General features: G+C 63.6%; 59 protein-coding genes (2 of these 59 only partly in view). 39 read left to right on the forward strand and 20 right to left on the reverse strand.

Annotated features, from left to right (window positions below; genetic code table 11):
- Positions 1-401: the start of a DMT family transporter gene (locus YU3_RS0103215; protein WP_027164889.1), read on the reverse strand. Its footprint begins 529 nt before the window's first position; only the first 401 of its 930 coding nucleotides appear in the window; the start codon lies at positions 399-401; its stop codon lies off the left edge, out of view.
- Between the two features lie 143 nt (positions 402-544).
- Here YU3_RS0103215 and YU3_RS0103220 point away from each other — a divergent pair, with 143 nt between their 5' ends.
- On the forward strand, positions 545-1,018 hold the full coding sequence (locus YU3_RS0103220; protein WP_027164890.1) for an Lrp/AsnC ligand binding domain-containing protein: 474 nt from the start codon (positions 545-547) through the stop codon (positions 1,016-1,018).
- A 14-nt stretch (positions 1,019-1,032) separates the two neighbouring features.
- Here YU3_RS0103220 and YU3_RS0103225 read toward each other — a convergent pair whose 3' ends face one another.
- Together YU3_RS0103225 and YU3_RS0103230 are read right to left on the reverse strand one after the other, a co-directional pair.
- Positions 1,033-1,704: a uracil-DNA glycosylase gene (locus YU3_RS0103225; protein ID WP_027164891.1), complete on the reverse strand. Its 672-nt coding sequence runs from the start codon at positions 1,702-1,704 to the stop codon at positions 1,033-1,035.
- 12 nt (positions 1,705-1,716) lie between these two features.
- Positions 1,717-2,298 (reverse strand): NYN domain-containing protein, encoded by a 582-nt coding sequence (locus YU3_RS0103230; protein ID WP_027164892.1) that lies wholly within the window; start codon positions 2,296-2,298, stop codon positions 1,717-1,719.
- 303 nt (positions 2,299-2,601) lie between these two features.
- Here YU3_RS0103230 and rpoZ point away from each other — a divergent pair, with 303 nt between their 5' ends.
- From rpoZ to YU3_RS0103250, 4 genes are all read left to right on the forward strand, one after another.
- A complete protein-coding gene (gene rpoZ / locus YU3_RS0103235; protein WP_027164893.1) occupies positions 2,602-3,003 on the forward strand; it encodes a DNA-directed RNA polymerase subunit omega in 402 nt (133 codons plus the stop codon).
- Between the two features lie 129 nt (positions 3,004-3,132).
- Positions 3,133-5,364: a bifunctional (p)ppGpp synthetase/guanosine-3',5'-bis(diphosphate) 3'-pyrophosphohydrolase gene (locus YU3_RS0103240; RefSeq protein WP_027164894.1), complete on the forward strand. Its 2,232-nt coding sequence runs from the start codon at positions 3,133-3,135 to the stop codon at positions 5,362-5,364.
- A gap of 51 nt (positions 5,365-5,415) precedes the next feature.
- Positions 5,416-5,994 (forward strand): orotate phosphoribosyltransferase, encoded by a 579-nt coding sequence (pyrE, locus tag YU3_RS0103245; protein ID WP_027164895.1) that lies wholly within the window; start codon positions 5,416-5,418, stop codon positions 5,992-5,994.
- Between the two features lie 75 nt (positions 5,995-6,069).
- Positions 6,070-6,453 (forward strand): VOC family protein, encoded by a 384-nt coding sequence (locus YU3_RS0103250; protein WP_027164896.1) that lies wholly within the window; start codon positions 6,070-6,072, stop codon positions 6,451-6,453.
- Here the strand turns inward: YU3_RS0103250 and YU3_RS0103255 are convergent.
- Positions 6,431-6,961 (reverse strand): GNAT family N-acetyltransferase, encoded by a 531-nt coding sequence (locus tag YU3_RS0103255; RefSeq protein ID WP_027164897.1) that lies wholly within the window; start codon positions 6,959-6,961, stop codon positions 6,431-6,433. The two genes, YU3_RS0103250 and YU3_RS0103255, sit on opposite strands and share 23 nt — an antisense overlap.
- A gap of 213 nt (positions 6,962-7,174) precedes the next feature.
- On the opposite strand from YU3_RS0103255, the gene YU3_RS0103260 reads away from it, so the two are divergent.
- The 5 genes from YU3_RS0103260 (at position 7,175) to era (ending at position 10,639) form a co-directional block, all read left to right on the forward strand.
- Positions 7,175-7,762 carry a DUF2062 domain-containing protein gene (locus tag YU3_RS0103260; RefSeq protein WP_027164898.1) on the forward strand — a complete coding sequence of 196 codons (588 nt, stop codon included), beginning with the start codon at positions 7,175-7,177 and terminating at the stop codon, positions 7,760-7,762.
- Positions 7,759-8,172 carry a holo-ACP synthase gene (acpS, locus tag YU3_RS0103265; protein ID WP_027164899.1) on the forward strand — a complete coding sequence of 138 codons (414 nt, stop codon included), beginning with the start codon at positions 7,759-7,761 and terminating at the stop codon, positions 8,170-8,172. Before YU3_RS0103260 ends, acpS begins: the two co-directional genes overlap by 4 nt.
- Positions 8,173-8,251: 79 nt before the next feature.
- A complete protein-coding gene (gene lepB / locus YU3_RS0103270; protein ID WP_027164900.1) occupies positions 8,252-9,001 on the forward strand; it encodes a signal peptidase I in 750 nt (249 codons plus the stop codon).
- Positions 9,002-9,005: 4 nt separating this feature from the next.
- Positions 9,006-9,722: a ribonuclease III gene (rnc, locus tag YU3_RS0103275; protein WP_027164901.1), complete on the forward strand. Its 717-nt coding sequence runs from the start codon at positions 9,006-9,008 to the stop codon at positions 9,720-9,722.
- Complete coding sequence (gene era, locus YU3_RS0103280) at positions 9,707-10,639, forward strand: GTPase Era (protein WP_051333829.1); 933 nt, start codon at positions 9,707-9,709, stop codon at positions 10,637-10,639. The genes rnc and era overlap by 16 nt, the downstream gene beginning before the upstream one ends.
- Positions 10,640-10,863: 224 nt before the next feature.
- On the opposite strand, the gene YU3_RS40355 is transcribed toward era, so the two are convergent.
- Positions 10,864-11,172, reverse strand: coding sequence for a hypothetical protein (locus YU3_RS40355; RefSeq protein WP_156913298.1), 309 nt, complete (start codon positions 11,170-11,172; stop codon positions 10,864-10,866).
- A gap of 88 nt (positions 11,173-11,260) precedes the next feature.
- Here YU3_RS40355 and YU3_RS0103285 point away from each other — a divergent pair, with 88 nt between their 5' ends.
- Complete coding sequence (locus tag YU3_RS0103285) at positions 11,261-12,937, forward strand: winged helix-turn-helix domain-containing protein (RefSeq protein WP_027164903.1); 1,677 nt, start codon at positions 11,261-11,263, stop codon at positions 12,935-12,937.
- 166 nt (positions 12,938-13,103) lie between these two features.
- On the opposite strand, the gene YU3_RS0103290 is transcribed toward YU3_RS0103285, so the two are convergent.
- The gene (locus tag YU3_RS0103290) at positions 13,104-14,615 is read right to left on the reverse strand and encodes a winged helix-turn-helix domain-containing protein (protein WP_027164904.1); all 1,512 of its coding nucleotides are present in this window, start codon (positions 14,613-14,615) and stop codon (positions 13,104-13,106) included.
- Between the two features lie 121 nt (positions 14,616-14,736).
- Positions 14,737-15,540, reverse strand: coding sequence for a type II CAAX endopeptidase family protein (locus tag YU3_RS0103295; RefSeq protein WP_027164905.1), 804 nt, complete (start codon positions 15,538-15,540; stop codon positions 14,737-14,739).
- A 264-nt stretch (positions 15,541-15,804) separates the two neighbouring features.
- On the opposite strand from YU3_RS0103295, the gene recO reads away from it, so the two are divergent.
- Complete coding sequence (recO, locus tag YU3_RS0103305; RefSeq protein WP_027164907.1) at positions 15,805-16,563, forward strand: DNA repair protein RecO; 759 nt, start codon at positions 15,805-15,807, stop codon at positions 16,561-16,563.
- 4 nt (positions 16,564-16,567) lie between these two features.
- Here recO and YU3_RS0103310 read toward each other — a convergent pair whose 3' ends face one another.
- Positions 16,568-17,032 (reverse strand): NUDIX domain-containing protein, encoded by a 465-nt coding sequence (locus YU3_RS0103310; RefSeq protein ID WP_027164908.1) that lies wholly within the window; start codon positions 17,030-17,032, stop codon positions 16,568-16,570.
- 405 nt (positions 17,033-17,437) lie between these two features.
- Here YU3_RS0103310 and YU3_RS0103315 point away from each other — a divergent pair, with 405 nt between their 5' ends.
- From YU3_RS0103315 to YU3_RS0103350, 8 genes are all read left to right on the forward strand, one after another.
- Positions 17,438-20,206, forward strand: a complete 2,769-nt coding sequence (locus YU3_RS0103315; protein WP_027164909.1) for a DUF2339 domain-containing protein — start codon at positions 17,438-17,440, stop codon at positions 20,204-20,206.
- 59 nt (positions 20,207-20,265) lie between these two features.
- Positions 20,266-20,508, forward strand: coding sequence for a type II toxin-antitoxin system VapB family antitoxin (locus tag YU3_RS0103320; RefSeq protein WP_027164910.1), 243 nt, complete (start codon positions 20,266-20,268; stop codon positions 20,506-20,508).
- Positions 20,508-20,921 (forward strand): type II toxin-antitoxin system VapC family toxin, encoded by a 414-nt coding sequence (locus YU3_RS0103325; RefSeq protein ID WP_036257725.1) that lies wholly within the window; start codon positions 20,508-20,510, stop codon positions 20,919-20,921. The genes YU3_RS0103320 and YU3_RS0103325 overlap by 1 nt, the downstream gene beginning before the upstream one ends.
- 159 nt (positions 20,922-21,080) lie before the next feature.
- Complete coding sequence (locus YU3_RS0103330; protein ID WP_027164912.1) at positions 21,081-21,599, forward strand: RNA polymerase sigma factor; 519 nt, start codon at positions 21,081-21,083, stop codon at positions 21,597-21,599.
- Positions 21,596-22,390, forward strand: a complete 795-nt coding sequence (locus YU3_RS0103335) for an anti-sigma factor (protein WP_027164913.1) — start codon at positions 21,596-21,598, stop codon at positions 22,388-22,390. The genes YU3_RS0103330 and YU3_RS0103335 overlap by 4 nt, the downstream gene beginning before the upstream one ends.
- Before the next feature lie 205 nt (positions 22,391-22,595).
- Positions 22,596-23,693 carry a peptidase C39 family protein gene (locus YU3_RS0103340; RefSeq protein ID WP_027164914.1) on the forward strand — a complete coding sequence of 366 codons (1,098 nt, stop codon included), beginning with the start codon at positions 22,596-22,598 and terminating at the stop codon, positions 23,691-23,693.
- Between the two features lie 4 nt (positions 23,694-23,697).
- Positions 23,698-25,161, forward strand: coding sequence for a RimK family protein (locus YU3_RS0103345; RefSeq protein ID WP_027164915.1), 1,464 nt, complete (start codon positions 23,698-23,700; stop codon positions 25,159-25,161).
- A gap of 37 nt (positions 25,162-25,198) precedes the next feature.
- Entirely contained in the window at positions 25,199-25,471 is a 273-nt protein-coding gene (locus YU3_RS0103350) for a DUF3303 family protein (RefSeq protein ID WP_027164916.1), read from the forward strand.
- Between the two features lie 15 nt (positions 25,472-25,486).
- On the opposite strand, the gene YU3_RS0103355 is transcribed toward YU3_RS0103350, so the two are convergent.
- A complete protein-coding gene (locus tag YU3_RS0103355; protein WP_027164917.1) occupies positions 25,487-25,897 on the reverse strand; it encodes a RidA family protein in 411 nt (136 codons plus the stop codon).
- Between the two features lie 82 nt (positions 25,898-25,979).
- Positions 25,980-26,909, reverse strand: coding sequence for a LysR substrate-binding domain-containing protein (locus tag YU3_RS0103360; protein ID WP_027164918.1), 930 nt, complete (start codon positions 26,907-26,909; stop codon positions 25,980-25,982).
- An 84-nt stretch (positions 26,910-26,993) separates the two neighbouring features.
- On the opposite strand from YU3_RS0103360, the gene YU3_RS0103365 reads away from it, so the two are divergent.
- On the forward strand, positions 26,994-27,911 hold the full coding sequence (locus YU3_RS0103365; protein WP_036257729.1) for a fatty acid desaturase family protein: 918 nt from the start codon (positions 26,994-26,996) through the stop codon (positions 27,909-27,911).
- Between the two features lie 22 nt (positions 27,912-27,933).
- Here YU3_RS0103365 and YU3_RS0103370 read toward each other — a convergent pair whose 3' ends face one another.
- From YU3_RS0103370 to YU3_RS0103380, 3 genes are all read right to left on the reverse strand, one after another.
- Positions 27,934-30,075 carry an EAL domain-containing protein gene (locus tag YU3_RS0103370; protein ID WP_027164920.1) on the reverse strand — a complete coding sequence of 714 codons (2,142 nt, stop codon included), beginning with the start codon at positions 30,073-30,075 and terminating at the stop codon, positions 27,934-27,936.
- Positions 30,076-30,243: 168 nt separating this feature from the next.
- Positions 30,244-30,882: an HD family hydrolase gene (locus YU3_RS0103375; RefSeq protein WP_027164921.1), complete on the reverse strand. Its 639-nt coding sequence runs from the start codon at positions 30,880-30,882 to the stop codon at positions 30,244-30,246.
- On the reverse strand, positions 30,882-31,745 hold the full coding sequence (locus YU3_RS0103380) for a folate-binding protein YgfZ (protein ID WP_027164922.1): 864 nt from the start codon (positions 31,743-31,745) through the stop codon (positions 30,882-30,884). The genes YU3_RS0103375 and YU3_RS0103380 overlap by 1 nt, the downstream gene beginning before the upstream one ends.
- 85 nt (positions 31,746-31,830) lie before the next feature.
- Here YU3_RS0103380 and YU3_RS0103385 point away from each other — a divergent pair, with 85 nt between their 5' ends.
- A complete protein-coding gene (locus tag YU3_RS0103385; protein ID WP_027164923.1) occupies positions 31,831-33,162 on the forward strand; it encodes a dihydroorotase in 1,332 nt (443 codons plus the stop codon).
- 79 nt (positions 33,163-33,241) lie between these two features.
- Here YU3_RS0103385 and YU3_RS0103390 read toward each other — a convergent pair whose 3' ends face one another.
- From YU3_RS0103390 to YU3_RS0103405, 4 genes are all read right to left on the reverse strand, one after another.
- Positions 33,242-34,033: a hypothetical protein gene (locus YU3_RS0103390; RefSeq protein WP_027164924.1), complete on the reverse strand. Its 792-nt coding sequence runs from the start codon at positions 34,031-34,033 to the stop codon at positions 33,242-33,244.
- A 128-nt stretch (positions 34,034-34,161) separates the two neighbouring features.
- Positions 34,162-34,419, reverse strand: coding sequence for a hypothetical protein (locus YU3_RS0103395; RefSeq protein WP_027164925.1), 258 nt, complete (start codon positions 34,417-34,419; stop codon positions 34,162-34,164).
- A gap of 356 nt (positions 34,420-34,775) precedes the next feature.
- Positions 34,776-35,153: a TIGR02301 family protein gene (locus tag YU3_RS0103400; RefSeq protein ID WP_027164926.1), complete on the reverse strand. Its 378-nt coding sequence runs from the start codon at positions 35,151-35,153 to the stop codon at positions 34,776-34,778.
- Positions 35,154-35,224: 71 nt separating this feature from the next.
- Complete coding sequence (locus YU3_RS0103405) at positions 35,225-35,650, reverse strand: NUDIX hydrolase (RefSeq protein ID WP_027164927.1); 426 nt, start codon at positions 35,648-35,650, stop codon at positions 35,225-35,227.
- Positions 35,651-35,769: 119 nt separating this feature from the next.
- Here YU3_RS0103405 and YU3_RS0103410 point away from each other — a divergent pair, with 119 nt between their 5' ends.
- Positions 35,770-36,531 carry an SOS response-associated peptidase gene (locus YU3_RS0103410; RefSeq protein ID WP_027164928.1) on the forward strand — a complete coding sequence of 254 codons (762 nt, stop codon included), beginning with the start codon at positions 35,770-35,772 and terminating at the stop codon, positions 36,529-36,531.
- 128 nt (positions 36,532-36,659) lie between these two features.
- On the opposite strand, the gene YU3_RS40360 is transcribed toward YU3_RS0103410, so the two are convergent.
- Positions 36,660-36,815, reverse strand: coding sequence for a hypothetical protein (locus YU3_RS40360; RefSeq protein ID WP_156913300.1), 156 nt, complete (start codon positions 36,813-36,815; stop codon positions 36,660-36,662).
- A 441-nt stretch (positions 36,816-37,256) separates the two neighbouring features.
- On the opposite strand from YU3_RS40360, the gene cysS reads away from it, so the two are divergent.
- The 10 genes from cysS to YU3_RS0103470 all read left to right on the forward strand — a co-directional run bounded on the left by cysS (position 37,257) and on the right by YU3_RS0103470 (position 45,625).
- Positions 37,257-38,708, forward strand: coding sequence for a cysteine--tRNA ligase (gene cysS, locus YU3_RS0103425; protein WP_027164929.1), 1,452 nt, complete (start codon positions 37,257-37,259; stop codon positions 38,706-38,708).
- A 208-nt stretch (positions 38,709-38,916) separates the two neighbouring features.
- Positions 38,917-39,315: an endonuclease domain-containing protein gene (locus YU3_RS35930; protein ID WP_036257732.1), complete on the forward strand. Its 399-nt coding sequence runs from the start codon at positions 38,917-38,919 to the stop codon at positions 39,313-39,315.
- Entirely contained in the window at positions 39,312-39,698 is a 387-nt protein-coding gene (locus tag YU3_RS0103435; RefSeq protein ID WP_027164930.1) for a VOC family protein, read from the forward strand. Before YU3_RS35930 ends, YU3_RS0103435 begins: the two co-directional genes overlap by 4 nt.
- Positions 39,699-39,731: 33 nt before the next feature.
- Positions 39,732-40,223, forward strand: a complete 492-nt coding sequence (locus YU3_RS0103440) for a GFA family protein (RefSeq protein WP_027164931.1) — start codon at positions 39,732-39,734, stop codon at positions 40,221-40,223.
- Complete coding sequence (locus YU3_RS0103445; RefSeq protein ID WP_027164932.1) at positions 40,220-40,696, forward strand: GFA family protein; 477 nt, start codon at positions 40,220-40,222, stop codon at positions 40,694-40,696. The genes YU3_RS0103440 and YU3_RS0103445 overlap by 4 nt, the downstream gene beginning before the upstream one ends.
- Positions 40,693-41,661, forward strand: a complete 969-nt coding sequence (pip, locus tag YU3_RS0103450) for a prolyl aminopeptidase (protein WP_027164933.1) — start codon at positions 40,693-40,695, stop codon at positions 41,659-41,661. The genes YU3_RS0103445 and pip overlap by 4 nt, the downstream gene beginning before the upstream one ends.
- 52 nt (positions 41,662-41,713) lie before the next feature.
- Positions 41,714-43,330 (forward strand): citramalate synthase, encoded by a 1,617-nt coding sequence (gene cimA / locus YU3_RS0103455; protein WP_027164934.1) that lies wholly within the window; start codon positions 41,714-41,716, stop codon positions 43,328-43,330.
- A 4-nt stretch (positions 43,331-43,334) separates the two neighbouring features.
- Positions 43,335-43,862, forward strand: a complete 528-nt coding sequence (locus YU3_RS0103460; protein WP_027164935.1) for a hypothetical protein — start codon at positions 43,335-43,337, stop codon at positions 43,860-43,862.
- A 123-nt stretch (positions 43,863-43,985) separates the two neighbouring features.
- Positions 43,986-44,906: an EamA family transporter RarD gene (rarD, locus tag YU3_RS0103465; protein ID WP_027164936.1), complete on the forward strand. Its 921-nt coding sequence runs from the start codon at positions 43,986-43,988 to the stop codon at positions 44,904-44,906.
- Positions 44,907-44,938: 32 nt separating this feature from the next.
- Complete coding sequence (locus tag YU3_RS0103470; protein WP_027164937.1) at positions 44,939-45,625, forward strand: glutathione S-transferase; 687 nt, start codon at positions 44,939-44,941, stop codon at positions 45,623-45,625.
- A gap of 2 nt (positions 45,626-45,627) precedes the next feature.
- On the opposite strand, the gene YU3_RS0103475 is transcribed toward YU3_RS0103470, so the two are convergent.
- Positions 45,628-46,623 carry a transporter gene (locus YU3_RS0103475; RefSeq protein ID WP_027164938.1) on the reverse strand — a complete coding sequence of 332 codons (996 nt, stop codon included), beginning with the start codon at positions 46,621-46,623 and terminating at the stop codon, positions 45,628-45,630.
- 263 nt (positions 46,624-46,886) lie between these two features.
- Here YU3_RS0103475 and YU3_RS0103480 point away from each other — a divergent pair, with 263 nt between their 5' ends.
- The 3 genes from YU3_RS0103480 to YU3_RS35935 all read left to right on the forward strand — a co-directional run bounded on the left by YU3_RS0103480 (position 46,887) and on the right by YU3_RS35935 (position 49,085).
- On the forward strand, positions 46,887-47,858 hold the full coding sequence (locus YU3_RS0103480; RefSeq protein ID WP_027164939.1) for an MBL fold metallo-hydrolase: 972 nt from the start codon (positions 46,887-46,889) through the stop codon (positions 47,856-47,858).
- Positions 47,859-47,908: 50 nt separating this feature from the next.
- Positions 47,909-48,370 carry a tetratricopeptide repeat protein gene (locus YU3_RS0103485; RefSeq protein ID WP_027164940.1) on the forward strand — a complete coding sequence of 154 codons (462 nt, stop codon included), beginning with the start codon at positions 47,909-47,911 and terminating at the stop codon, positions 48,368-48,370.
- A 214-nt stretch (positions 48,371-48,584) separates the two neighbouring features.
- Positions 48,585-49,085, forward strand: a complete 501-nt coding sequence (locus YU3_RS35935) for a DoxX family protein (RefSeq protein WP_084507900.1) — start codon at positions 48,585-48,587, stop codon at positions 49,083-49,085.
- Between the two features lie 26 nt (positions 49,086-49,111).
- Here YU3_RS35935 and YU3_RS0103495 read toward each other — a convergent pair whose 3' ends face one another.
- Positions 49,112-50,362 carry an ROK family transcriptional regulator gene (locus YU3_RS0103495; protein WP_027164941.1) on the reverse strand — a complete coding sequence of 417 codons (1,251 nt, stop codon included), beginning with the start codon at positions 50,360-50,362 and terminating at the stop codon, positions 49,112-49,114.
- Between the two features lie 189 nt (positions 50,363-50,551).
- Between YU3_RS0103495 and YU3_RS35940 the strand changes: the two genes are divergently transcribed.
- The 3 genes in view from YU3_RS35940 to YU3_RS0103510 are tightly spaced (at most 48 nt apart) and all read left to right on the forward strand, a layout consistent with a single transcriptional unit that may run on beyond the window.
- Complete coding sequence (locus YU3_RS35940; RefSeq protein ID WP_156913302.1) at positions 50,552-53,113, forward strand: ATP-binding cassette domain-containing protein; 2,562 nt, start codon at positions 50,552-50,554, stop codon at positions 53,111-53,113.
- Positions 53,110-54,099: an ABC transporter permease gene (locus YU3_RS35945; RefSeq protein WP_036257736.1), complete on the forward strand. Its 990-nt coding sequence runs from the start codon at positions 53,110-53,112 to the stop codon at positions 54,097-54,099. The genes YU3_RS35940 and YU3_RS35945 overlap by 4 nt, the downstream gene beginning before the upstream one ends.
- A gap of 48 nt (positions 54,100-54,147) precedes the next feature.
- Positions 54,148-54,784: the 5' portion of a rhamnose ABC transporter substrate-binding protein gene (locus tag YU3_RS0103510; protein WP_084507901.1), read on the forward strand. It continues 425 nt past the right edge of the window; 637 of the gene's 1,062 nt are visible here — the first part of the coding sequence; the start codon lies at positions 54,148-54,150; the stop codon falls past the right edge of the window.

Consider the following 54,784-nt stretch of genomic DNA (forward strand, 5'->3'; position numbering starts at 1 on the left):
CCGATTGTGCGCCGTTGCGAAGCGCCGTCATCGAAGAAGACGCGCGACAGCAGGAACGAAAAGAAGACGATCGAAGCGGGGCAGAGCGCGGCCGCATGGGCGGCCGGTGCGTAGGTCAGGCCCCAATTGATGATCAACGGATAAGGCAATCCGGCCAGTGCCGCCAACGCCAGAGCCCTTCGCCAGCCCAGCGCCCTCATGGGCGCGAAGCCGCTGCGCCAGACGATCGGCAGAAAGACCGCCCCCGCGCCGCCAAAGCGCAAGGCGGCCAGATCTGTCGCCGTCAGATGCTCCCTGAGGCTGAAGCGGGCCGCTACAAACTGGATGGCGTAAATGCCGATCATGGTGAGGCCGGCGATAATCGCCAGTCTTGTATTTCCTGCGTCCCGTGTGTCTGCCACGACCTGCCACCCACACGCCGTCTAAGGTGAAGACCGTCTCCACCCCTGCGGCGAAAACGCAGCCTATTGCCCGGACATCTACGTTGAAATACGCTCTTTTTGGAAAATCGTAGCGGAATTCACATTGGAAAGGCTGTTCTGAAGTGAATCATGAAGCGAATGACCTCGACGGCGTCGACCGCAATCTTCTTCGGCTGCTGCAGGAGGATGGGCGTCGCACCACGCTTGATCTGGCGGCGCGTGTCGGCTTGTCGCCGACTGGCACGAGCCAGCGGGTCAAGCGGCTGTTCCGCGAAGGATACATCACCGCGGTCAGGGCCGTGCTCGATCCCGCCAAGATCGGACGCGGCACGCTCGTCTTCATCGAAGTACGCCTCGATCACACGGCGCCTCATATTTTCGAACGCTTCGCCGAAGCGGTGACCAAGGCGCCCGAGGTTCTCGAGTGCCACATGGTCGTCGGCGGTTTCGACTACCTGGTAAAGGCGCGCATCTCGGAAATGGCGGCCTATCAGGATTTTCTGACGCGGGTCATTCTTGCGCTGCCGGGAGTGAAGGAGACGCACACCTATGCCTCGATCGGCGACGTGAAGCCGCATGCGCTGCTGCCGGTATGAGGGGTGCCGGACCATCAAGGCGCCTGAGTCTGGTTCTTCAGGAACGCCGCAATCTCCTTGAACACGCTCACGAACATTTCTTGCGTCAGCACGCCCGTATTGGTGTTGTAGCGCGAGCAGTGATAGCTGGAAAACAGCGCAATGCCGCCGGCCTCCTGCCGTCCGCCATGGCGAAACGGCAAAGCTGCGACGCGCTCGCCCAGCGCCCGCACCGTCGACTGATGCGCGATCGAACCCAGCGTCAGGATGGCGCGCAGATTGGGGAAGCGCGCGATGGTCGGCCTGAGGAAAGTGCGGCAGGTGGCGATCTCGGCCCCGACCGGCTTGTTTTCCGGCGGCACGCAGCGCACCGCATTGGTGATCGCGGTACCGACAAGCTCAAGCCCGTCATCCGGCCTCGCCTTGAACTCGCCGCGCGCCAGGCCTTGCGCGATCAGCGTGCCGTAGAGCAGGTCGCCGGCGAAGTCGCCCGTGAAGGGACGTCCCGTGCGGTTTGCGCCGCGCAGGCCGGGCGCCAGTCCGACGATCAGCAGGCGGACTGAACCTTCGCCCTCTGGTGGCAGGAAGGTTGGCACCGGCGCATTGAACCAGCCAGGCTCGCGCTCGCGCCATGCGGCGATGAAATCATGCAGCCGCGGGCAAAGCGGGCAGTCATGGCCGGGTTCGGGAGAGGCCGCGTCGGTCAACGCCGCTGCCCGTCAATAATCGTCCTCTTCGACTTCGGCGGGTTCCGGCCGGCGCGCAGGCCGCTCGGACGGGTCGCGGCCGACTTCGCTCTTCAGCGTCATCAGGTCGATGAAATGATCGGCCTGGCGGCGCAGATCGTCGGAAATCATCGGCGGCTGCGAAGCCATGGTCGAGATGATCGACACCTTGCGGCCGCGTCGCTGCAGCGCCTCGACCAGCGTGCGGAAGTCGCCGTCGCCGGAGAAGATCACATAATGGTCGACGACATCGGCAAGCTCCAGCGCATCGACGGTCAACTCGATGTCCATGTTGCCCTTGATCTTGCGGCGGCCGGTCGAGTCGGTGAATTCCTTGGCCGGCTTGGTCACCACCTTGAAGCCGTTATAGTCGAGCCAGTCGATCAGCGGCCGGATCGAGGAGTATTCCTGATCCTCGACCAGCGCGGTGTAATAGTAAGCGCGCAGCAGATAGCCGCGCTTCTGGAAGCTCGACAGAAGCTTGCGGTAGTCGATGTCGAAGCCCAGCGCGCGCGACGTGGCGTAGAGATTGGCGCCGTCGATGAAAAGAGCGATCTTTTCACGAGGATCGAACATTGAAAAACATCCCTTTCGAAAATTTCTGTCGTCTAAAAGCGTTTGACGAATAGGTCCGGCAAATGGGCCTTGTCACCGTCATATCCGAGATAACGCGCAATTTATGGATATCCAAGGGCGGGCCCTGCATTGCAAGCAATTGTGATCGCGACTATGTGAGCAGCATCATGGCGCGGTCCGATGATGAGCCGGGCAAAGGCCCGTGAAGCTGACGCCACCGCCATAATGCTTGTATTTCGGCCGCGCTCGCGTTATGGAGCGCGCCAGCTTTCCATCAAATCCATCGCATGAAAGGGGCAGTCCATGGCCCGCGTAACCGTTGAAGATTGCATCGACAAGGTCGACAACCGTTTTGAACTCGTGCTGCTTGCCGGCCACCGCGCCCGCCAGATCAGCCAAGGCGCGCAGATCACCGTTCCGCGCGACAACGACAAGAACCCGGTCATCGCGCTGCGCGAGATCGCAGACGAGACGCTGTCGCCCGACGACCTCAAGGAAGACCTGATCCACTCGCTGCAGAAGCATGTCGAGGTCGACGAGCCAGAGGCCGAGGGCGAGGCGATCACCGACCAGACCGGCGCGACCGCTGTTGCAGCCGACGCCGACGATGCCGAGGAGAACGTCACTTTCGACCGCATGACCGAGGAAGATCTCCTCGCCGGCATCGAAGGTCTGGTGCCGCCGGAAAAGAGCGACGACTACTAAGCTTCATGGGAACAACTTGCCTGGATCAAGCATCCGGCACTTCCGTCTCGTAAGTTTGGTGGCTATCTATGGGATGCGTCGCATATTGGTGCGGCGCATCAATCATTTCAGCACCGCGAGATCCCGCCCATGATGCGTCAGTATGAGCTTGTCGAGCGCGTCCAGCGCTACAAGCCTGACGTCAACGAGGCGCTGCTCAACAAGGCTTATGTCTATGCCATGCAGAAGCATGGCCACCAGAAGCGCGCCTCGGGCGATCCTTATTTCTCGCATCCGCTCGAAGTCGCCGCCATCCTCACCGACATGCACATGGACGAGGCGACCATCGCCGTTGCCCTGCTGCATGACACGATCGAGGACACCACCGCGACCAGGGCCGAGATCGACGAATTGTTCGGTCCCGAGATGGGCAAGCTGGTCGAGGGCCTCACCAAGCTGAAGAAGCTCGACCTCGTCTCGAAGAAGGCCGAGCAGGCGGAGAACCTGCGCAAGCTACTGCTGGCGATCTCCGAGGATATTCGCGTTCTTCTGGTCAAGCTTGCCGACCGCCTGCACAACATGCGCACCCTCGACCATATGCCTGAGTCCAAGCGCCTTCGCATCGCCGAGGAGACGATGGACATCTATGCGCCTTTGGCCGGGCGCATGGGCATGCAAGGCATGCGCGAGGAACTGGAAGAAATCGCCTTCCGCTACATCAATCCGGAGGCCTATCGCGCCGTTACCGCCAGGCTGGCCGAGATTTTCGAGCGTAACAAGGGCGTCCTGCAGGAGATCGAGACGGCGCTGTCCGGCCTGTTCGAGAAACACGCCATCAACGCGGGCGTGAAGAGCCGGCAGAAGAAGCCATGGTCGGTGTTCCGCAAGATGGAGGCCAAGGCGCTCTCCTTCGAGCAGCTCTCCGACATTTTCGGCTTCCGCGTCGTCGTCGATTCGGTCGACGACTGCTACCGCGCGCTTGGCGCCATCCACACCACCTGGTCGATGGTGCCCGGCCGCTTCAAGGACTACATCTCGACGCCCAAGCAGAACGACTACCGATCGATCCACACCACCATCGTCGGCCCGTCGCGCCAGCGCGTCGAATTGCAGATCCGCACCAGGGAGATGAACAAGATCGCCGAATACGGCGTCGCCGCGCATTCGATCTACAAGGACAGCGGCGGCAAGACGAACGGCGCCGGCCATGCGATCTCCAAGGAAACCAACGCCTATGCCTGGCTGCGGCGCACCATCGAGCAACTGGCCGAAGGCGACAATCCGGAGGACTTCCTCGAGAACACCAAGCTCGAGCTGTTCCAGGACCAGGTGTTCTGCTTCACGCCCAAGGGCATGCTGATCGCGCTGCCGCGCGGCGCCACCCCGATCGACTTCGCCTATGCCGTCCACACCGATGTCGGCGACACCTGCGTCGGCGCCAAGGTCAATGGCCGCATTATGCCGTTGATGACGGAATTGAAGAACGGCGACGAGGTCGAGATCATCCGCTCCAAAGCGCAGGTGCCGCCCGCCGCCTGGGAATCGGTGGTCGTCACCGGCAAGGCGCGCGCCGCCATCCGCCGCGCCACCAAGAACGCGATCCGCAAGCAGTATTCAGGCCTCGGCGCCCGCATCCTGGAACGCGCCTTCGAGCGCGCCGGCAAGACATTCACCAAGGAAAGCCTGAAGCCGGTGCTGCACCGGCTGGCGCGCAAGGACATCGAGGATGTGCTGGCCTCGGTCGGTCGAGGCGAACTCGCCTCGACCGACGTCATGAAGGCGGTCTTCCCCGACTATAAGGACGAGCGCGTCACCGTAAGCGCCCCCAAGCAGCGCGAGGAGGGCTGGTCGAAGATCCGCAACGCTGCCGGCATGCTGTTCCAGATGCCCGGCAGCCGCGCCGCACGCAAGGACAAGGACCAGCCGCGCGACGGCGCGGTGCCGATCCGCGGCGTCCGCGGCGATCTGCCGGTGCGTTTCGCGCCGGAAGGCGCTGTGCCCGGAGACCGCATCGTCGGCATCATCCAGCCGGGAACCGGCATCACCATCTATCCGATCCAGTCGCCGGCGCTGCAGGCCTTCGACGACCAGCCCGAGCGCTGGATCGACGTGCGCTGGGATATCGACGAGCGCACCAAGGAACGTTTCCCGGCGCGCATCTCGGTCACCGCTATCAATGCGCCGGGTTCGTTGGCCGACATCGCCCAGGTCGTCGCATCCAACGACGCCAACATCCACACGCTGTCGATGATACGCACGGCGCCCGATTTCACCGAGATGCTGATCGACCTCGAGGTCTGGGACCTGAAGCATCTCAACCGGCTGCTGTCGCAGCTCAAGGACAATTCGAGCGTCAGCGACGCGCGGCGCGTGAATGGGTGAATACTCACTACTCACTACTCACTGCCATTCACCATGGACATGGAGCGAACAATGAACACCGACGAAGTGCTGGGCATTTTCCGCGAGGCCGGCGCCGTTCTCGAAGGTCATTTCATCCTGACGTCCGGCCTGCGCAGCCCGGTCTTCCTGCAGAAGGCGCGGGTCTTCATGCATGCCGACAAGACCGAGCGCCTGTGCAAGGCGCTGGCCGCGAAAATCCGGGAAAGCGTGCCCGGCAGGATCGACTATGTCGTCGGTCCGGCCATCGGCGGCCTGATCCCGGCCTACGAGACCTCGCGCCATCTTGGCGCGCCGGCGATCTGGGTCGAGCGGGAAGGGGGCGAATTCAGGCTGCGCCGCTTCGAGATTGCCGAGGGCTCGAGCGTCGTCATCGTCGAGGACATCGTCACCACGGGCCTATCGATCCGCGAAACCATCGACTGCCTGCGCGAGATCGGCGCGGATGTGGTGGCCGCCGCCTGCATCATCGACCGTTCGGCCGGCAAGACCGATGTCGGCGTGCCGCTGATCGCGCTTGCCGAATATGAAGTGCCGGCCTATCCCGCCGACCGCCTGCCGCCGGAACTCGCCGCCATTCCCGCCGTTAAGCCGGGAAGCCGCAACATCTGAGATCGCAATGCACGAAAACAAGCACTTGAGCGCATCGCTTGAGCCTCTTTCCCGGAGACACGAGGCGAGGTCGCGATGATCGCCGGCATCGACCACTTCGTGCTGACGGTCCGTTCGGTCGAAGCGACCTGCGACTTCTACCGGCGGGTGCTTGGCATGCGGCGCGTGGATGAGCCGAACCGGCCGACCGCGCTTTTGTTCGGCTCGCAGAAGATCAACCTGCATGAGGTCGGCCGTACTTTCGAGCCGAAGGCAAAGGCGCCGACGCCGGGGTCCGGCGATTTCTGCCTCGTTGCCGCCGTGCCGCTTGCCGAAGTCCAGGCCAGCCTCGAAGCCAATGGCGTGGCGATCGAAGTCGGACCGGTCGAACGCACCGGCGCGCGCGGCACCATGATGTCGGTCTATTTTCGCGATCCGGACGATAATCTGGTCGAGGTCAGCGAGTATCCGCTCGACTGAGATCGAGCCGCATCGCGCAGCGCTGGTCCAAAGGCATGCCGTGCTCGGCCTCGTCGCTGAGCAGGCTTGCGAGCCGTTCGTCGATCCCGGCGTCTTCGAGGACGCGAAATCCGAACTTGCGATAGAAGGGCGCGTTCCAGGCGACGGCGCGAAATGTCGTTAGCGTGATAGCGGCCAGGCCGCGCTGCCCGGCGTCTTCGATGGCTCGTTCGACCAGGGCGCGCCCAATGCCTTGGCCCTGCCGGTCGAGGCGCACGTCCAACTCCCAGATATGCAGCGCAACGCCCTCGATCCCGGCGCTCAGGAAGCCGACCGGCTGCTGCCGGCCATCGGCGGCAACCCAGCATGCGCCCCCGGCTATCAGCGCGCGGTGCCGTTCGGCGCTGACATTGTCTCCGTCGGCCAGCCATGCCAGTTCCGGGATGGCGCGGAACGCCCGTCCGGCGGACTGCTCGATCTGAGGCAATGCCCCCGCATCCTCGGTCCGCGCCGGTCGAATTGTGATCATCGGCCCCTTATCCTGGCTGTTTTCCTCAGTTTCGCCAGAATGAGGCTATTGTTACAGCCTGCGGCAGACCATCGCGGCGGCGTTTCGTTGTTGCGCGGCCTTGTCGTCGCTATATCAAAGTCTTGTTGCCTTTCTGCGCCCTCGAAGCGCAAGATAAGTTTGCGCGTCCCGGTGGGCAGGGGCAGCGCGTGTTGGACCGGGAACTGGAACAGAGTGCTTTTTCGACGCCGAGAGCCTGATGGCCTCCTGGAGCGGGTGCGTACTTATCTTTGGCCGCGCCGCTCGTTTTCGCGTTCTGTTCAGTATTTTTCCAAGCGCATCCTGCGGCTGAAGGCGACGCCGCATTCCGTCGCCGCTGGCGTTGCCGCTGGCGTTTTTGCCTCCTTTTTCCCGCTTGGCTTCCACTTCATCGTCGCCGCCGTGCTGTGCTGGATCATCGCTGGCAATCTGGTCGCGGCGGCGCTCGGTGCCGTGTTCTTCGGCAATCCGCTGACCTTCCCGCTGCTGTGGGGCGCGTCCTGGGAAACCGGCAAGCTGCTCCTGCATGAACGCCTGCCGAAGCACGGGCCGCCCGAGCATCTCGGCGAAATGATGCACAAGCTCTCCTTCGCGAAGCTCTGGCACCCCGTTCTGGAGCCGATGTTGATCGGTGCGGTGCCGCTCGGCCTGGCCTTCGGGCTCTTGTTCTATGGCATCACGCGCTGGGGCATGACCGTGTTTCGCGAGCAGCGCAAGAAGCGCATGGCCGAGCGTGCCGAGAAGAAATCGCGGCAGGGCGGACGGGAAGTGCCCGCGGAATGATCATCGGCATCGGCAGCGACCTGATCGACATCAGACGGATCGAAAAATCGCTGGAACGGCACGGCCAACGCTTCGTCCAGCGCATCTATACCGAGGTCGAACAGGCCAAGTCGGAAAGGCGTGCCGCCCGCGCGGCCTCCTATGCCAAGCGCTTCGCCGCCAAGGAGGCCTGCGCCAAGGCGCTGGGCACGGGCATGGCCGAGGGCGTATTCTGGCGCGACATGGGCGTGATCAACCTGCCGAGCGGTGCGCCGACCATGGCGCTGACCGGCGGCGCCGCGGCCAGGCTAGAGAAAATCCTGCCGACAGGCCACCGCGCGCTGATCCACCTCACCATCACCGATGATTTCCCGCTTGCTCAAGCCTTTGTGATCATCGAGGCAGTGCCCGCCGAACAAGCGCCACATTGATTCCATCTGACCACGAGCGGCACGACGTTGCCCAGCGCGCGCCGAGACTCTATACAAACATCGCACAATCGAGGACGACATGAGCGTGGCTGAAAAATCGCAGAAGAAATCCGGCGGACTTGGTGAAACCTTCTCCGTCATCATCCAGGCTCTGCTGCTCGCGCTCGTCATCCGCACACTACTCTTCCAGCCTTTCTCCATTCCGTCCGGCTCGATGCGGCCGACCCTGCTCGAAGGCGACTATCTGTTCGTCACCAAATGGGCCTATGGCTATTCGCGCTATTCGCTGCCATTCGGTCCCGACCTCTTCTCCGGCCGCATCTGGGGCTCGGAGCCCAAGCGCGGCGACGTGGCGGTGTTCAAGTTCCCGCCGGATCCGTCGGTCGACTACATCAAGCGCGTCATCGGCCTGCCCGGCGACAAGATCCAGATGAAGGATGGCCAGCTTTTCATCAATGACGTTGGCGTGCCGCGCGTAAAGACCGGCCAGATCGAAAACCCCGACATCACCGAAGTGCCGCAGCCGGTCGACGTCTATCGCGAGACGCTGCCGAACGGTGTCAGCTACGACACGCTCGACCTGACGCCGAATTCGATCGGCGACAACACGCGCGAATGGACCGTGCCGGCCGGCCACTACTTCATGATGGGCGACAATCGCGACAATTCTTCCGACAGTCGCTTCACAGTTGGCTTCGTTCCGGCCGAGAACCTGGTTGGCCGCGCCAATCTCATCTTCTTCTCGATCGCCGGCAAGGCGAGCCCGCTCGAGATCTGGAAGTGGCCGTCGCTCATGCGTGCCGGGCGCCTGTTCCATTTCGTCCACTAGAGTCATGGCGGCCGGCAAGCGTTTGACCGCCGATGCCCTAGCCGAAGCGCTTGTCGAGCGCACCGGCCACGTCTTTGCCGACCGCCAGCGCCTGCAGCGGGCGCTGACCCACGCCAGCGCGCGTTCGACCCATGCCGGCGTCGATTATGAGCGTTTTGAATTCCTGGGCGACCGTGTTCTTGGCCTTGTCGTTGCCGACATGCTGCTTGCTTCCTTCCCCGATGCCGCCGAGGGCGAGCTTTCGCTGCGTTACAACGCGCTGGTCAACGCCGAGGCGCTCTCCGAAATCTCCGAGGAGATCGGCCTGCCCGAACTGATCCGCGCCGGTTCCGATGTGCGCAATCTCGAAGGGCGCAAGCGCACCAATCTGCGCGCCGATGCGCTGGAATCGCTGATTGCCGTGCTTTACCTTGATGGTGGCCTTGAGGCTGCCCGCGCGTTCATCCATCGCTACTGGCAGCCGCGCTCGCAGGCGACCGGTGCTGCGCGCCGCGATGCCAAGACCGAATTGCAGGAATGGGCGCACCAGGCAGCGGCCGGCGCCGTGCCGGCCTACCGCATCGACAGCCGCGAAGGGCCAGACCACGATCCGCTGTTCACCGTCAGCGTCAAGGTCGGCTCTTTTGCTCCCGCGATCGGCAGCGGCCGCTCCAAGCGCGAGGCCGAGCAGGCCGCAGCGGCTACTCTTTTGCTGCGCGAGGGCGTATGGAGCGCGGCATGATCGCAAACCAATCTCCCGAGACCCCCAACACCCACTCCGGTTTCGTCGCGCTGATCGGCGCGCCCAATGCCGGCAAGTCGACGCTGGTCAACCAGTTGGTCGGCGCCAAGGTGTCGATCGTCACCCACAAGGTGCAGACCACCCGCGCCATCGTGCGCGGCATCGCCACGCATGACAACGCGCAGATCGTCTTCGTCGACACGCCCGGCATCTTCAAGCCGAAGCGGCGGCTGGACACCGCGATGGTGACGACCGCTTGGGGCGGCGCCAAGGATGCCGATGTCGTGGTGTTGCTGATCGACGCCGAGCGCGGCATCAGGGGCGATGCCGACGCCATCCTCGACCGGCTGAAGGATGTCCGGCAGCCGATGCTGCTCGTCCTCAACAAGGTCGACCGCGTCAAGCCGGAGACGCTTCTGGCCCTGTCCGCGGCAGCAAACGAAAGAGTGCCGTTCAAGCGCACCTTCATGGTCTCGGCGCTCACCGGCTCGGGCTGCAAGGACTTGCTCGACTATCTGGCAGAAGCGCTTCCCGCCGGCCCCTGGTACTATCCGGAGGACCAGATCTCCGACCTGCCGATGCGCCAGCTCGCGGCCGAGATCACGCGCGAGAAGCTTTATCTGAGGCTGCATCAGGAGCTTCCCTATTCCTCGCATATCGAAACCGAGAAATGGGAAGAGAAGAAGGACGGCTCGGTGCGCATCGAGCAGGTCATCTATGTCGAGCGCGACAGCCAGAAGAAGATCGTGCTCGGCCACAAGGGCGAGACGATCCGCGCCATCGGTCAGGCCGCGCGGATGGAGATTGCCGGCATCCTCGAACAGAAGGTGCACCTCTTCCTGTTCGTGAAGGTGCGCGAGAACTGGGGCGACGACCCCGAGCGCTACCGCGAGATGGGGCTGGAGTTTCCTCATTGATGCGAGCGAACCACGCTCATTCCCCATTGTGGCTAATTAAACGACGCGCGATGTTGCGGGCTCAAAAAGGCCGCTAAGGCCAGAGCGCATGCTAGGCGCCGATGGGCCCAACGTCTTGATTGGGCCGTAAGCGGACCGACAGGTTAAGACTGCGAATCCTCAATAGCGGACCGTGGTCGGTCGCATGCGAGATGAAGCTGTCGAGGGGCGATCGAGGATCGCCTTCACTGACCCTCGTGGGTAAGTTGGGAGATACTAGCCGTCCAAGTAGGATCGACGTTAGTGAGCTCACAATACGTGAAAGAAACAAAAGAACCCGGTTGCGGCGAAAGAAATTCTCCCTGGTGCTTCCATGCGAGGCAGATTTTCATCGTGTCGAAAGATTTTTGTTCTCGGCGTTCATGGATGCGGCCATCGACAAATATAAGCGAAATTATATGCGCGGTTGCATTTAGAGATTGAGGATCTGCTTTCGCGGCCGTTGGCACGGCCAAGAGAAGAGCCAGAGCGATGATGGGCTTGGTGCGATTCATGTCGTCCTCCGTTCCATCCGGTGCTGCTGGGATCGCTTGGAGGTGAAGGCCGAATGGGCTAAACTAGGAGGCGCGCCAGGAAGGTGAAATGTCCCGAACGGCCCCTGAAATTGACCCGAAATCTGCTGAAACAATCACGTTTCGCGGTTTTGTCTTCCTGACGAAAAGCAAAGAACTCCGAACCGTCGAAGGCAAAGCGGTCAGTCTTCGCAGCCAGTCTGCCGAGGTGCTCTGCGTGCTCGCGGCGCGACCGGGCGAAATCGTATCCAAGGATGCGCTGATGCAGGCGGTTTGGCCCGATACCTTCGTGACCGACGACAGCCTCACGCAATGCATTGCCGATATTCGCCGCGCGTTGGCGGACCACGCGCACGTGATCGTGGAAACCGTCCCAAGGAGAGGCTACCGGCTGAATGCCGATCTGTCGGACGCGGCGGACCCAAACGCCGCAGCCTGCACGAAACGTGCCAGGGCACGACTCTCGCAGCGCGGCTTCATTCTTGCTGCACTAGCTCTCGTCGCGGCAGCGATCGGCACATACTACGGCGCGGAAGCATGGCGAGCCGCTCCCGTTCGTTCGAGCGACATGCCCAGGATTGCGATCCTTCCCTTCGATGACATGAGTGCCGGTGCGGACAAGGAATATCTCAGCGATGCCGTTGCCGAGGGGATCATCACCGAGCTGGCGCGGAGCAAGACTTATGCCGTCATCGCCAGGAACTCCAGCTTCAAGTACCGCGGTAAGCCGATCGACGCCAGACAGATTGGAGATGAACTCGGCGTCGACTACCTGCTCGAAGGCAGCCAGCAGAAGATCGGGGACCGGCTGAAAGTGTCCGCCCAACTGCTGAATGCGCATGACGGGTCACATGTCTGGGCCAACTCCTACAACCGGGAGATTGGCGATCTTTTCGTGGTCCAGGAGGAAATCATCCGCACGCTTGCGGATCGGGTCGGATTAAGGATTGAGCGACCCTTGCCACGGAGCGATGCCGCGCAGGTCAGCGCGCTCCGCTATTACCTGATGGGGAGGGCCAAGATCGGAGAGGATATTTCAGCCGAGGGGAACGAGCTGTTAAGGCAGTTCAGCCTCAAGGCGATCGAAGCGGATCCGAACTCCCAGTTCGGCTATATCGGGCTGGCCTGGTACGATCGCAATGACGCGGTATTCGGGTGGCACGCGCAGGAACACAACCGGGACGAGGCGTTGAAACTCGCTGCCGAATACGCCGACAAGGCCATCCTGCTCGCTCCTGATGACGCTCAAGCGCATGAGGTCCGCGCCAGCATCGACACCGAAGCCGGAGAGGTCGAGCAGGCCCTTGCCCAGTACGATCAGGCGATCGCCTTGAACCCCAGCGACTCGCATATCCTCGTTATGAGTACGAACGTGTTGCTGTATGTTGGCCGCGCCGACGAAGCGATCGATCGGATCGAGCAGGCCAAGGGCATCGACCCCTTCCACCCTGACTGGTTCCACTGGCAGATGGGCTGGGCGCTCTGGGAAAAGAATGATTGTGGGGCGGCGCTGGCGGCGATGCGGAAAATGTCCAGAATCCCGAGCGGCGCACAGCGCATGCTTGCGGGGATCCACGCTTGTCTAGGAAATAAGCGTGAGGCAAAGGAAGCGCTTGCGGTTTTCCTTCGGAACACTCCTAGTGAATCCATCAGTAAAGAACGCAGGGAGTGGGACAAAATTTGGACCGCACCCGGAAGCCTTGACCGCTGGATCAAGCAGATGCGGTTCGCGGGGTTGCCGGAGTGACGGCCTACCGTATGCGGGCCCGGCAGAAGTCATGGGCTGCAAACTTGAAGTGGTCCACGGAAGCGCGGCCGTCTATTTCTCGATCGCGGTCGTCACCGTCCTAAGATTGGTTGAGACGTCAGCGTGATTTATGCAGGCGGTCCGCGCACGCCACCGCTAGCACAGCTCAGGATCCTTGACCCTCTCCAAGTGCCAGCGCCACGCCTTGTGCAAGGTGCTCCATGTCGGAGGGGTTCTCGAACGGCACGGCTGACATCGCATAATCGAGCGGAGAGAAATCGGCGTCATCGGCCTTGATCAATGCAACCTGTTGCCTCGCCGCTTCCATTTTGCCGAGTTGGGCACAACAGGCCGCGAGCCGAGTCCTGATCCACGGCATCGGTCGCGTGGCCAGTTCCAGCGTCTCGACAGCGGGCTGGTACTCGCCAATCATGTAGAGAGCCAACGCGCGATCATACTGGTACCAGTGCGGATTGAGCGGGTCGATGCGGATAGCGCGCGCCAACCAGGCAAGCGCATCAAGCGGCCGGCCGCGCATCACCATGAGATAGCCCATCTGCCCGATGCACTCGGCGTCGCTCGGATTGAGCTCGAGTGCGATCCGCAAATGATGTTCGGCGGCTTGGTGATCGCGCATGTTCAGCCGCACCAGGGACTGGATGCGGTGCGCGGTCGCCTGGTCTGGCGACAACGCGATACCTTTCTCGGCAAGCTCGCGGGCTTTCGCAAGCACGGCTGCACTGATGCTCCCAAACTCGCCATTCAGCACGTGCGACAGCGCCAGATAGGTGTAGGCAAGACCATAGGCCGGATCCCGCGCTATCGCTGCTTCGAAAAGCGCCGCGGCCGTCTTCAGGTCGCTCTGCGCCGGATCGCGCAGCAAGGTTACCCCGCGCAGCGCCAGTTCATAGGCAGCAAGGTTTGCCAGCGGCTTTCGTGCCGCGCGCTGCAGGCCGGCATTGTGCACCCGCACCACCAGCCGTCCGACGATTTCCTCGACAATATCCTGTTGGATGGCAAAGAGCCCTGCATCCTCGACGCCGTAGCGCTCGCCCCAAAGCTGGATTGCGTTGGCCGCGTCGACGAGATTGACCGCAACGACAAAGCCGCCTGGCTGCCGGCGAACATAGCCGTCGACGAGATAATCGGCGCCAATGCGCGAGCGAACGGTCGGCCATTCGGTGGGCATGTTGGAGGCGAAGGAAAAGCTTGAGTTGCGCGCCAGCACCGTCACGGTGCCGAAGCGGGCCAAGCCGTTGATGACGTCCTCGGCAAAGCCGTCGACAATCGCTTGGTCGGCCGGATCCGCGCCGTCATTGCGAAACCTGAGCACGGCCACGATTGGTTGCGTGCCGGGCTCCGGGACCACCTCCGTTTCGGCCGCCAGCATATAGCCGCGCTTTGACACCGTTCGCACCATTTCTTCGCCCAGCACCTTGCGGATTTCTCGGATCGACTGTGTCAGCGAATCCTCGGTGACGAAGACGCCCGGCCAGACCGTGTCCATCAGCTCCGATTTCGGCACGACGCGGCCGATGTTGCGAGCGAGGTGCGTCAGCAGCGCGTAGGCTTTCGGGCGCAGGTAAGCTGTCCGGTCCGCTTGGCCAAGTGTGCCCTTGCCCAAGTCGAGCGTGAAATCGCCGAAATGAAAAACCTGATCGGTGGTCGAAACCGCCATCAAGAGACCCGCTCCCTGGAGGCCGTGCGATATTGGCTACGCCTCGGGAGCGGGGTCAAGACCAGATGTTGGCACCACCCGCGAAAACGCGCTGCCCAGGAAGCGCGTCTATGTCTGCGGCTCAGGCGATTCCGGCAATGGCGACCCTGGCCTTTGACCTGTGGGCGAACCTCTCGGTGCCGTAGCAGGCCACGATCGCCAACGCGATGACCGCCCAGATCGCAACGCCGATCCATTGCTGCTGCACGTAGTCGCCGCCGGTGAACACCTTGCCGAGGAAGCGCACGCTGTTCTGGTGCGTGACATGCATTATGATCGCAAGCAGCACGCTGCCGGTGTTCTGGTAAAGCCAGGTGAAGACGATTGCCGCCAACACGACGTTGATCGTGCCGTAGAGGCTGAGATCGCCGACCAGGCCGAGCGGTAGGTGCCAGATTGCCCAGATCACGCCGAGGATCAGGCTACCGGCGAGCGCCGAATGGCTGGAAAGAAGGCGCGGCGTCGCAAAGCCGCGCCAGCCGGGTTCCTCGCCTAATGGGCCGCTGAAGACAGCATAGAGCGCGATGATCGGCAGCATCTCGGACAAGGCGGGGATGTTGCCCCAGGTCGGTACCGCCGCGCCGAGCAGCGGATTGATCAGGATCGAGGCAAGCTGCGCGCCGAATGGCAGGCCGAGCGCCACCAGATACCAAACCGGGCGGACACGCCATTTAACCATCGAGGCGAGCACGGGCTTGATCGCCCCCCAGCCTCCGGCAAGTCCCGAGACGATGAAGCCGGAGACCATCGGCCCGAAGGTGAACCAGGGAATGCTATCGCCATGCGACAAATAGAAGGGAACGAATGCCAGCCATGTCAGGCCGAGCGCCAGCAAAAAAAATGCAATAAGCTGATGCCTTCGCACCAGGCTCAGGAAGGAAGTCATCTCAAGTCCTCTCAACGGGCAGTGATCATGAGAGGTCGACGGCTGCCCGATCGGTCGACATGCATCTGAGCACGATCCGGCCGAACCGTTCCGGCGGGAGGTGCGTCGACCGCATCGGCCAACGCGTTCTTATTGGAGGCAGCGCGCCCGAAAATCCCGACTGCTTTCTGAAAGATTTCCGATATTTGCAATTGGCAGCATTCTTCACGCTTGATTCAGCCGAAATCTTGATTTCGCCACCCAACAGGTGAAAAGCTCCCGCCCATGGAATGGCGCGACGAGGGAATCATTCTCGGCACTCGCAAGCATGGCGAAACCAGCGCCATCCTCGAGGTGATGACGCGCGCTCATGGCCGCCATCTCGGGCTGGTGCGGGGAGGGCGCTCGCGCAAGCAGCAGCCGGTGCTGCAACCCGGCAACCGCGTCGACCTTCTGTGGCGGGCGCGGCTCGACGAGCATCTCGGCATCTTCCAGGCCGAAGCGATCGAAATGAACGCCGCGCGGCTGATGGACAGCGCGGTCGCGGTCTACGGCCTGCAGACCATGGCCGCGCATCTCAGGCTTCTGCCCGAGCGCGATGCGCATGGCGGCCTCTACGAGGCGCTTGCCGTGATGATCTCCCATCTGGGCGATGCCGATGCGGCGGGCGAGCTGGTGGCGCGCTTCGAGCTGCTCATCCTCGACGAGCTCGGCTTCGGCCTCGACCTCAGCCAATGCGCCGCGACCGGTTCTAGGCAGGACTTGGCCTATGTCTCGCCGAAATCCGGACGCGCGGTCTCGCGCGCGGCAGGCGCTCCGTGGCACGACAAGATGCTGGCGCTGCCGGCGTTCCTGCAGCGCGGCTCGGGCCTGCGCGCCGATCAGGCGGCACTGGAAGACGCCTTCCGGCTGAGCGGGTTCTTCTTCACCCGCCATGTCTACGAGCCGCGCGGCCTCGAGCCGCCCGACGCCCGCGCCGGCTTCCTGGCCGCGCTGCGCCGGCATCATGCGGCGACGAAGGCGATTGCGGGTGAGGCAGGATAGAAGCCTAATCCGCTGCTCTTCGCTCCAGGAAATCGTCGAGCATGGCGCGCTGGCCCTTCAGGATCTTGAGGCCGGCTTCGGGCAGTGAAAACCAGCCGGCTCTATCCACTTCGGGAAATGCCTTCATGCTTCCCGACCTCGGCGGCCACTCCATGGTGAACATGTTGCTCTTGATGGCATTGGCGTCGACATCGGCCTCGACGCTCCACGCGACCACGATCTTGCCACCCGGCTGCTTGTAACTGCCGAGCGGCCGGAAATCGCCGTCGATGGCGACACCGAGCTCCTCTTCGGCTTCCCGTTTGGCTGCCTCGAGTTCGTCCTCGGTGTCGCCGATCAATCCCTTCGGGATCGACCACGCGCCTTCATCCTTTCTGGCCCAGAACGGCCCGCCCGGATGGACGAGTAGGAATTCGAGCACACCGGCGATGCGCCTGTGGATCAGCAGGCCCGCGCTCTTCTGCGGCATCGGTCACCTCGCGACATTGTCTTCGCCGCGCGAGAATAGCACGAGTATTTCGCAGCGGAGGTCACGCAATCTCGCCGCCGAAAGTGGCGGTGCAGCCGGCCTGGCATTGGATAAACCGGCAAGTTGCTGGCAATCGGCAACGAAACATGCTCGATCTTGTCTGTGCATGTCGCCCAAAAGTGCGCAGCGGTTTTGGGAGAACGATATGCACCAAAACAATGTGCATGTCGCCCAAAAGTGTGCAGCGGTTCTGGGACAACGACATGCATAAAAACAAAGATTAAAGCGCGTCGCCTGAATCAGTTTCAGCGCAACACGCTTTAGCCGGCAAGACGCTGATTTGCGCCAGCCGTCTCATTGCCGCATTTATTGGCCACGACTGGTCTGGTTTTGAGGGAAACCACCATGTTTTTCAGCCTGATCGCCATTGCCGCCGTCATCGCTCTTTTCGTCATCGTTTCACGACAGCAAAACCGCATCGCGCTGGTCGAGCGTGAGCTCGGCGTCCTGCGCGGCCTGGTGCAGCCACCGTCCAAGACGGCCACCGCCGCGCAAGAAGGTGTTTCCGAGGAGGCCAGTCCGGCCGCGGCCTCCGCAGTGCCGTTGGCTGGCGACGCGACCGCGGCCGAAGAGATCGTCGCGAAGCCCGCGGCCGCCGAAGGCGAGGCGATGGCTGGACCCTGGACGAAGGGCAAGGCGAGCCCGGCGCAATACGCCGGGCCATCCGAACCGGCGCAACCTGTCTCCGTGGCCGAGACGCCTGCGGCAGGGGCGCCTGCGCCCGCAAAGCCGGCGCGCCAGACCGATGTCGAGACGGCGCTCGGCACGCGCTGGGCGGTGTGGGTCGGCGGCATTGCGCTGGCGCTGGGTGGCCTGTTCCTAATCCGCTACACCATCGAGGCCGGCATTTTCGGTCCCGGCGTGCGGCTGACGATGGCTGGCATCCTCGGCCTCGTGCTGATAGCCGGCGCCGAATTCATCCGCCGCACCGGCTTCAAGGTGCCGGTGCAGGGCGCGGCCGGCGCCTATATTCCCGCGATACTCACGGCTGCCGGCGCCTTTATCCTGTTTGGCACGGTCTACGCAGCGCACGGCATCTATGGCTTCATCGGCCCGGCGACGGCCTTCGCGCTGCTTGGCATCATCGGCGTCGCGACCATCGGTGCTTCGCTCGTGCATGGCCTGGCGCTGGCCGGCATCGGTCTCGTCGGCGCCATGGTTACGCCGGCGCTGGTCGCCTCGCAGGCCCCCAACCCCTGGGCGCTGTTCGTCTATCTGGCGATCGTGCTCGCGGCGACCGCGGCAACCGCCCGCATTCGGGACTGGAAGGCGCTTATGGCCGCTGCCTTCGCCGGCACCGGCATATGGACCGTTCTTTACATGGTCGACGCGCCGGACGTGATCCTTGCCGCCGTCCTGTTCATCAGCCTGGCCACGCTGGCCGTGCTTGCTTTCGTCTGGCTCGCGGGCCGCGACGGGTCCGCGCGCGGCTTCGACTGGCCATCGATCGTGCCCGGCTTCTTCATCGCCTTGAGCGCGATCGGCCTGTCCGTCGATCCGGCCTTTGCCAGCGCCGGCGATGCCTTGCACGGTGCGGTCCGCCTGGCCGCGCTGGTCGCGGTGGCGCTCTACCAGCCACGTGCGCTTCCGCTGGTCTTTGCCGCCGGCATCGCGACCGTGCTGATCTATCTCGGCATCATCCCGCCTGCAACGATCGGCGCGGATGCGCTCGATGTCGGTCTGGACGCCCAGCCTTTGGCGTCGTCCGACGCGCTGACTTTCCGCATCGGCATCGCGCTTGGCCTGATCTTCCTCGCCGCCGGGTTCTGGGCGGCACGCCGCTTCGCCGCCACCGCTCCGGTGCGCGCGGCCTGCTGGGCGGCCTGGGGCGTCATTGCTCCGCTGGTGGTGCTGCTGGCGCTGTGGCTGACCTTCGGCGATATCGACCGCGACTTCGGCTATGCGCTGCCGGCGCTGTTGCTGGTGCTGGCTTTTGCCGCCGGCGGCGAATGGATCGCGCGCGCGGAGGAGCCGCCGCTGGCTGGCGGCCCGGCCGTGTCGTTCGCGCTTGGCGGCGCCGGCGGCGCCGGGCTGTTGATGCTGCATATGGCCTTCGGTTCGGGCTGGACGACCGTGCTGGTCGCCGCCGCCGCGATCGTGCCTGCGCTGGCCACGCGCTGGCGATCTTACCCCGTGCTGGGCTGGATCGCGGTGGGCGCGGCGGTCGCCGTGCTCGGCCGTATCGCCTTCGATCCAACGATCGTCGGCGCAGCGTTTCTGTCCAGGACGCCGGTCTTCAACTGGCTGCTGCCGGGCTACGGCGTGCCGGCGCTCGCCTTCGGCTTCGCCGCCTGGCAGCTCGCCCGCACCACCCCCGCACTACCAATAGCTGGCAATGGCCGGCCGCGCCTTGCGATGGAGGCAGCCTCGGCGCTGTTCGCGCTGCTCACCATTGCCATGCTGGTTCGCCATGCCATGCATGGCGGCGTCATCGACACCGGCACGGTGACGCTTGCCGAACAGGCGATCTACACGCTGATAGCGCTCGGCGCCGGCGCCATACTGGTTGCCATCGACATGCGCTCGCCAAGCTCGGTTCTGCGCTATGGCTCGCTGGCTGCCGGCGTGGTCTCGGCAGGCCTGATCGCCGTTCAGCATTTCATAGTGCTGAACCCGCTGCTGACGGACGAGTCGACTGGCACGATCCCGGTCTTCAACCTCCTGTTGCTCGCCTATCTGCTGCCGGCGATCGCCGCCGGCGCGCTGGCGCTCTATGTCCGCGACAAGCGCCCGAAATGGTACGCGGCGATGCTGGCGCTGATCGCCTCGCTGCTTGCCTTCGCCTATGCGACGCTGTCGGTGCGCCGACTGTTCAAGGGCGAGTTCATCGCCCTGTGGAGCGGGCTCGGCCAGCTCGAGACCTACACCTATTCGGCGCTCTGGCTGGTCATCGGCGTGGCGCTGCTGACCGCCGGCGTCTGGCTGAAATCGCAGGTGCTGCGCATCGCCTCGGCGGCGCTGATCGCGGTCGCGGTGGTGAAGGTCTTCCTGTTCGACATGTCGGAGCTGGAAGGCGTGCTGCGCGCGCTGTCCTTCATCGGCCTCGGCGCCGTGCTGATCGGCATCGGCCTTTTCTATCAGCGGCTGCTGACAAGGGCGGCGAGGGAAACGTGACGTGTCGGCTTGTTTGGATATTCAAAACGGAATATATGAATATCCAATAGGAGATATTCATGCCGCTCTACATACGTGACGACGAAGTGGATGCGCTGGCCACCAAATTGCAGCGCGAGACGAACGCGCCGAGCAAGACTGAGGCAGTGCGGACAGCCCTTATGCACGAACTGGAACGCAACCGGGCCAAGGTGCCGCTGCGCGATCGGATCGTTAAGCTTCAGACGGAGGCGAAGAAGATCGGTCTGCCCAACCCCGATTTCAATATGAAAAAATTCACTGATGAGATGTGGGAAGACTGATGTTTGTCGACGCGTCGGTGATCGTCGCCATTCTCAACCAGGAAGCGGGCTGGGAGGAATTGTCCAAACAGCTCTCAGGGCCCGCCGACTTCTACGTCTCTGCGATGGTCCGTTTTGAAGCGACACAGGCCCTGGCGCGAGCCGGTGCAGGTTCCCGCAAGCCGACCGCTGAAGCGCTCCTTAAAGCCCGCGATCTGGTGGATCAGCTCATTGTGGAGATTGGCGGAGAAAATGTGCCGATCGGCGAAGAGATCGGTGCGCGGGCTATCGATGCCAGCGCTCGCTATGGCAAAGCTGTTGGCCATCAAGCCGATCTGAACTTGGGCGACTGTTTTGCCTACGCCTGTGCGAAAGCTCTCGGTATTGCGCTGCTTTATAAAGGCAATGATTTCCTGCTGACGGATTTGAGATAATTAGGCATCTCATTGACTGACGGGAATAAACTGCCCTCCGCCCGCGTTATTCACTTGCTTGGGTAATCGCAGCGGTTGAGCCGCTTGGCGCTGACTGCTTGCACCGCGCCGGGAAGGCGCGTTCTATCGGAATGGAAAGCGACCTCGAAACAAGCGGTCATGGACGACAAGAAGGCAGCGATCCTGAGCGAAATACCGCGGTTGCGGCGCTATGCGCGCTCGCTGCTGCGCGACCGCGATTCCGCCGACGACCTCGTCCAGGATTGCCTGGAGCGGGCACTTCTGCGGCTCGACAACTGGCAGACTGGAGAGAGCCCCCGGAGGTGGCTGTTTACGATCATGCATCACTTGTTCATCGACCAGATGCGCAAGGTCAACCGGCGCGGCGAGGCGGCGATACTGCCTCTCGAAGCCGGTGAAGCCCAAGCCGCGCCCGCCGATCAGGTCGAAACCATCGCCTCGCGCGAGATCATGGATGCCTTGCAGGCGATCAGCCCCGATCGCCGCGCGGCATTGGTGATGGTCGCCATCGAGGGCTTTTCCTATGCCGAGGCCGCCAACATCCTTGGCGTGCCGGCCGGTACGCTGATGTCGCGCATCGCGCGCGGCCGCGAGGAACTGCGCGGCCTGCTCGAGGACACATCGCGCCGCCGCTCGATAAGGATCGTCGAGAAATGACCCGCCGCGATTTTTCCGAACGCGATATCCACATGGCCCTCGACGGCGAACTGCCGGGCGAGGAGCGCATGGCTTATGACGCCTGGCTCGAGGCCAATCCCGAGATGAAGGCGAGGTCCGCGCGCTATATCGCCGATCGCGCCGCCATGCGCGCCGCCTTCGCGGGCGTGATCGACGAGCCGGTGCCGGCGAGGCTTCGGCAGGTAGTGTTCGGCGAGATGCCCGCGAAAGCGCCCGCCTGGCGCTCGCGCTGGTGGCTGTCGGCTGCCGCTGCCGTGGTGCTGGCGCTCGGTGGGTTCGGCGGCTACGTCGCCGGCATCGATAGCGCCAGCCGTGGTGGCGATGGCGACGACAAGCTCGCCGAGCAGGCGATCGCCGCTCATGTCATCTACGCCGCCGAAAAGCGCCATGCCGTCGAGGTGCCGGCAAGCGACAAGGACCACCTCCAGACCTGGCTGTCGAATCGCGTCGGGCTGAAGCTGGTTGCGCCCGACCTCGCGGCCGAGGGCTTCGAGCTGATCGGCGGCCGGCTGCTGCCGGCCGGTGAGCAAGGCAAGGCGGCGATGCTGCTCTACGAGGATGCGAAGGGCGAGCGGATTTCGCTCTTCGTCACCGCCGAATCGTCCGCGACGTCGAAGGGCACCTACACGGCTGAGGGGGGCGGGCCCGAGGCGGTCTACTGGCTCGACAAGGGCTACGCCTGCGCTGTCGTCGGCTCGTTGCCGCCGGAGCGGCTGTCGGATGTCGCAAAGAGCGCTTACGGCCAGCTCCTGGCCGGCATATCGAGCTGAACCGGCTGCGTTTTTCGCGGCCGGTCTTGCTTTGAGCGGCAATTCTGTTCAAACACTTTGCCCTTTCCTGCCGTGGCGGAAACTGTCACAATTAGGCCCTAATCAAGGAGCGATAGCGCTTGATGGACACCGGCGTTTCGGCCAGTGTTCGCGACGCATCCACCGGGGCCGTTTCCACACCCAATCGAGGTTCTCCCAAGCCCGTATGCCTGCCGAGATTCGCAAGGCCCGTGCGTCAGACGTCGATGACCTCGCCGCCATCGAGAAGGCGGTGTTTCCGGGCGACCGGCTGTCGCGGCGTTCCTTCCGTCAGTTCATCGAACGCGAGACCGCCGAGATGCTGGTGGCTGAAAACGAGGGCCGTGTCGCCGGCTATGCGGTGGTGCTGTTTCGCAAGGGCAGCGGCGTGGCGCGGCTCTATTCCATCGCCGTCGGTCCCTTTTTCGGCGGGCTCGGCATCGGCCGCGTCCTGTTGGCAGCCGCCGAGGACGCGGCCTTCGAGCATGACCGCCTGTTGCTGCGGCTTGAGGTGCGCGAGGACAATGACCGCGCCATCCGCATCTACGAGCAGGCCGGCTACCGGAAACTAGGCCGCGAGCCCGATTATTACGAGGATGGCGCGACGGCGCTTCGCTACGAAAAGACGCTGCGCGGCGACACACCCACGGCGACCAAAGTTCCATTCTACCAGCAGACCTGTGAGTTCACTTGCGGTCCGTGCTGCCTGATGATGGCGATGGCCAATTTCGACCGCGGCTTCGTGCCCGATCCGGTGATGGAGATCCGCCTCTGGCGCGAGGCCACCACCGTCTTCATGATGTCGGGTCCTGGCGGCTGCGAGCCTTTCGGCCTGGCGGTCTCCGGCTACGAGAGCGGGCTTGCCGCCGAGATATTCGTCTCCTTTTACGGCGCGCTGTTCCTGCAGTCGGTGCGCAGCGAGGACAAGCGCCGGGTGATGGAGCTGGCCCAGGTCGATTTCCGCCGCCGTGCCGAACTTTACGGCATTCCGGTCAATTACCGTCCGTTCGGCATCGGCGATATCCGTGACGCTCTGGCCGAGGGCAAGCTGGTGGTTGTGCTGATCAGCGGCTTCCTTATGTTCGGCAAGAAGGTGCCGCATTGGGTGCTGGCCATCGGCGACGATGGCGACCATATCCTGATCCACGATCCCTGGGTCGAGGACGAAAGGCAGGAGACGATCCTCGATGCCGCGAACATTCCGGTGCCCTACGACATCTTTATGAACATGGCGCAGTTTGGCCGCGACGGTTTGCGCGCCGCCATCACTCTGGGAAAACGCTGAGACAATGACCTGGGTTATCCTGACAGGCAGGCAGAACGATCTCGATCAGGTTGCCACCCCCCACAAGATCATCACCAACCGCGACTACCTCGCACATCCGGCGCTGTTCCGCGGTCAGCGGCCGAAGGTGATCAACCTTTCGAACAATTACGGCTATCAGAGCCGCGGCTACTACGCATCGCTGCTCGCGGGCTCGCGCGGCCATAGGGTGATCCCGACCGTCGAGACCATGATCGACCTCTCGGAGCGCAAGCTTTACGAGCACGCGCTGCCGGAACTCGAACTTGCCCTGAACAAATGCCGCAAGGACCTCGGCGGGACTTTCCCGGCGAAGGTCGCGATTTTCTTCGGCATCGGTCCGTCGAAAGTATGGGACCGTTTCGCCAAGCTGTTGTTCGACTGGTTCCGTGCCCCGGCGCTCGAGGTCCATATCAAGGACAGCGCCGAATGGGCCTCGATCCGCAAGATCGGCTTCCTGCCGCTCGCCCGCATGACCGACGACGAGGATGAGTTCTTCCTGCAGTGCCTGGACACCTACACCAATCGCGAATGGCGCGACACCAAGGGCCGCACGCCGGCGCGCTATACGTTTGCCACGCTGGTCGACCCGCATGAGGAATTGCCTCCGTCGGAGATTTCCTCGCTGCGCTACTGGGCGAGGATCGCCGAGAAGATGGGCGTCGAGGTCGAGCCGATCACCAGGAAGGATCTCGCCAAGCTCGCCAATTACGACGCGCTGTTCATCCGCGAGACCACGTCGATCTCCAACCATACCTACCGCTTCGCGCGCCGTGCCCAGCAGGAAGGCATGCCGGTGATCGACGATCCGCTGTCGATGATCCGCTGCACCAACAAGGTCTATCTCAACGAGTTGATGACCTACAACAAGGTGCCCGTGCCGCCGACGGTGATGATCGCCGGTACCTCCGATCTGGAGCTCGCGGCGCAGACACTGGGTTTTCCGCTGGTCTTGAAGATCCCGGATTCGTCCTTCTCGCGCGGCGTAAAGAAATGCGAAAATCTGGCTGAGCTGACCAAGCTCGCGACCGAGTGGCTGGACGATTCGGATCTGCTGATCGCGCAGAAATTCATCCCGACCGAATATGACTGGCGCGTCGGCGTGCTCGGCGGCCAGCCGCTGTTTGCCGTGCATTATCTGATGGCGAAGAAGCACTGGCAGATCGTCAACCACAAGGCCAGCGGCAAGCCCGACCAGGGCGGCATCAAGACCTTCACGCTGAAGCAGACGCCGCCGCATGTCGTCGAGACGGCGGTCCGGGCGGCAAAGTGCATCGGCGACGGGCTCTACGGCGTCGACCTCAAGGAGACCAAGGACGGGGTCTTCGTCATCGAGGTCAACGACAATCCCAATCTCGACCATGGCTGGGAGGATTCCGGCGAGAAGGACGAGCTGTGGGTGCGATTGACGCAGTGGTTCCTGGAACGCCTGGAGCGGCCGGACAAATAGCGGCCGGAGAACCAACCGCCTGATTTGAGGAAACAAAATGCTGTTTTTCGTGATCGAGGATTTTCACGGCTCGGACCGCAAGGAGATCTACCGCCGCTTCCGCGACAAGGGTCGGCTGAAGCCGGATGAACTTGTCGTGCATCACAGCTGGATCGCCGGCGACATGAGCCGCTGCTTCATGCTGGTGGAAGCCGACGATGCGACGGTGCTTCAGCGCTGGGTCATAGAATGGGCGGATTTGGTCGAGTTCGAGATCGTTCCCGTTGCCGGTAGCAAGGACATGGTGGCGGCCTTGGCCGGCCACCTCTGAATCGATGATGGCCAGCTAGCTGCTGCTGGCCCCGTCGATGACCGCTATCGCGTCGACCTCTATGAGATAGCCTGGGGACATGATCGCCACCCCGACAATCACATTCGCTGGCTTGTGATCTCCAAACACCGAAATCTGCGCGTCTTCGATGATCGGAACGTGCTCATCGCGGTTGTAGTCAACGATGTAGATCGTGATCTTGCAGACTTGGTCTTGCCGGGCACCCGCCGCACTGAGCGCTCGGCCGAGATTGCCAAACGCCAGGCGTGCTTGCGCCGCAAAATCACCATGCCCGACGAGCTTGCCGTTTATGTCTTCGGGCTGCTGACCCGAGATGAATACCAGCTTGGACCCCGTCGCGACGACAACCTGTGTGTACATCTCTGGAACCGGCAGGTCACTCGGGTTGATGAGTTCAAGCGACATCAAAAATCTCCTGTTTCGTTCAGCTGAAAAGCGAGGCGGGCAGCGAAGGCAAATTAGTGCTCCGTCATCGTAATTCCCTCAATTAATCTTCGAATGACCAGGTGCCGAGCGCAGGTGATTTGACTGCGCGCACGCATTCCCCGATCAGCCATTCCCGGAACGCCGCCACGATATCGCGCCTTGCGCTGCGTTCAGGGATCGTCAGGCAATAGGGTTGGCGCAACTCCAGGGATCGGGCGGCGGGCCGGAGCAAACGGCCGTCTTCCAGTGCCTGGGCGCAGTAGACGCCTTGCGCCAGCGCCACGCCCAGTCCTGAAATGGCGAGATCGAGCGCTGCGCGCGACGAGTTGGCTGAAAGGCCGCGCTGTAGCATGCGCCCCAACTCGCTCCCCGCTGCCTCGAACCAGTTGCGCCAGGATGGAAAGGACGCCCCGGTCGGTCCCCAATCGGTGTGGATGAGCGGCAGGCCGGCAAGGCCGGCGGATCCGGTCGCGCTTGCGAGCATCGGCGCGCAGACGGGATAGACGGCGTCCCTGACGATCTCTTCCGTCGGGTGCTCGCGGTAGTGCGGACCGTAGGAGAGGCGGATGTCGATCAATTCATGATCGAACGGCACCGGATCGTCGTCGCCTCTGAGCGATATGTCGGCGGCGCCATGGTCGGCGACGAAGCCGGCGATGCGCTCCGAAAGCCAGCCCATCGCCATCGAGGGCGGCACCGAAACGACGAGCCTTGGCCGGAACGCATCGCCGCCGACATCGCGCGCGACGCTGCCGATTTCCCGGAAGGCCATGCTGAGCCTGGGCAGCATCTCCACCCCGGCCTCGGTAAGCACCGCGCGCCGGTTGACCCGGTGGAACAGTTGCCGTCCCATCTGTTCCTCGACGGTGCGGATAAGCTGGCTGACGGCCGCGGCCGAAACCGACAGCTCCTCCGCCGCGGCCGCAAAGCTGCCCGTGCGGGCCGCCGCTTCGAAGGCCTGAAGTCCGCGCAAGGAGGGAAGGGCGACCATCGCGATCCAAAAGATAAGGTAACCTTATCTATTTTGCAGAAATCCTCGTTTTTCGAAAGGTTTCTTTCTCGGTATCGTGATCTCATGAACGCAATCGACCACGACGCAACCGTCGACCATCGCCACGTGATAGCGTCGCTGACGAATGAGGAGCGCGGCCGGCTGACGGGCAAATCGGATGAGCCGGGCCTTGTCCGGTTCGCCCTCCATCTCGGCGCGATCATCGTTCTCGGCGCGCTGATCGCGGCACAAGTGCCGTTCTGGCCGGTCCTGATGCTGCCGCAGGGCGTCCTGATCGTGTTCCTGTTCACACTGCTGCATGAAACCGTGCACAGGACGGCGTTCGAAACGCAGTGGCTGAACGATATCGTCGCGCGTTTCTGCAGCCTGGCGATCGCGCTGCCCGCCGACTGGTTCCGCTACTTCCACTTCGCCCATCACCGCTTCACCCAGGATCCCGAGAACGATCCGGAGCTGGCCTTCCCGAAGCCCGAAACCTTGCGGCAATACATCGTCCACGTCTCCGGGCTGCCGGTGTGGTGGGGTAATTTCAAGACGCTCTACACCAATGCGACCGGTGGCTGTCGGGACAGTTACGTGCCGCCGAAGGGTCTGCCGAAAGTGAAGGCCGAGGCGCGGGCGATGATCGCCTTCTATGTCGTCCTGCTGGCGCTTGCCGTCTGGTTCAAGGCGTCGGTGCTGCTCTATGTCTGGATCGCGCCGGCGCTGCTCGGCCAGCCTTTCCTGCGGCTCTATCTGCTGGCCGAGCATGGACGCTGTCCCTTCGTCGCCAACATGCTGGAAAACACCCGCACGACGCTGACCAACTGGTTCGTGCGCAAGCTCGCCTGGAACATGCCTTATCATGCCGAGCACCACGCCTATCCCGGCGTGCCGTTCCACAAGCTGCCGGAATTCCACCGGCTGATCGAGCGCCATCTGAAGGTCGTCGAGCCCGGCTATGTGAGCTTCCACGAGAAATACATCGAGACGCTGCGCTGATTGGCGAGCGGAAGGTTCGACGTCAGCCCGAGTGGCGCAGCAGCGCCTCCGAGCGCAGCAGCCTGCCCATGTCGGAGGCCTTGGTCGGCATGCCGATCAGATAGCCTTGCGCCTCGCCGCAGCCGGCCTTGCGCAGCGTGTCGAGCTGCGCTTCGGTCTCGACGCCCTCGGCGGTGACGGTGATGCCGAGCTCTGCGCCTAGTCCGATCACGGTGCGCACGATCGCGGCGGTGTCGCGCTTGTCGAGATCGCGGATGAACGAGCGGTCGATCTTGATCTTGTCGACGGGGAAGCGTCGCAGATAGCCGAGCGAGGAATAGCCGGTGCCGAAATCGTCGAGCGCGATGCGCACTCCGAGGCCGCGCAACTGGCTCAGCGTCTTCAGCACCGCGTCGCTTTCGTCCATCATCACCGTTTCGGTGATTTCGAGCTCCAGGCGGTCGGCCGGCAGGCCGGAAAAGGCAAGCGCTGAGATCACGCTGCGGGCGAAGCCGCCGCTCTTGATCTGCGCGGCCGAGACGTTGACGGCCATGCGCATGTCCCGCGGCCAATGGGCCGCCACGTTGCAAGCCTTGCGCAGCGCCCAGTCGCCGAGTTGCACGATCAGCCCGGTCTCCTCGGCGACGGGAATGAAGTTCTCCGGCGGCACCAGGCCGCGCGCCGGCGAGTGCCAGCGCATCAGGGCTTCCGCGCCGACCATTCTGCCGGAGCCGATATTGAGGATCGGCTGGAAATCGAGCTCGAATTCGCGCTTGGAGAGCGCTGCTTCGAGTTCGACTTCAAGCGCACGGCGCTCCCGCATCAGGGCATCCATGCCCGGCTCGAAGAAGCGATAGACGTTACGTCCTTGGCTCTTGCCCCGGTAGAGCGCCATGTCGGCGTTGGTGAGCAGCGTGTCGGCATCGCGTCCGTCGCCGGGATAGAGCGCGATGCCGAGGCTGACGCCCACATGCATTTCGCGCCCCTTGTCGCGATAGGGCTTGCCGACGATCTCGACGATGCGCTTGGCGAGTTTTTCGGCGTCGGCAACACTCTTGATGCCGAACTGGATGATGGCGAACTCGTCGCCGCCGAAGCGGGCCACCACGTCCTTGCTGCTGCGCACGGAATGCTGCAGCCGCTTGGCGACGCATTTCAGCAGCCAGTCTCCGGCCGGGTGGCCGAACGTGTCGTTGACGGCCTTGAAGCGGTCGAGGTCGAGCGAGAGGATCGCCAGCGGCTGGGCCTTGGCCTCGCCAAGCGCCTGATCCAGGCGTTCGCGAAACATCGAGCGATTGGGCAGATTGGTCAGCGTGTCGTGATGCGCAAGATGCGTCATGCGCTCTTCGGCGCGCCGGCGCTCGGTGACATCCTCGAAGGTCGCCACCCACCCGCCGCCGGCGAGCGGACGCCGCAAGACGAAGAGCGTTCGGCCGTCGACCAGTTCGCGATAGCTCGCGCGCGACTGGCCGGCCTCCAGGCTGGCCTTCGTTTTTCCGACTTCAACGTCGATTTCGAGCGGCGCGAAGATGCCGAGGCGAATGAGCTTGTCCAACATCTGGCGGTGCGTCATGCCAAGCGCGAAATCCGACGCCTTGGCGTTGCACAGGTCCAGAAAGCGCTGGTTGCGCACGATGAGGCGGCCCTTGGCGCTGTACATCAGCAGGCCTTGCGACATGTTGGCCAAAGCGGCGTCGAAGCGGCGGTGCTGCTCTTTCAACTCCGCTTCGGCGCGCCGCTCTTCGGTCACATCCTCGTAGATCGACACCCAGCCGCCGACCGCGATCGGCCTGTGCGAAATGACGATGATGCGCCCGTCCGACAGAACTTCCTCATAGGTCGAAGGCTTGGCCCCGTCGATATAAGGCTTGCGGATGGCATAGAGCTCGCTGGCACTCTGCGAGGCGATGCCGATGTCGGCGCTATGCTGCAGAATGTCGAAGAAACGAATGCCAGGCTTCACCACTTCGGCATCCAGGCTGAAGATGTCGATGTAGTTGCGGTTGCAGATGATCATCCGCTCATCGGCGTCGAACATGCACAGCCCATGCGACATGTTCTCGACGGCCGCCTCGAAGCGCTCGTTCTGGGCCCGTAATTCTTCCGCGATCCGCCGTGCCGGATCAGTAGCGGCTGCTCTTCGCTTGCCGGCGACGGAAGAAGTCTTGACATGTGCGCCAGGCATCAGCACGCCTTCGGATCGTGACCGAACGCAATACTGTCCTTGTCGCCGGTTAATTTAGCGTTCTTCTAATGCATGTCGCCCAGAAGTGCGCAGCGGTTCTGGGACAACGACATGCATCAAACAAGACTTTAAAGCGCGTCGCCTGATTCCGTTTCAACGCGACGCGCGTTAAGTGGTTGAATCCATGGCAAGCGAAGACTGGCGCTTGGCCTCAAGCGTCTTGAAACGTTTGAGAAAAGCCGTTTGCGCCCAGGTGACGGATTTTGGCGTGAAGTCGAAGCGGTCAGCGGAGAAGCCGCGCGGCCGGCCAAAGAACTCGGTCGCTTCCGCTGTCGAAAAGCCGGCAAGCAGCGTCGCTTCGTAATAGGCGGCGATCTGGTCGGCGCGCTTGATGTCCTTGCGCAACGTCGCGGCGAGTTCCGCCGGCAACGAGAAACGCAGATGGATGGCGCGTTGCAGGCGCAGCTCGCAGTCTTTGTAGGAGCCGCCCATCACCGATTTGAACGGCGAGATCATGTCGCCGATGACATATTCGGGCGCGTCGTGCAGTAGCGCGGCGAGCCGCGCCTCGGCCGAAGCGGCGGGCGCCAGTTCGCCGTATAGCGCTTCGACCAGCAGCGAATGCTGCGCGACGGAGAAAGCGTGATCGCCGCGGGTCTGGCCGTTCCAGCGGGCGACGCGGGCAAGGCCGTGCGCGATGTCGGCAATCTCGATGTCGAGCGGCGATGGATCCAGCAGGTCGAGCCGACGGCCCGAAAGCATGCGTTGCCAGGCGCGCGGCGGCGCGCCCACCCTGTCGGCCGCCATCAGGCCTCCTCCGCGCTGACAGTGTCCTGCGGGAAGGAGAATTTGGCCCAGGCCGGGATGGTGAGCGTTACCGGAACCTCGCCTGCCACGATCTTTTTGCCGGCATCGACCGCCGCCTTGACGCGGTCGATGCGGGCGATGGCGAGGCCGGTCTTGCCGCTGACCGACCCGAGCGCACCGACAGGCCGGCCGTCGACGGTGAGTTCGGCGCCGGAGGCGGGCATGGCATTTTCGGCGGTGGCGATCAAAACGCGGCGCCGCGCGGTGCCGCGGTGCTGCATGCGCGAGACGACTTCCTGGCCGATATAGCAGCCCTTCTTGAAGCCGACACCGCCGGTTTCGTCGAGCAGAACGTCATGTGGGAAGGCATCGCCAAGCTGGTAGTCGCTGCCGCTTTCGGCGATGCCGTTGGCGATACGCAGCACCTGCCATGCCTCGGGGTCGCCACCGTCCTTTGCTTCGTCGCCATAGGCGCGCCTGACCGCGAGATCGCGAAAGCGCATGTCGGCAAGCGCCGTTGAATCGGAAAGTGAGGCGGTTGAATCATCACCCCATGCGACAGTGACAAACGCCTGATCCTGCTTGGCAATCTCGGCCTTGGCCCTTAGCCGGTAAAGCATCAGCCGGCGCACGAAATCGTCGGCGATGTCGGCCCTGCATTCGAGCCGGAAGCCGTTGTCGCCCGCGCGGGAGATCAGGAAATCGAACAGGATCTTGCCCTGTGGCGAAAGCAGCGCGCCGGGTTTCGCTTCGCCGGGTTGGAGCGTATCGAGATCGGTGGTGAGGATATTCTGTAAGAAATGCTCGGCATCGGGGCCTGAAACGGAAATAAGCGCGTGGTCTTTGAGCTGGGCAAAGGGCATGAGCGTGAAATCGGCCTGATCTTGCAAAACGGACGCTCATTACGTAAGCCGGCCACACTCCCCCCGCAAGAGATTGGACCTGCCCATGGCAACCACCTTCGACCTCATCCTGACAGGCGGCACGGTGGTCAACCATGACGGCGAGGGCCGGCGCGACATCGGCGTGAAGGCCGGACGCATCGCACGGATCGGCGATCTCGGCCGGGCCTCGGCCGGCGAAACCGTCGACTGCACGGGGCTGCACATCCTGCCGGGCGTCGTCGACAGCCAGGTGCATTTCCGCGAACCGGGGCTGGAGCATAAGGAAGATCTGGAAACCGGTTCCCGCGCGGCGGTGCTGGGCGGCGTCACCGCGGTCTTCGAAATGCCCAACACCAATCCGCTGACCACCAGCGAGGCGGCACTCGCCGACAAGGTGCGCCGCGCCACCGGCCGCATGCATTGCGATTTCGCCTTCTGGGTCGGCGGCACGCGCGACAATGCCGGCGATGTCGGCGAATTGGAACGGCTGCCGGGAGCGGCCGGCATCAAAGTGTTCATGGGTTCGTCCACCGGCGACCTTCTGGTCGAGGACGATGAAGGCGTCGCGTCGATCCTGCGCAACACCCGCCGCCGCTCCGCCTTCCATTCGGAGGACGAGTTTCGTCTGCGCGAGCGGTTGGGCGAACGCATAGAGGGCGATCCGTCGTCGCATCCCGTATGGCGCGACGAGGTCACTGCACTTCGGTGCACGGAGCGCCTGGTGCGCATCGCCAAGCAGACGCGCGCGCGCATCCATGTGCTGCACATCTCGACGGCCGAGGAGATCGTCTTCCTCGAACAGCACAAGGATGTCGCGACCTGCGAGGCGACCCCGCATCACCTGACGCTGACGGCTGACGACTATGCGCGGCTCGGCACGCTGATCCAGATGAACCCGCCGGTGCGGGCGGCTCGCCACCGCGACGGCGTCTGGCATGGCATTTCGCAAGGCATCGTCGATGTTCTGGGGTCCGACCACGCGCCGCACACGCTTGTTGAAAAGGCAAAGACCTATCCGGCCTCGCCGTCCGGCATGACCGGGGTGCAGACGCTGGTTCCGATCATGCTCGACCACGTCAACGCCGGCCGGCTCACCTTGCAGCGCTTCGTCGATCTTTCGAGCCACGGTCCGCAGCGCATTTTCGGCATGGCGCGGAAAGGCCGCATCGCCGCCGGCTACGACGCCGATTTCACCGTCGTCGACATGAAGCGGCGCGAGACGATCACGAACGCGCAGGCCGGCTCCAAGGCCGGCTGGACGCCATATGACGGCAAACAGGTCACCGGCTGGCCGGTCGGCACCGTGGTGCGCGGCACGCGCGTCATGTGGGAAGGCGAGATCGTGACACTTGGCCAGGGCAGGGCGGTCGAGTTTTCCGAGGCGCTGCCGGCTTAACTCGCTACCTCCCCCTTGTGGGGAGGTCGGACCAAAGTCCGGTTGGGGTCGGCGCCGCCCACAAGGTGAGAGTAAGCTCTCAATCCCCAGCGACGAAAAACAGCCACTGGCCGGTCGGCGTGATGCCCACGCGGTAGAAGATGTAGGCGCCGAACTGCTTCATGTCGTCATAGTCGCTTGCCGTGACCAGCTTGAACAATTCGACACGCTGCCTGGGGTCGAGCTTGTCGAGCGGCAGGGCGAAGAAATACGGCCAGACATAGAGTTCCTGCGGCGTGCCGGTGTCGACATGGACGTAGCCGGCCGACAGCACCTCTTCCAGGATGGCGAGGATTTCCTGACCGTCGCCGTCGCCGGAAAGGCTCTTGAGGAAGGTGATCGGGTCGCCGTCGATGTCGCCCAGCGACAATTGCGTCATGCCATCGCCTTTGCCGATCAGCGGCCTCAGCTTCTCGATGTCGCCGGCCCGGCAGGCCTCGATGATCAGCCCATGCATGCGCTTGACCGATTCGGGAAGCGTGTTGAGGTCGTAGACGACCGCGGGCGGCGGCGCATCCGGATCGGCGCGTGGGCTGGTGATGCCGCCATTGGCGGGCGGCGTCTCCGGCTGTGACTTATCCGTGTCGTCGGCCGGCTGGCCGCTGCCCGAGGGTTTGGTGCCGGGCCCCTCGGGCATCGGCACGGTGGCTCCAGGCGCCGCACTGTCGCTGCCGGCGGGCGGGTTGACCGGGGAAGGCAGGTCCCCGCGCTGGATCTCGCTCAGCGCGTAGGACGGCGTGCCGGCGAGGCACAAAGGCAACGCCAGGCAGGAAGCGGCGATCAGGATGTCGAGGGCCAGCCCGCGTCGCCGGCCGAACATCGAAAATCTCACCGCTTGTCTCTCCATTGTTACCCGGCCTGATCCGGGCGGCGCCTTGAACGATCAAGCGCATGGGCATGATGCCCAAGCGGCGCGTCCCCGTCAAAAGTCACGATCAAAAGTCGCGATCAAAACAGATGCTAGTGCCTGAGTCGCTCCGGCTCGAACGCGCCGGCGATCACCTTTTCGCGCATGCGGTCGAGCAGCGCGAGCGCGGAGGTCTCGCCATTGGCGCGCAACATCTCGCCGAAAGCCGTCTCCAGCGCCGCCTCGGCGATGATTTCCGGTTCGATGCCAGCCGACAGGCCTTCGGCCCAGGCTTCGCTGTGGCTCTCCACGGCGGTCAGGCGCTTTTCTTCCCTGACCAACGCGTCGATGTCGCTGACACCATGTTCCATTGCGCTGTCCACCTTCTGCAAGCATCGATCCGGCGATGGATCTGGCTTGGCCTGTCAGTTCGTCCGCAATCCCTACTAAGCTTTTGTAAATACGACGTTTTTACGGTCGATATTCACGTTGCGAGCGAGACTGCTCTCAATCGATGCCGAGCTTAGCCGATTAGTCCGGCTCGCGGCACCAAAACCTTCAGTTTGAGTTAATTCCACAATTGCGCGCTAACGTTTCATTAACACTGTTGCGCAAGTGCAACACATGATTGCACCAGAGCGGGACAGGACACAATAAGGCGCGTCACATTGGCGCCGATTGTCGCAAAAAAATCTGCGCAAAACGCGGCGCAGCGGCTGACCCGGCCTCAATTGCCGTAGCGGGAAGCGATATCGCGCGACAATGTCTCGCCTTCCTTCATGTAGCGGGCAATGGCCTCGGTCGCCGAAGGCGTGCATCGGGTGTAGGTGCCGCTGAAAGAGCGATAGCCGCGATTGAAGGAGGCGATGAAACGGGCGCGCCGGCTGGGATCGGGGTTTTCCGACTCGAGCAGCTTTTCCATCTCGACCCGCCATTGGTCGCCCTTCTCGCCGCACAGGTTGCGCAGGAAATGCAGCGACCCAAGCACTTCGGCGAGCCGCATCAGCCCTGGCTCGAAAGGCGACTCGGCGGTGCGCGCCGGGGACGCCGAAACAGCGATGCCGACGGCGAGGCACGCGGCGAGAAGAGGGGAGGCGCGGGTCATCAAAGCCTTGCGATGAAAGGGCAGGGCTTTGTGGCGAAACATTTTGTCGCCCGCAAGGCCATTCTGGATGTTCACCGCCTGGCGCCTTGCGCAGGTCCAAGCAATTCCTCGGCGACCGAGAACACGTCGCCGGCAAGCGGCATCGCGGCCATTTCCGCCAGCGTGTAGAAGGCGGCCGTCTCGGCGTCGTCGCCGGCCACTGGTTCGCCGCCGGCATAGGCCGCGCCGAACACCGTCAGCAGATAGTCGACCGCGTGGTTTTCGCCGCTGCCGTCGATATGGATGACGCGCAGCGGGCGGTAGCCTGTCGCCGCAAGCCCGGTCTCTTCGAACAATTCCCGCGCCGCCGCGGCGGCGAGCGTTTCGCCCGGCTCGACCTTGCCGCCGGGATAGGCGTAGAGCCCTTGCGACGGCGCCCGCGCGCGCTTGACCAGAAGCACCGTCCCGCCGCGCACGACGGCGACGGAGACGGCTGGTATGATCTTGCGCTGTTCCATGGGGTTGCCGAGTTTTTCCGCAGCCTGTTGTGGACCGACCGGCCCGACCGGGTTTTAGCGGTTGCGGCGCGCCGGTTCCATCGCCACTTTCATCGCACATCAATTGACGAGCCAGATACATGTGCGGACGCTTCGCCCTGACCGCCACGCCGGACCAGACCGCCGCCCTGCTTGGCCTTGCCGAGCTGGAGGAATTTCCGGCCCGCTACAACATCGCGCCGACGCAACCGGTGCTGATGGCGCTCGCCGGACCGCAGCGGGAGCCGGGCTCGAACCTGCCGGACCGCCGGGCGATGCTGGTGCGCTGGGGTCTGATTCCAGCCTGGGTCGAGGACACCAAGGCATTTCCGCTGCTCATCAACGCGCGCTCCGAAGGCGTGATGCAAAAGGCTTCTTTCAAGACCGCGATGCGCCACCGTCGCGCTCTTGTGCCGGCCTCCGGCTTTTACGAATGGCAGCAGTCGGGCGGCAAGAAAGGCCAGCCTTACTGGATCCGGCCGAAGCAAGGAGGGGTGATCGCCTTCGCCGGGCTGATCGAGACCTATGCCGAACCGGGCGGCTCGGAAATGGACACCGGCGCGATTCTCACGATCGAGGCCAGCGCCGGCATCGCCCATATCCATGACCGCATGCCGGTGGTGATCGAGGAACGCGACTTCAGCCGCTGGCTCGATTGCCGCACACAGGAGCCGCGCGACGTGCTCGATCTGCTCAAGCCCGCCGAGCCCGATTTCTTCGAAGCGATTGCGGTTTCCGACCTTGTCAACAAGGTCGCCAACACCGGACCGGAGATTCAGGAGCGGGGCGTCATGGGCGAGCGGCCCGAAAAGGTCAGGCGCCAGAAGCCCGGCGCGGACGAAGACCAGATGACCTTATTTTAGCGAGGGCTGCATTTTGGCGAAGGCTGCTTGCCTCGAGAAGCTGCTTTGGGGCCTTCATCTCCGGGGCGCGCTCTGGCGCCCTCATCGCCGGCGTCACCATCGTCGGGGACCGTGCCGGTCGAGCCCTTTCAGGCGACGCGCGGCGAAACGATCTTCTGCACCGGCTTCTTCTTCTTCGCGGTGTGAAGAAGGGCAGCGACGATTGCCGCCGGGCCGATCGCGCGGTAGTGGCTGGCCAGCGCGGGCTGCGTTTGTCGGTTCTGTTCCTGCTTGTTGCGAGCCATTGTTCTCTTCCCTGGTAACGGTTTCGTGTTCAGCGTTTGGCGGCTGATTCCGACCAAATCGTGACATCTGGCGGTCTAGCCGGCGAATGTTTCATCACTGTGCCGACATGTTTAATAAAATGTTTCGGCCAGTCTTTACCTGTGATCCAACGACATCTTTCCTAAGTCGAGCGACTTGACGGCAACACCTGCCAGCGCGATAAAGCCGCCCATGAAAACGTCTTTCGCCATTTGTGGCATTTGCATTATTGGCTAGCCTCGCGCTGGTCCGGACGTTTTCGCCTCATCTTTCCCTAGAGTGGACAAACGCCCCGGCCAGCAGGCTGGAGCCCGATTTGCGCCTTGGCGCAGAGCTGGCTTCAGCCAGAGCATGACCCCGAAAAGTGGAAGCCGGTTTTCGGATAAGGTCATGCTCAAACAAGAAACAAGGACCGGGACCGCATGTCTGACGCATCGAAGGGCCTCAGCCTTTACAACACGCTAACGCGGGCGAAGGAGCGATTCATCCCGATCGATCCGCAGAATGTGCGCATGTATGTCTGCGGCCCGACCGTCTACGACTTTGCCCATATCGGCAATGCGCGTCCGGCGATCGTCTTCGACGTGCTCTTCCGTCTGCTGCGCCAACTCTACGGCGAAAGCCACGTCACGTATGTGCGCAACATCACGGATGTCGACGACAAGATAAATGCCAGGGCGCTGCGCGACTTCGGCGGCGAGATCGCGGCCGGAAAGCTGTCGCTCAACGACGCGATCCGCAAGGTGACCGAAAAGACCGCCGACCAGTACCACAAGGATGTCGCGGCGCTCGGCTGCCTGCAGCCGACCTACGAGCCGCGCGCGACCGAGTTTGTAGCACCGCGCGCCGACGGCAAGGCCGACATGCTGTCGCTGATCGCGCAGCTGATCGAGCGCGGCCACGCCTATGTCGCCGGCGGCGAGGTGCTGTTCGACACCGCCTCGATGCCCGACTATGGCGAATTGTCGAAGCGCAATCTCGACGAGCAGCAGGCGGGCGCGCGCATCGCGGTGGACGCGCACAAGAAGAACCCCGGCGATTTCGTGCTGTGGAAATTGTCGAGCCCGGAAGAGCCCGGCTGGGAAAGCCCGTGGGGCAGGGGCCGGCCCGGTTGGCACATCGAGTGCTCGGCCATGTCGGCCGCCTATCTGGGCGAGGTCTTCGACATCCATGGCGGCGGCCTCGACCTGATCTTCCCGCATCATGAGAACGAGATCGCCCAGTCGCGCTGCGCCCACGGCACCAAGGTCATGGCCAATGTCTGGATGCACAACGGCTTCCTGCAGGTCGAAGGCCAGAAGATGTCGAAGAGCCTCGGCAATTTCTATTCGATCCACGAGCTCCTGGAGACCGACACCTTCGGCGGCCGCACCTGGCCAGGCGAGGTGCTCAGGCTGGCGATGCTGATGACGCATTACCGCGAGCCGATCGACTTTTCGGTGCGCAAGCTGGAGGAGGCGGAAAACACGCTTCGCAAATGGAAACGCGCGGCCGACCTTGCGCCCGCGGCCGCGGAGGACCTGCCGGCCGAGGTGGTGGAAGCGCTGTCTGACGACCTCGCCACCTACGCCGCCTTCCAGCGGCTGACGCAACTCGCCGGCGAGGCGATCGAGTTCAGCAGCGACGGCGAGAATGCCGCCGCCGCTGCGCTGAAGGCCGCGCTCGCCTTCCTCGGCTTCGATGTCGGCGCGGCTAAGGTGGATGAGACTGCGGTGGCCAAGGCAATCGCTAGGCGCTTGGAACTGATCGCTCAGAAAAGCTGGACCGAGGCCGACAGGATTCGTGACGAACTGCTGGCGCAAGGCGTGCAGCTCAAGGACGGCAAGGACCCTGCGACGGGCGAGCGCGTGACGACCTGGGAGATCAAGCGGTGAGGCTGACTGCTCTTACGGCAGGAACGGAGAGGTTGGCGCGAGGCGCCCCCCTCTGTCCTGCCGGACATCTCCCCCTCAAGGGGGGAGATTGGATGCCGCCTTGGCTTTCGCCAATCGCCGACGTAGCAAAAGAGATGCCGTCGGCGAAACCGCTGATCTCCCCCCTTGAGGGGGAGATGCCCGGCAGGGCAGAGAGGGGGGCCTCGCGATGACTCATCATCGGGTATCTCCTGCCAGCCGGGGCAATGCGCGCAAAATGCGCAAGCAAATGACAGATGCCGAATTGAAGCTCTGGAACGAAGTCCGAGCGCATAGGCTGATGGGCCTTTCCTTTCGGCGGCAAATGCCTATCGCAGGCTACATCGTTGACTTTGCTTGCCCTGACAAAAAGCTGATCGTCGAGATTGATGGCTCTCAGCACGCTCTTGCAGAAGTTTCGGCTTCCGACGCCGCGCGAACCGCTAAGCTCGAAGCGCTAGGCTGGACCATCCTGCGCTTCTGGAACGACGACGTGATCCGCGATATCGACAATGTCTGCCAGCATATCGTCATCGTGGCCGGCCTGACCAATGCGCCCGCGCCGCCAATGGAGGAGCTCGTCTTATGATCGATCATCTCGGCATCAATGTCGCCGATTTCGACGCTTCCAAAATCTTCTACGACAAGGCGATGGCGCCGCTGGGTGCTTCGCTGCTCTACATGGTGCCGGATGAATATACCGGCGGCGCCAAGGTCGGCGGCTATGGCCGCGACCGGCCGGTGTTCTGGCTGAGCGACAGCACGGACAAGCCGAAATCCATCCAGCATGTCGCCTTCACCGCGCGCAGCCGCGCCGAGGTCGACGCCTTCCATGCCGCGGCCCTTGCCGCCGGCGGCAAGGACAATGGCGGACCCGGCCTGCGGCCGCATTACCACCCCAACTATTACGGCGCCTTCGTGTTCGATCCCGACGGCAACAATGTCGAGGCGGTCTGCCATGACGCGGAGTGAGCCCACATATCGGCCCATGACCCGGAGTGTGCCATGAGCCTCGACAACAGGCCGGTCTACACCGGCGGCTGCCAGTGCGGCGCCGTGCGCTTCCGCGTCGAGGGCGCGCTGGGCGATGCCTCGGTCTGCCATTGCCGCATGTGCCAGAAGGCGAGCGGCAATTTCTATCTGCCGCTGGTTTCGGTGCGCGGCGCCACGCTCGACTGGACGCGCGGCGAACCAAAACGCTTCCGCTCGTCTAATGCCGTCTGGCGCGGCTTCTGCGCCGAATGCGGCACTCCGCTGACCTTCGAGGCTCCAGACGGCATGGCGCTGGCGATCGCCGCCTTCGACGATCCGTCAGGCATCGCGCCGATCATCCAGTGGGGCGTCGAAGCAAAACTTCCCTATGTCGACGGCATCCCCAAACTGCCGTCCGAGGACACGATGGCCGATATCGGCTCGGCGCCCTATCTCGCCGAGCTCGTCTCCTATCAGCATCCCGATCACGACACCGACCAATGGCCGCCGGAGGAAAGACCATGACCGACCAAGTTCGAACCGGCGGCTGCCAGTGCGGCGCCGTGCGCTTCCGCATCAAGGGCAAGCTCGGGCGCCCGTCCATCTGCCATTGCCGCATGTGCCAGAAGCAATTCGGCAATTTCTTCGGCGCACTGGTGACGGTGCCGAAGGACGGCGTCGAATGGACCCATGAGGAGCCGACCTATTTCCAGTCCTCGGTCAACATCGATCGCGGTTTTTGCGCCCGCTGCGGCACGCCGCTGACCTATCGCCAGCCCGGCGCGCTGGAGATCGCCATCGGCGCCTTCGACGACCGCTCGGACCTCGCGCCGCAGATCCAGGTCAACTACGCGGTGCGGCTGCCCTGGGTGGAGAAGATCTTCGAGGCGCCGGTCCTCGACGATCCCGATTTCTACAGAAGGCAGGAGCAGATCATCTCCTTCCAGCACCCCGACCACGAGACGGCCAACTGGCCGCAGCAGGGCTTGAAACTATGACGATCCACGGCAGTTCCTTGCGTACGCTCTATCCGGAGATCGAGCCGTTCGATTCAGGCATGCTCGATGTCGGCGACGGTCACATCCTTTATTGGGAGCGCTGCGGCACCAAGGGCGCCAAGCCCGCCGTGTTCCTGCATGGCGGTCCGGGTGGCACCATCTCGCCGAAGCATCGGCGCCTGTTCGACCCCAAGCTTTACGACGTCATCCTGTTCGACCAGCGCGGCAGCGGCAAGTCGACGCCCAATGCTTCGCTCGAGGCCAACACCACCTGGCATCTCGTCGCCGACATCGAGCGCCTGCGCGAGATGGCGGGCTTCGACAAATGGCTCGTCTTCGGTGGCTCCTGGGGTTCGACGCTGGCGCTCGCCTATGCCGAGACGCATCCGGAGCGCGTCAGCGAGCTGGTCGTGCGCGGCATCTACACGCTGACCCGCGCCGAACTCGAATGGTATTATCAGTTCGGTGTCTCCGAGATGTTCCCCGATAAATGGGAGCGTTTCCTGGCGCCGATCCCGCAAGCTGAGCGCGGCGACATGATGGCCGCCTACCGCAAGCGGCTGGTCGGCTCCGACCGCAAGGCGCAGGTTGAAGCTGCGCTGGCCTGGAGCCTGTGGGAAGGCGAAACCATTACGCTTCTGCCGGAACCCGAGACCAGCGACAAGTTCGGCGAGGACGACTATGCAATCGCCTTCGCCCGCATCGAGAACCACTATTTCGTCCATGCCGGCTGGCTGGAGGAGGGGCAGTTGCTGCGCGACGCGTGGAAGCTCAAGGACATCCCCGGCACCATCGTCCACGGCCGCTACGACATGCCGTGCCCGGCCAAATATGCCTGGGCGTTGCACAAGGCCTGGCCGAAGGCGGATTTCCATCTGATCGAGGGGGCAGGGCACGCCTATTCCGAGCCCGGGATACTGGATCGGCTGATCCGGGCGACGGACAAGTTTGCGGGGAAGAAATGACGCACGTTTGCACTCTACGGCGCGAAGGATCGCGGTTTTTCGAGCTATAGCCATGACAAAGCAACGCCTCTATCTCTTCGACACCACCCTGCGCGATGGCCAGCAGACGCCGGGCATCGACTTTTCGGTCGAGGACAAGATTGCGATCGCGAAGCTCTTGGACGATTTCGGCATCGACTATGTCGAGGGCGGCTATCCGGGCGCCAACCCGACCGACACCGCCTTCTTCCAGAAGAAGCGCACGGCAAATGCCAGTTTCGTTGCCTTCGGCATGACCAAGCGGGCAGGGGTCTCGGCCTCCAACGACCCCGGGCTGGCGGCGCTAGTGCAGTCGAAATCCGATGCCATCTGCTTCGTCGCAAAGAGCTGGGACTATCATGTGCGCGTGGCGCTCGGCTGTACCAACGAGGAGAATTTGGACTCGATCAAGGCTTCGGTCGAGACGGCGGTCGCAGCAGCCAGGGAGGCCATGGTCGACTGCGAACATTTCTTCGACGGCTTCAAGGCCAACCCGGACTACGCATTGGCCTGCGCGAAAACCGCATACGATGCCGGCGCGCGCTGGGTGGTGCTGTGTGACACCAATGGCGGCACGCAGCCTTCGGAAGTGCGCGCCGTCGTCGACAAGGTGATCGCGGCCGGCATTCCCGGCGACCATCTCGGCATCCATGCCCATGACGACACCGGCCAGGCGGTGGCGAATTCCTTGGCAGCCGTCGAGGCCGGCGTGCGCCAGATCCAGGGCACGCTCAACGGCATCGGCGAGCGTTGCGGCAACGCCAACCTGATCACCATCATCCCGACGTTGGCGCTGAAGCCGGCCTTCGCCGACCGCTTCGAAACAGGTATTTCCGCCGAAGCGCTGACCGGTATCTCGCGGCTCTCCCGCGCCTTCGACGAATTGCTCAATCGCGCCCCGGAAGCGCAGGCGCCCTATGTCGGTTCCTCCGCTTTCGCCACCAAGGCCGGCATCCATGCTTCCGCTTTGGCCAAGGAGCCGGCGACCTATGAGCATGTGGAGCCGCAATCCGTCGGCAACCGCCGCCGCGTCATGGTCTCCGACCAGGGTGGCAAGGCCAATTTCCTCGCTGAATTGAAGCGGCGCGGCATCGACGTGCCGAAGGACGATCACCGGCTCGACGCGCTGATTGCGGTGGTCAAGGAACGCGAGGCCGAAGGCTATGCCTATGAAGGTGCCGACGCCTCCTTCGAGCTGCTTGCCCGCAAGATGCTGCACGGCCTGCCGGAGTTCTTCAACGTCACCTCTTTCCGCTGCATGGTCGAGCGCCGCTTCGACGCCAACGGCAATCTGAAGACGGTCTCCGAGGCGATCGTGAAGGTCGAGGTCGACGGCGAGGAGAAGATGTCGGTGGCCGAAGGCCACGGCCCGGTCAACGCGCTCGACATCGCGCTGCGCAAGGACCTCGGCAAATACCAGAGCGAGATCGTCGATCTCGAGCTCGCCGACTTCAAGGTGCGTATCCTCAATGGCGGCACCGAGGCCATCACCCGCGTTCTGGTCGAGTCGCACGACTCCACCGGCGCCCGCTGGTGGACGGTGGGCGTCTCGGAAAACATCATCGACGCCTCCTTCCAGGCGCTGATGGATTCGATCGTCTACAAGCTGATGAAGAACCGCGAGATGGCGGGGCTGGTGGCGGCGGAGTGAACGCGTGGGCTTTTCGATAAGCTGGTTTGGCCTTCGAGGCTACGGGATCAAGGAAGCCGCAGCCTTGTTCGGCAGGGAACTCGGCGGCACATCGGAGGATTTCGATGCGCCTGTAAATGCCTATCGCAGCGACAAGAACTGGGCGATCGTCATCCTCGGCTACTGCAGCTTTCCCAATCCTCCAGACAGTTACTTGTCTGCTTTTTCGCAGGGCAGAGAAATGGTCGTCGTGCATATAGAAGAACACACGATGTTTGCTCGCGCCGAGCTCTGGAGCGCCGGAAAGAATGTCTGGAGGGTCTGGCACAGCGGCGACAAGGACGTCAGGGATCTTCACACCACAGGCGATCTTCCAGCCTCTTTTGAATCCCTGAGACAGCAGGCATTTTCACAGCAGGACAAGGAAAATGATGTCGATCATATCTTCGACATTCCTCTCAATCTGGCGGCGGAGTTGACAGGCTTCAGGCATGATGAGGGAGCACCCGACAGGGTTTTCTTCGAGCTTGTCGAAAAACCCGCCCATCAATGAGCAGGCATCGCTGTTCAGGCGCCTTGAAGCGTAGTCAACCACTTGAACCATCACCGAAAGTCCATTGATCCATCATAATTTTGTGATGGTCTTGGACGGTTCGCTGGGCCATAGCGTTGGGCCATGGTCACCGAAACCGCTCTCCTCGATCAAGACGCCAAGGCCCGCCGCGGCTTCCTGCTGGCGCTTGGTGCCTATTCCCTCTGGGGACTGCTGCCCTTCTACATGAAGGCGGTGGCGCATCTGCCGCTTGCCGAAGTGATTGCCAATCGCGTCGTCTGGTCGGTGCCGATCGCAGCTTGCGTGCTGGTCTGGGCCGGCCGCACCGCCGATTTCAAGGCGGCGATCCGCTCGCCCAGGAGCATCGCCATGGCGGCGCTGACGGCGGTGCTGATTTCGGTCAACTGGGGCATCTATGTCTGGGCGATCTCGGTCGGCCGCACCGTCGAGACCGCGCTCGGCTATTACATCAATCCACTGGTGGTCATCGTCGTTGGTGCCGTGCTGCTCGGCGAGCGGCTCGACCGGCTGCAGATCGCTGCGGTGGCGCTTGCGGCAATCGCGGTGGCGGTGCTGACGATCGACGCCGGCAAGCTGCCGTGGGTGTCGCTGGCGCTTGCCTTCTCCTTCGCCGCGTACGGCTTCTTCCGCAAGACGCTGCCGATCGGTCCGAGCCAGGGCTTTCTGCTCGAAGTGCTGCTGCTCTCGGTGCCGGCGCTCTGCTACATCGCCTATCTGATCGCCACCGGGCAGGACCATTTCGTCTCCGGCACCGCCACCGACACGGCGCTGCTGATCGGCTGCGGCCCGATCACGGCGGTGCCGCTGCTGCTCTTTGCCTTCGGCGCCAGGTTGCTGCGCCTGTCCACCATCGGCATCATGCAGTATATCGCGCCGACCATGGTGTTCCTGATCGCGGTGCTTGTCTTCGACGAACCGTTCGGCACGACGCAGGCGATCGCCTTCGCGCTGATCTGGGCTGCGCTCGCCGTCTACAGCTGGTCGATGTTCAGGGGCCGCGAAGCGCACGGTGATATCGGCTAGCCGTTAAAATAGTTCAGGGCAGGGAGGGGCTGATGTACGTTCTGCATATCGGCAACAAGAACTATTCATCCTGGTCGCTGCGTCCGTGGCTGCTGATGCGCGTCCTCGCCATTCCCTTCGAGGAGCGGCTGACGCCGTTCCCGGCCGGATCGAGTTTCAGCCTCTACCGAAAGGTCTCGCCAAATGGTCGCGTACCCTGCCTTGTAGACGACGGCTGGGCGGTCTGGGATTCGCTCTCGATCGTCGAATATCTGGCCGAACGCCATCAAGGTGTCTGGCCGGCGGAGGCAAAAGCGCGCGCCTGGGCGCGGTCGGCCGCGGCCGAGATGCATTCGAGCTTCACGGCGCTGCGCGACCTTTGCCCGATGAGTTGCGGCGTGCGGGTCGAGCCGTTGCCGATGTCCGGTTCGCTGAAGCACGACATCTTCCGCATGGCGGACTTGTGGAACGATGGCCTTGCGCGTTTCGGCGGGCCGTTCCTGGCCGGCGACCGCTTTGGCGCCGTCGACGCCTTCTTCGCTCCCATCGCATTCAGGGCACAGTCCTATGGGCTGACTTTCGAAGGTGCGGCCGCAGTCTATCCGCGGCGGCTGCTCGATTTGCCGGCCATGCGCGAATGGTATGCGGCCGGGCTTGCCGAGACGTGGCGCCATCCCGACCACGAGGCCGAAGTCCGCGCCGCCGGCACCATCGTCGAGGATATGCGGGCAACAGCGTAGCGCTACACGCGTCCCAGCCGTCGCACGAACATATAGACGACGCCGGCGATGACGACCGAAATCGCTGTCACCACCCAGAACCCAAATGGCGTGTCGACCAGCGGCAACCCGCCGACATTCATCCCGAACAGGCCGGAGATGATGGTCATCGGCAGGAGCACCGCCGTCATGACCGAGAGCACGTAGAGCAACTGGTTCGACTGCTCGGTCAGCTTGGCCATCAGCTCGTCTTGCAGGAGGCGCGTGCGCGCCTGCAACTGCTCGCCGTCGTGATGCAGCGTATGCGCCCGGTGCGAGAGCCTTTCCGCCATCTCGTTGACCGGGTCGGGCAGTTCATTGCGATGCGAATGGTCGAGGTGGCGGAAGAGGTTTGTGAGCGTCGCCATCTGCCGGTGGATGATCACCAGCTGCCGGCGTGCGTCGACCAGCGCCTGCCGCTCGCTATGCCATGCGTCGACGACGATGCGATCCTCGATGCCGTCGAGCGTGTCGCCCATCTTGTCGAGCTCGGCCGCCATGCCGTCGAGCGACTGGCCCATCACCGCCTCGATCAGTTCGGCCGGCGTGCGGAATTTGCGCATGCCGCTCTCTACCAGCTTGCGGATCTTGTCGACTGATTCCAGCGGCTGCTTGCGGGCGCCGACCAGGATCTTGTCGTTGAAGGCGAAGCGGAAATGCGTGAGCCCGCGCGCCTCCGCAAAATCGTGCCTTAGGTCGGGAAGGTCGCCATAGAGGAAGTCGTCCTCGAAATCGATCTGGCAGCCATGGCTGGGGGACAGAAAGGCATCGCGCACCGGCGCCGGCAGGGCCTGCTCGGCGCCGATCTCCCGGCGGGCACGCATGTCGGTGATCTGATAGCTGCGCCAGGTCCAGTGCGCCTCGGCGGGGTCCTTGGTGCGGGAACCGTCAGCCTTGAAATAGTAGATGAAGAACAGCCCGTGCTCGTCCGGCAGGTAGGGTGAGAGATCGGTGCCTTCGGAAGGGGCAGCAATGTTCATGGCGGCTTTGCCGGCTCTTGATGCGGTCGGGGTCGCGGGGACGGCCTGGCAGCGCTTCTAGCATGCGCGACCCCTTTCGGGTGTGACAGTTCGATGACGGCCGACGCTCACGCGGCCTCGGTTTCGATTTTGTGCTTCGCAAAAAAATCTTCCGCGCCCCGGGAATAAAGCCCGGGCGTCCCGGGTCTTGCTGTGTAGCGAGGCCATTTCTCTCATACCGCCTGAAACCTGAAGCAACTCGCAGCCACCAGAGGAGATTTCTGATGTTCAATATGACACGCCGCATGGTGCTCGGATCCGCCGCCGCAGCAGCCGCCTTCGGCATTGCCGGCAAGCTGGAATTCGCGCCAGCGGCTCACGCCGAAACCCCGGTCGAGCCGCTGGTCGGCTTCTACAAATACAAGGTCGGCTCGCTCGAGGTCACCGCCGTCTATGACGGCATCTGGCGTAAGCCGCATGACCCGGCCTTCATCAGGGACGTATCGGTCGACGACACCAAGGCAGCGCTTGCCAAGGCAGGACTGACCACCGAGTTCATGCCGATCCCGCTCACCGTCGTCGTTCTCAACATGAACGGCCGCACCATCATGATGGATGCCGGCTCCGGCGTCGGCCAGTGGCAGGCCAACGCCACGCATTTGCCGGCCAACATGAAGGCCGCCGGCATCGACTACAAGGCGATCGACACCATCATGATCTCGCATTTCCATCCGGACCATGTCTGGGGCCTGATGGAGAAGGGCACCAACAACCCGGTGTTCCCGAATGCCGAGCTGATCGTCAACGCCACCGAGTACAATTGGTGGACCGATCCGAGCCGGCTCGCCAAGCTGCCCGAGGGCCGCAAGCCGGCCGGCAAGCGCATCGCCGAGAACTTCCCGAAATGGAAGAACTGGAAGCTGGTCGACGACGGCACGGAAGTGATGCCCGGCATCCGCATCATGGCGGCGCCCGGTCATACGCCCGGCCATTCCGTCTATCATATCGATGCCGGCTCCGAGCAGTTCCTCGTCTCGGCCGACACCATGTACCTGCCGGCGCTGCTCGCCCCGCATCCCGAATGGCAGGGCGCCTACGACCAGGACGGACCGATGGCGATCTCGACGCGCCACCGGATTATCGACCAGGTGATTGCCGACAACGTCCGCATCTGCGGCTCGCACTTCCCGTTCCCCGGCACAGGCAGCTTCATCAAGGATGGTAACGCCTACGCCTTCACCCCAACCCAGATCTGACCGGGAAAATCCGGTCTGAATCAGATACTGAACAGAAAGCGACAACTCCAATGAAACACGCACTTTTCGCGGTGCTGGGCGCCATCGCTGTCTTGACCGCGGCCCCCATCGCCATTGCCGTCCCGGCCTATGCCGTGGACGATATCGAAGGCGCCGATGCGCCCGACCTGACGACCGTGAAGGCCAAGATCGACGCCAAGGACTACAAGGGCGCGCTGGCCGACCTGCGCGACCTCGCGCAGGACACCCAGCAGGCCGACGTCTACAATCTGCTCGGCTTCACGCTGCGCAAGACCGGCGACTACCAGACTTCGCTGACCTACTACACCAAGGCGCTGGAGCTTCAGCCCGAACACAAGGCGGCGCATGAATATCTGGGCGAGCTCTATGTCGAGACCGGCGACATGGCCAAGGCCAACGAGCAGCTCGCCTCGCTGCAAAAGCTCTGCCCGGCGGGCTGCGAGGAACTCTCGGACCTCAAGCAGGCGATCGACACCAAGGTGACGCAGTAAGGCGACCTGTTTCCTCTCACCCACAAAGTGGGGAGAGGGGCCTGGCGCTAAGCCAGCCCCCATGAAGCACCGACCTTTGGGCGCCACGGCGGTAGCGCCCGAAAACCGGAGCCGGCGTTCCTCTCCCTCGCGCCGGCTCCGACCTTTCAATCCTCAGGCGCGCGCGCCCGCGCGGCGCCCGCCCGACGCCTGTTTCCAAAGATTGGATCCGACCATGACACCGACCGGACTTGCCGAGAAGCTTCACGCACGGGACGTGGTCCTGATTGCAGGCCGATTGCTTCTGTCGTTGATCTTCCTGCATGAGGGACTGGAGCTTGCGACCCATTTCGAGGTTGCCCAGAAGGCGATGGCCGCGCTCGGCGTCGGCACGCCGCTGCTTCTCGCCACCATCGCGCTGCAACTCGGCGCGGGCCTGTCGGTGGCGCTCGGCATCCTGGCGCGGCTGGGCGCGATCGGGCTCGGCCTGTTCTGCCTGATGACGGCAGCTCTCTTCCACACCAATTTCGCCAGCCAGAACGAACTGCTGCATTTCGAGAAGGACCTCGCCATCGCCGGCGGCATGTTCATCCTGGCGCTCGCCGGTTCCGGCAGGCTGTCGGTCGATCGCATGCTGATCGAGATGATGAAGGCGGGCAAGGGCTCGACGTCCGAAGCCGAAACCGCGCCGAGCGAACTGTACGTGTCAGCGGGCGCAACCAGCCTGCCGGTCTGACGCAAGCGGCTGCCTGACCCGGCAGTTCAGCCCTGGCCGGCAAGCGCCGAGAGGCTGCCCAGCAACTTGGTCCGGTCCTTGCCGATCATCAGCACGCTGCTGTCGGGCGCCAGCAATGCCGAAAAGGGCAGCATCGCCGCGCCGATCGGCGAGGCCTCGGGGCCGAACTGGCCCGGCACGATTTCCGGCGGCACGATGCCGATGGCGCTGGTCCGGTTGAACTGGTTCTGCACCTTCGCCAGCAGTTCGAGATGGATCGAGCGCGGCAGGATCGAGTCGAGCACGATCGCCTCGATGTCGATGACCGAGGTGATGGCGATGATCGCCTCGACCAGCGCGTTGGCGCAGTCCTCGATCCATTCGAACAGCGGCTCGCGCGCGCCTGGCGGCATGGGTTCGAGCTCCCGCACCCGGACGATCTCGATGCCGCGCGATTTGAGGTGATTGACCAGCACGTAGATCGAGGCGCGGTGCAGCAGGCTCTGGTAGCGCGCCGGCTTGGCCGCCACCGAATCGAGGCTTGATGGCGAAACCGGCAGCGGACCGAGTGCCGCGCTGTTGCCATGCGGGCCGGTATGCACCTTGCCGCTTTGCACCAGGCCGCCGCCGACGAAGGTGTCGATCGAGATATGCATGAAATCGCGGAAGCGCGAACCCGCGCCTTGCACGAGTTCGGCCAAAGCCGCCGAGGTGGCGTCGTTCTCGATGAACACCGGCGCCTTAGGCGGCGTCGCGAAGAAAGTCATGAGGTCGATCGCTTCCCAGCGGTCGCCGAGATCGTCGGGAAAACCGAGCTCCTCGCTCCAGCCACCGAGGAAATAGGGTGAGGCGATGCCGACGCCGACGATCGAGGCATCGTCGAGCCCGTCGACCAGCGCCTCGAAATTGGCAAGCGCGGTGTTGCCGGCCTTGCGCACCAGATCCGGGTCCGGATAGCGGTATTCATGCGATGCGCGGGCACGCACCTCGCCGGCGAAATCGACCAGCACCGCCTCCAGCGCGCGCCGGCCGATCTTGATGCCGACGCTGTAGATGCGCTCCGGCGCCAGCCGGTAGAGGGTGGATGGCGATCCGCGCTGTCCGAACCTTTTTCCCACTTGCTTTACGAAACCGGCCGACTCCAGCCCGTCGACAATGTCCGCGACGGCGGCCGGCGTGAGGTGGGCGGCACGCGCCAGGTCGGACTTGGAAGCCTCCTTCAGGCGGCGGATGGCGTCGAGCACGAAACGCTCGTTGTAATGCCGAACCTTGACCGAATTGCTGCCTTTTCCCGACAAAACGCCATCTCCCAAGTCTTGCCGCGAGTGCGGCCGGCTCTATCTGCAATCGCGGCCACGAAGTCGCCGGATCGCTGGTGAGCACGGCGCGACACTGCGCGTTGCGCGTAAGGAAGTCAATTTTCCGGTTGCGGCCCAAAGGCATTTAATATAGCAAATTGAAAAAATAACTACGACCAGGGAGGAAACGTGCTGCAGCAAGGCGCGCTTGGCGAAGTCGTTACGACGGCGCAAGGGAAGCCCGTTCCGGTAGCGCTGGTTGGCGCCACCAAGGCTTTCGGCGGCACCATTGCGCTCAAGGACGTTTCCTTCGAATTGCGCTCCGGCGAAGTGCTGGCGCTGCTCGGCGAAAACGGCGCCGGCAAGAGCACCTGCGTCAAGCTGCTGGCCGGCGTGCATTCGCCGACGGACGGCCATGTCGAGGTCGACGGCAAACCCGCCGCCTTCCGTTCCCCGCACGACGCGCAAGCCGCCGGCATCGCGGTCATGCACCAGCATCCCGGCCTGTTTCCCGACCTGTCGGTAGCCGAGAACATCTATCTCGGCCACATGCCGCGCGGCCTTGGCGGCATCGACAACGCCGCCATGCTTGCCGGCGCGAAGAAGGTGCTGGCGACCGTCGGCCTCGCCGTTCCTGCCGACACCAGGCTCGGCGCCTTGCGCACCTCCGAGCAGCAGCTGGTCGAGATTGCGCGTGCGCTGTCGCTCGACGCGCGCGTGCTGATCATGGACGAGCCGACCGCCGCGCTCTCGCAGCGCGAGGTGGAGCGGCTCTTCACCGTCGTCGCCGATCTCAGGCAGCATGGCGTGGCGATGATGTTCGTCGGCCATCGCATGGACGAGATCTTCCGCATTGCCGACCGCATCGCGGTGCTGCGCGACGGTCGCCTCGTCGGCGTCCGGCCGAAGGCCGAGCTCGGCCGCGCCGCGGCGATCTCCATGATGGTCGGCCGCGAGGTCAGCGATCTCTATCCGGACCGCCGTGAAAAACCCGGCGCGCTGGTGCTGGAGGCGAGGGGCCTGTCGCGCGCCGGCGCCTTCGCAGATATCGACCTCAAGCTCAACGCCGGCGAAGTGGTCGGGCTCGGCGGCCTCGTCGGCAGCGGTCGTACCGAGATCGCGCGCGTGCTGTTCGGCATAGACCAGCCCGATGCCGGCGAGATCCTGATCGACGGCAAGCCGGTGCGCTTCACTTCCGCGCGCGACGCCATGGACGCGCGCATCGCCTATGTCTCGGAAGACCGCATGGGCCAGAGCCTGGTCATGGATTTCGGCGTTCTCGACAACGCCGTGCTGCCGGTGCTGGGCAAGGCGGCGCGCTTCGGCCTTTACGGCACCGACCGCGCCATCAGCCTCGTCGCCGACTGGCTGAAGCGCATGAAGCTGCGCTTCGCCGGCTACGGCCAACCGGTCAAGGAACTCTCCGGCGGTAACCAGCAGAAGGTGGTGCTGGCCAAATGGCTGCGCACCGAGCCGCGTGTCTTGATCCTCGACGAGCCGACGCAAGGCATCGACGTCGGCACCAAGGCCGAGGTGCATGCCATGATCGCCGACCTTGCCGCGCAAGGCATGGCGATCCTGCTGATCTCTTCCGAAATGCCGGAGCTCATCGGCATGTGCGACCGCATCGTCGTGCTGCGCGAGGGCCATCGCACGGCCGAGTTCGCCAGCGGCGAGGCAACCCAGGAAAAAGTGCTCGAGGCCGCGACCCGCACGGTCGAGCAAGCTGGCGCGACGACACAAGCCGCGCAGGCCGCCCTCGAGGAGGCAAGCAAGGGGCCTGGGCATTTCCTGAAGCGCCGCGAGTTCGGCCTGCTTGCCGCGATGCTGGCGGTTGCCATTCCCGTCACCATCATCAACCCGCGCATGGTCAGCGCCGCGAACCTGACCGCGGTCTCGATGGACGCGGCGCTGCTGGTCGTAGCCGCTCTTGCCCAGATGCTGGTGCTGATCACCCGCAACATCGATCTGTCCATCGCTTCGGTGATCGGCCTGTCGGCGTATATGGCGGCGAGCATGGTGCAGGCTTACCCCGGCATGGACATCGCCATTGGCCTCGCGACCGCCTGCGCCGTCGGCGCAGTCTGCGGGCTCATCAACGGGCTCGTCGTCACAAGGGGCAGGATTCCCGCCATCGTCGTCACCTTGGCCTCGATGTCGATCTTCCGCGGCTTCAACTCGATCTGGGCCGCCGGCAACCAGGTCAGCGCCGACGAGGTGACGCAGAGATGGCTCGACATGACCGGGTTGAAACTCGCCGGCGTGCCGCTGATCGTCGCCATCGCGGTCCTCATCCTCGGCGCCGGCTATGCGCTGCTCTACCGCACGGCGATCGGCCGCGAGCTATTCGCAGCCGGCTCCAATCCGGACGGCGCGCGGCTTATCGGCATCCCCGTCGACCGGCGCATACTGATGGCCTTCGGCCTGGCCGGGCTGCTTGGCGGCCTGTGCGGCGCGCTCTGGGCCTCGCGCTACGCAACCATCGACGCCCGCGTCGCGCTCGGCTTCGAGCTGACGGTGATCGCGTCGGCCGTGGTCGGCGGCGTCGCCATCCGTGGCGGCTCCGGCACGCTGCTCGGCATTGTGCTCGGATCGTTGACGCTCTTGGTCATCAAGAACGGGCTGACCCTGGTGCGGGTCGATCCGCTGTGGCTGCAGGGCGTCTACGGCCTGGTGATCCTCGTCGCCATCGGCATCGACACTTTCATCGTGCGGCGCGCCGAGCAGGCGAGACAGGCGAGGATGAGATGACGAAATTCCTCCGCTCGATCGACTTCTGGGACCTGCTGCTGGCCGCCGCCTGCCTCGCGGTCTTCCTCTACGCCGCGGTCTTCGTGCCGAACTTCGTCTCCGGCTTCAACCTGTCGCAGCTTGCCGCCAGCGCGTCGGAAAAGGCGCTGCTGATCCTGCCGATGACGCTGCTCATCATCGCCCGCGAGATCGACCTGTCGATCGCTTCGGTGCTGGCGCTGGCCTCGGTGATCTTCGGCCTGCTCGTCCAGGCCGGCATGCCGACATTGGTGGCGATCCCGCTGACGCTCCTCTTCGGCGCGCTGCTCGGCGCCTTCAACGGCTTTCTGGTGTCCGCGCTCGGCCTGCAGTCTCTGGTGGTGACGCTGGGCACCATGGCGCTCTACAGGGGCATCGGCTACATCCTGCTCGGCACCGGCTCGGTCAACATCCTGCCGCCCGCGATCGTCGATTTCGGCATCGACAACCTGCCCGGCACGCAGATCCCCTGGACCATCGTGCCCTTCCTGGTTTTGGCGCCCGTATTTGCGATCGTCTTGCAGAAGACCGCGACCGGCAAGCGGCTCTATGCGCTGGGCGGTAGCCCGGAAGTCGCACGCTACTCCGGCATCGATACGCGCCGCATGGTGCTTTCGCTCTTCGTCGTCTCCGGCGGCGTCGCGGCGATTGCCGGCATCGTCTACACCGCGCGTCTTTCCAATGCGCGGGCCAACAACGCGCTCGGCATGGAGCTCGACGTCATCACCATCGTGCTGCTCGGCGGCGTCAGCGTCTTCGGCGGCAAGGGCCGGCTGACGGGCGTCATGCTGGCGCTGGTGCTGATCGCCATCATCCGCAACGTGCTGGCGCTCAACCAGATCGGCGGCGACGCGCAGGGCATGATCATCGGCCTGCTTCTGATCGGCTCGCTGCTGGTCGGCAATTACTGGCGCTCCCTGGAGGAGCGGCTCTCAAGATCGCGCGCCTTGCGCGAGACCAAGGGGTGAACTCGGGCCCCTTCTCGAAGCCCGGAGTCTGAATGGAGGAGTAAAACAATGAAAAGCTTTCGATTAGAGCACTTTGACGCAATTCCGGACGGAAAACCGCTTCGCACTTTTCCTGGAATTGCTTTAGCCCTGCTTGCATCTGCGGTCCTGCTTGCCCCTGCTTCGCTGGCCCTTGCCGACGAATGCGCCAAGGAGCCGGTGACCGTCGGCTTCCTGCCCAAGCTCGACACCGATCCCTATTTCAAGGTCGCCCAGCAGGGCGCCGAGGAGGCCGCCAAGGAGATCGGCGGCAAGGCGATCCAGGTCGCGCCTTCGCAGGCGACTGCCGAGGCGCAGATCGATTTCATCAACAGCCTCGTCACGCAGAAGGTCGGCGTCATCGCCATCTCGGCCAATGACGCCAATGCCGTCGCGCCGGCGCTGAAGCGCGCCGCGCAGCAGGGCCTGAGGGTGGTGTCCTACGATTCCGACGTCGCCGGCGATGCCCGCTCGGTCTTCGCCAACCAGGCCAAGGGCGACAGCCTGGCCGAGATGATGCTGGAAAGCGCCTATAATCTCATGGGCGGCGAGGGCGACTTCGCCATCCTGTCGTCGACGCCGACGGCCACCAACCAGAACGCCTGGATCGACTTCATGAAGAAGAAGATGGCGGCCGAACCGAAATTCGCCAAGATGAAGCTGGTGC

Source organism: Mesorhizobium sp. WSM3224 (assembly GCF_000427725.1).
Classification (GTDB): Bacteria; Pseudomonadota; Alphaproteobacteria; order Rhizobiales; family Rhizobiaceae; genus Mesorhizobium.

What these genes read in the sequence shown, in the direction of transcription:
- YU3_RS35945 (WP_036257736.1), top strand. Translation starts at nt 53,110, where the DNA reads ATGACGAAATTCCTCCGCTCGATCGACTTCTGGGACCTGCTGCTGGCC.
- YU3_RS0103340 (WP_027164914.1), top strand. Translation starts at nt 22,596, where the DNA reads ATGCCTGCCGAGATTCGCAAGGCCCGTGCGTCAGACGTCGATGACCTC.
- YU3_RS0103335 (WP_027164913.1), top strand. Translation starts at nt 21,596, where the DNA reads ATGACCCGCCGCGATTTTTCCGAACGCGATATCCACATGGCCCTCGAC.
- era (WP_051333829.1), top strand. Translation starts at nt 9,707, where the DNA reads ATGGAGCGCGGCATGATCGCAAACCAATCTCCCGAGACCCCCAACACC.
- YU3_RS0103405 (WP_027164927.1), bottom strand. Translation starts at nt 35,650, where the DNA reads ATGGAACAGCGCAAGATCATACCAGCCGTCTCCGTCGCCGTCGTGCGC.
- YU3_RS0103385 (WP_027164923.1), top strand. Translation starts at nt 31,831, where the DNA reads ATGGCAACCACCTTCGACCTCATCCTGACAGGCGGCACGGTGGTCAAC.
- YU3_RS0103475 (WP_027164938.1), bottom strand. Translation starts at nt 46,623, where the DNA reads ATGAACATTGCTGCCCCTTCCGAAGGCACCGATCTCTCACCCTACCTG.
- YU3_RS0103250 (WP_027164896.1), top strand. Translation starts at nt 6,070, where the DNA reads ATGATCGCCGGCATCGACCACTTCGTGCTGACGGTCCGTTCGGTCGAA.
- acpS (WP_027164899.1), top strand. Translation starts at nt 7,759, where the DNA reads ATGATCATCGGCATCGGCAGCGACCTGATCGACATCAGACGGATCGAA.
- rnc (WP_027164901.1), top strand. Translation starts at nt 9,006, where the DNA reads ATGGCGGCCGGCAAGCGTTTGACCGCCGATGCCCTAGCCGAAGCGCTT.
- rpoZ (WP_027164893.1), top strand. Translation starts at nt 2,602, where the DNA reads ATGGCCCGCGTAACCGTTGAAGATTGCATCGACAAGGTCGACAACCGT.
- YU3_RS0103355 (WP_027164917.1), bottom strand. Translation starts at nt 25,897, where the DNA reads ATGTCGCTTGAACTCATCAACCCGAGTGACCTGCCGGTTCCAGAGATG.
- YU3_RS40360 (WP_156913300.1), bottom strand. Translation starts at nt 36,815, where the DNA reads ATGGCTCGCAACAAGCAGGAACAGAACCGACAAACGCAGCCCGCGCTG.
- YU3_RS0103410 (WP_027164928.1), top strand. Translation starts at nt 35,770, where the DNA reads ATGTGCGGACGCTTCGCCCTGACCGCCACGCCGGACCAGACCGCCGCC.
- YU3_RS0103360 (WP_027164918.1), bottom strand. Translation starts at nt 26,909, where the DNA reads ATGGTCGCCCTTCCCTCCTTGCGCGGACTTCAGGCCTTCGAAGCGGCG.
- YU3_RS0103365 (WP_036257729.1), top strand. Translation starts at nt 26,994, where the DNA reads ATGAACGCAATCGACCACGACGCAACCGTCGACCATCGCCACGTGATA.
- pyrE (WP_027164895.1), top strand. Translation starts at nt 5,416, where the DNA reads ATGAACACCGACGAAGTGCTGGGCATTTTCCGCGAGGCCGGCGCCGTT.
- YU3_RS0103285 (WP_027164903.1), top strand. Translation starts at nt 11,261, where the DNA reads ATGTCCCGAACGGCCCCTGAAATTGACCCGAAATCTGCTGAAACAATC.
- YU3_RS0103350 (WP_027164916.1), top strand. Translation starts at nt 25,199, where the DNA reads ATGCTGTTTTTCGTGATCGAGGATTTTCACGGCTCGGACCGCAAGGAG.
- YU3_RS0103470 (WP_027164937.1), top strand. Translation starts at nt 44,939, where the DNA reads ATGTACGTTCTGCATATCGGCAACAAGAACTATTCATCCTGGTCGCTG.
- YU3_RS0103330 (WP_027164912.1), top strand. Translation starts at nt 21,081, where the DNA reads ATGGACGACAAGAAGGCAGCGATCCTGAGCGAAATACCGCGGTTGCGG.
- YU3_RS35935 (WP_084507900.1), top strand. Translation starts at nt 48,585, where the DNA reads ATGACACCGACCGGACTTGCCGAGAAGCTTCACGCACGGGACGTGGTC.
- cimA (WP_027164934.1), top strand. Translation starts at nt 41,714, where the DNA reads ATGACAAAGCAACGCCTCTATCTCTTCGACACCACCCTGCGCGATGGC.
- YU3_RS0103290 (WP_027164904.1), bottom strand. Translation starts at nt 14,615, where the DNA reads ATGGCGGTTTCGACCACCGATCAGGTTTTTCATTTCGGCGATTTCACG.
- YU3_RS0103320 (WP_027164910.1), top strand. Translation starts at nt 20,266, where the DNA reads ATGCCGCTCTACATACGTGACGACGAAGTGGATGCGCTGGCCACCAAA.
- YU3_RS0103375 (WP_027164921.1), bottom strand. Translation starts at nt 30,882, where the DNA reads ATGGCGGCCGACAGGGTGGGCGCGCCGCCGCGCGCCTGGCAACGCATG.
- pip (WP_027164933.1), top strand. Translation starts at nt 40,693, where the DNA reads ATGACGATCCACGGCAGTTCCTTGCGTACGCTCTATCCGGAGATCGAG.
- YU3_RS0103440 (WP_027164931.1), top strand. Translation starts at nt 39,732, where the DNA reads ATGAGCCTCGACAACAGGCCGGTCTACACCGGCGGCTGCCAGTGCGGC.
- YU3_RS0103380 (WP_027164922.1), bottom strand. Translation starts at nt 31,745, where the DNA reads ATGCCCTTTGCCCAGCTCAAAGACCACGCGCTTATTTCCGTTTCAGGC.
- YU3_RS0103445 (WP_027164932.1), top strand. Translation starts at nt 40,220, where the DNA reads ATGACCGACCAAGTTCGAACCGGCGGCTGCCAGTGCGGCGCCGTGCGC.
- YU3_RS0103480 (WP_027164939.1), top strand. Translation starts at nt 46,887, where the DNA reads ATGTTCAATATGACACGCCGCATGGTGCTCGGATCCGCCGCCGCAGCA.
- YU3_RS0103325 (WP_036257725.1), top strand. Translation starts at nt 20,508, where the DNA reads ATGTTTGTCGACGCGTCGGTGATCGTCGCCATTCTCAACCAGGAAGCG.
- YU3_RS0103345 (WP_027164915.1), top strand. Translation starts at nt 23,698, where the DNA reads ATGACCTGGGTTATCCTGACAGGCAGGCAGAACGATCTCGATCAGGTT.
- YU3_RS0103255 (WP_027164897.1), bottom strand. Translation starts at nt 6,961, where the DNA reads ATGATCACAATTCGACCGGCGCGGACCGAGGATGCGGGGGCATTGCCT.
- YU3_RS35930 (WP_036257732.1), top strand. Translation starts at nt 38,917, where the DNA reads ATGACTCATCATCGGGTATCTCCTGCCAGCCGGGGCAATGCGCGCAAA.
- YU3_RS0103370 (WP_027164920.1), bottom strand. Translation starts at nt 30,075, where the DNA reads ATGCCTGGCGCACATGTCAAGACTTCTTCCGTCGCCGGCAAGCGAAGA.
- YU3_RS0103295 (WP_027164905.1), bottom strand. Translation starts at nt 15,540, where the DNA reads ATGACTTCCTTCCTGAGCCTGGTGCGAAGGCATCAGCTTATTGCATTT.
- recO (WP_027164907.1), top strand. Translation starts at nt 15,805, where the DNA reads ATGGAATGGCGCGACGAGGGAATCATTCTCGGCACTCGCAAGCATGGC.
- YU3_RS0103400 (WP_027164926.1), bottom strand. Translation starts at nt 35,153, where the DNA reads ATGACCCGCGCCTCCCCTCTTCTCGCCGCGTGCCTCGCCGTCGGCATC.
- YU3_RS0103485 (WP_027164940.1), top strand. Translation starts at nt 47,909, where the DNA reads ATGAAACACGCACTTTTCGCGGTGCTGGGCGCCATCGCTGTCTTGACC.
- cysS (WP_027164929.1), top strand. Translation starts at nt 37,257, where the DNA reads ATGTCTGACGCATCGAAGGGCCTCAGCCTTTACAACACGCTAACGCGG.
- YU3_RS0103435 (WP_027164930.1), top strand. Translation starts at nt 39,312, where the DNA reads ATGATCGATCATCTCGGCATCAATGTCGCCGATTTCGACGCTTCCAAA.
- YU3_RS0103395 (WP_027164925.1), bottom strand. Translation starts at nt 34,419, where the DNA reads ATGGAACATGGTGTCAGCGACATCGACGCGTTGGTCAGGGAAGAAAAG.
- YU3_RS0103310 (WP_027164908.1), bottom strand. Translation starts at nt 17,032, where the DNA reads ATGCCGCAGAAGAGCGCGGGCCTGCTGATCCACAGGCGCATCGCCGGT.
- YU3_RS40355 (WP_156913298.1), bottom strand. Translation starts at nt 11,172, where the DNA reads ATGAATCGCACCAAGCCCATCATCGCTCTGGCTCTTCTCTTGGCCGTG.
- lepB (WP_027164900.1), top strand. Translation starts at nt 8,252, where the DNA reads ATGAGCGTGGCTGAAAAATCGCAGAAGAAATCCGGCGGACTTGGTGAA.
- YU3_RS0103230 (WP_027164892.1), bottom strand. Translation starts at nt 2,298, where the DNA reads ATGTTCGATCCTCGTGAAAAGATCGCTCTTTTCATCGACGGCGCCAAT.
- YU3_RS0103315 (WP_027164909.1), top strand. Translation starts at nt 17,438, where the DNA reads ATGTTTTTCAGCCTGATCGCCATTGCCGCCGTCATCGCTCTTTTCGTC.
- YU3_RS0103240 (WP_027164894.1), top strand. Translation starts at nt 3,133, where the DNA reads ATGATGCGTCAGTATGAGCTTGTCGAGCGCGTCCAGCGCTACAAGCCT.
- rarD (WP_027164936.1), top strand. Translation starts at nt 43,986, where the DNA reads ATGGTCACCGAAACCGCTCTCCTCGATCAAGACGCCAAGGCCCGCCGC.